The organism is Acinetobacter halobius (assembly GCF_044130335.1).
Classification (GTDB): Bacteria; Pseudomonadota; Gammaproteobacteria; order Pseudomonadales; family Moraxellaceae; genus Acinetobacter.
The window spans coordinates 1-57,671 of record NZ_JBIQOD010000016.1 but is presented as its reverse complement, the minus strand read 5'-3'; the positions used below and the strand labels follow the sequence as shown (position 1 = coordinate 57,671).

General features: G+C 41.1%; 52 protein-coding genes and 1 other RNA gene (1 of these 53 running past the window's edge). 21 read left to right on the top strand and 32 right to left on the bottom strand.

Features of this window, described 5'->3' with window-relative positions; translation table 11 throughout:
• The 4 genes from ACE01U_RS13360 to ACE01U_RS13345 form a co-directional block, all read left to right on the top strand.
• A protein-coding gene (locus ACE01U_RS13360; RefSeq protein ID WP_395579686.1) for a ribonucleoside-diphosphate reductase subunit alpha crosses the window boundary here: on the top strand, nt 1-2,631 show its 3' portion. Its footprint begins 201 nt before the window's first position; the window shows 2,631 of its 2,832 coding nt (coding positions 202-2,832); the start codon falls outside the window, past its left edge; it ends in the stop codon at nt 2,629-2,631.
• Nucleotides 2,632-3,030: 399 nt separating this feature from the next.
• On the top strand, nt 3,031-4,314 hold the full coding sequence (locus ACE01U_RS13355; protein ID WP_110975947.1) for a ribonucleotide-diphosphate reductase subunit beta: 1,284 nt from the start codon (nt 3,031-3,033) through the stop codon (nt 4,312-4,314).
• An 827-nt stretch (nt 4,315-5,141) separates the two neighbouring features.
• A complete protein-coding gene (locus ACE01U_RS13350; protein WP_234951269.1) occupies nt 5,142-5,393 on the top strand; it encodes a kynureninase in 252 nt (83 codons plus the stop codon).
• A 58-nt stretch (nt 5,394-5,451) separates the two neighbouring features.
• A complete protein-coding gene (locus tag ACE01U_RS13345) occupies nt 5,452-5,706 on the top strand; it encodes a hypothetical protein (protein WP_234951268.1) in 255 nt (84 codons plus the stop codon).
• Nucleotides 5,707-6,412: 706 nt separating this feature from the next.
• Here the strand turns inward: ACE01U_RS13345 and ACE01U_RS13340 are convergent.
• The 6 genes from ACE01U_RS13340 to ssrA all read right to left on the bottom strand — a co-directional run bounded on the left by ACE01U_RS13340 (nt 6,413) and on the right by ssrA (nt 11,964).
• On the bottom strand, nt 6,413-8,635 hold the full coding sequence (locus ACE01U_RS13340) for a YfjI family protein (protein ID WP_395579684.1): 2,223 nt from the start codon (nt 8,633-8,635) through the stop codon (nt 6,413-6,415).
• Nucleotides 8,636-8,637: 2 nt separating this feature from the next.
• Nucleotides 8,638-8,847, bottom strand: coding sequence for a helix-turn-helix domain-containing protein (locus ACE01U_RS13335; RefSeq protein WP_395579683.1), 210 nt, complete (start codon nt 8,845-8,847; stop codon nt 8,638-8,640).
• Nucleotides 8,848-8,850: 3 nt separating this feature from the next.
• Nucleotides 8,851-9,066: a helix-turn-helix transcriptional regulator gene (locus tag ACE01U_RS13330; protein WP_395579682.1), complete on the bottom strand. Its 216-nt coding sequence runs from the start codon at nt 9,064-9,066 to the stop codon at nt 8,851-8,853.
• A gap of 83 nt (nt 9,067-9,149) precedes the next feature.
• Nucleotides 9,150-10,070 carry a DUF6387 family protein gene (locus tag ACE01U_RS13325; protein ID WP_395579681.1) on the bottom strand — a complete coding sequence of 307 codons (921 nt, stop codon included), beginning with the start codon at nt 10,068-10,070 and terminating at the stop codon, nt 9,150-9,152.
• A 126-nt stretch (nt 10,071-10,196) separates the two neighbouring features.
• Nucleotides 10,197-11,426, bottom strand: coding sequence for a tyrosine-type recombinase/integrase (locus ACE01U_RS13320; protein ID WP_395579680.1), 1,230 nt, complete (start codon nt 11,424-11,426; stop codon nt 10,197-10,199).
• Nucleotides 11,427-11,605: 179 nt separating this feature from the next.
• Nucleotides 11,606-11,964: a transfer-messenger RNA gene (ssrA, locus tag ACE01U_RS13315) on the bottom strand.
• Between the two features lie 130 nt (nt 11,965-12,094).
• On the opposite strand from ssrA, the gene glpK reads away from it, so the two are divergent.
• A complete protein-coding gene (gene glpK / locus ACE01U_RS13310) occupies nt 12,095-13,579 on the top strand; it encodes a glycerol kinase GlpK (protein WP_110974860.1) in 1,485 nt (494 codons plus the stop codon).
• Between the two features lie 99 nt (nt 13,580-13,678).
• Here glpK and ACE01U_RS13305 read toward each other — a convergent pair whose 3' ends face one another.
• From ACE01U_RS13305 to ACE01U_RS13295, 3 genes are all read right to left on the bottom strand, one after another.
• Nucleotides 13,679-15,208 carry a DHA2 family efflux MFS transporter permease subunit gene (locus tag ACE01U_RS13305; protein WP_110974859.1) on the bottom strand — a complete coding sequence of 510 codons (1,530 nt, stop codon included), beginning with the start codon at nt 15,206-15,208 and terminating at the stop codon, nt 13,679-13,681.
• Between the two features lie 6 nt (nt 15,209-15,214).
• Nucleotides 15,215-16,366, bottom strand: a complete 1,152-nt coding sequence (locus tag ACE01U_RS13300) for an HlyD family secretion protein (RefSeq protein WP_110974858.1) — start codon at nt 16,364-16,366, stop codon at nt 15,215-15,217.
• A gap of 248 nt (nt 16,367-16,614) precedes the next feature.
• A complete protein-coding gene (locus ACE01U_RS13295) occupies nt 16,615-17,112 on the bottom strand; it encodes a thioesterase family protein (protein WP_086208187.1) in 498 nt (165 codons plus the stop codon).
• 108 nt (nt 17,113-17,220) lie between these two features.
• On the opposite strand from ACE01U_RS13295, the gene hemB reads away from it, so the two are divergent.
• Nucleotides 17,221-18,234 carry a porphobilinogen synthase gene (gene hemB, locus ACE01U_RS13290; RefSeq protein WP_395579679.1) on the top strand — a complete coding sequence of 338 codons (1,014 nt, stop codon included), beginning with the start codon at nt 17,221-17,223 and terminating at the stop codon, nt 18,232-18,234.
• 29 nt (nt 18,235-18,263) lie between these two features.
• Entirely contained in the window at nt 18,264-19,373 is a 1,110-nt protein-coding gene (gene thiO, locus ACE01U_RS13285; protein WP_395579678.1) for a glycine oxidase ThiO, read from the top strand.
• A gap of 17 nt (nt 19,374-19,390) precedes the next feature.
• Here thiO and ACE01U_RS13280 read toward each other — a convergent pair whose 3' ends face one another.
• The 3 genes from ACE01U_RS13280 to ACE01U_RS13270 form a co-directional block, all read right to left on the bottom strand.
• Nucleotides 19,391-20,302: a TIGR01777 family oxidoreductase gene (locus ACE01U_RS13280; protein ID WP_395579676.1), complete on the bottom strand. Its 912-nt coding sequence runs from the start codon at nt 20,300-20,302 to the stop codon at nt 19,391-19,393.
• 59 nt (nt 20,303-20,361) lie between these two features.
• Nucleotides 20,362-20,808: an ABZJ_00895 family protein gene (locus ACE01U_RS13275; protein ID WP_395579675.1), complete on the bottom strand. Its 447-nt coding sequence runs from the start codon at nt 20,806-20,808 to the stop codon at nt 20,362-20,364.
• Between the two features lie 341 nt (nt 20,809-21,149).
• Nucleotides 21,150-22,127: a GGDEF domain-containing protein gene (locus ACE01U_RS13270; RefSeq protein WP_086208192.1), complete on the bottom strand. Its 978-nt coding sequence runs from the start codon at nt 22,125-22,127 to the stop codon at nt 21,150-21,152.
• Between the two features lie 401 nt (nt 22,128-22,528).
• Between ACE01U_RS13270 and ACE01U_RS13265 the strand changes: the two genes are divergently transcribed.
• Complete coding sequence (locus ACE01U_RS13265; RefSeq protein WP_395579673.1) at nt 22,529-23,782, top strand: exonuclease SbcCD subunit D C-terminal domain-containing protein; 1,254 nt, start codon at nt 22,529-22,531, stop codon at nt 23,780-23,782.
• 9 nt (nt 23,783-23,791) lie between these two features.
• On the top strand, nt 23,792-27,388 hold the full coding sequence (locus ACE01U_RS13260) for an AAA family ATPase (protein ID WP_395579672.1): 3,597 nt from the start codon (nt 23,792-23,794) through the stop codon (nt 27,386-27,388).
• 136 nt (nt 27,389-27,524) lie between these two features.
• On the opposite strand, the gene ACE01U_RS13255 is transcribed toward ACE01U_RS13260, so the two are convergent.
• Both ACE01U_RS13255 and ACE01U_RS13250 read right to left on the bottom strand, forming a co-directional pair.
• Nucleotides 27,525-28,259, bottom strand: a complete 735-nt coding sequence (locus ACE01U_RS13255) for a hypothetical protein (protein WP_110974850.1) — start codon at nt 28,257-28,259, stop codon at nt 27,525-27,527.
• A gap of 203 nt (nt 28,260-28,462) precedes the next feature.
• Nucleotides 28,463-29,152, bottom strand: a complete 690-nt coding sequence (locus ACE01U_RS13250) for a YggS family pyridoxal phosphate-dependent enzyme (protein WP_119064993.1) — start codon at nt 29,150-29,152, stop codon at nt 28,463-28,465.
• Nucleotides 29,153-29,274: 122 nt separating this feature from the next.
• Between ACE01U_RS13250 and ACE01U_RS13245 the strand changes: the two genes are divergently transcribed.
• Nucleotides 29,275-30,312: a type IV pilus twitching motility protein PilT gene (locus ACE01U_RS13245; protein ID WP_086208197.1), complete on the top strand. Its 1,038-nt coding sequence runs from the start codon at nt 29,275-29,277 to the stop codon at nt 30,310-30,312.
• Between the two features lie 26 nt (nt 30,313-30,338).
• Nucleotides 30,339-31,460, top strand: a complete 1,122-nt coding sequence (locus ACE01U_RS13240) for a PilT/PilU family type 4a pilus ATPase (RefSeq protein WP_086208198.1) — start codon at nt 30,339-30,341, stop codon at nt 31,458-31,460.
• 66 nt (nt 31,461-31,526) lie between these two features.
• Here the strand turns inward: ACE01U_RS13240 and fur are convergent, their stop codons facing one another.
• Complete coding sequence (gene fur / locus ACE01U_RS13235; RefSeq protein ID WP_086208199.1) at nt 31,527-31,964, bottom strand: ferric iron uptake transcriptional regulator; 438 nt, start codon at nt 31,962-31,964, stop codon at nt 31,527-31,529.
• A gap of 112 nt (nt 31,965-32,076) precedes the next feature.
• On the opposite strand from fur, the gene ACE01U_RS13230 reads away from it, so the two are divergent.
• Nucleotides 32,077-32,475 carry an outer membrane protein assembly factor BamE gene (locus ACE01U_RS13230; RefSeq protein WP_086208200.1) on the top strand — a complete coding sequence of 133 codons (399 nt, stop codon included), beginning with the start codon at nt 32,077-32,079 and terminating at the stop codon, nt 32,473-32,475.
• A 46-nt stretch (nt 32,476-32,521) separates the two neighbouring features.
• Here the strand turns inward: ACE01U_RS13230 and ACE01U_RS13225 are convergent, their stop codons facing one another.
• From ACE01U_RS13225 to ACE01U_RS13185, 9 genes are all read right to left on the bottom strand, one after another.
• Nucleotides 32,522-32,845 carry an RnfH family protein gene (locus tag ACE01U_RS13225; RefSeq protein WP_395579669.1) on the bottom strand — a complete coding sequence of 108 codons (324 nt, stop codon included), beginning with the start codon at nt 32,843-32,845 and terminating at the stop codon, nt 32,522-32,524.
• Nucleotides 32,845-33,927 carry a hypothetical protein gene (locus tag ACE01U_RS13220; RefSeq protein WP_395579668.1) on the bottom strand — a complete coding sequence of 361 codons (1,083 nt, stop codon included), beginning with the start codon at nt 33,925-33,927 and terminating at the stop codon, nt 32,845-32,847. The genes ACE01U_RS13225 and ACE01U_RS13220 overlap by 1 nt, the downstream gene beginning before the upstream one ends.
• A gap of 142 nt (nt 33,928-34,069) precedes the next feature.
• Nucleotides 34,070-34,525, bottom strand: a complete 456-nt coding sequence (locus ACE01U_RS13215; protein ID WP_395579667.1) for a bacteriohemerythrin — start codon at nt 34,523-34,525, stop codon at nt 34,070-34,072.
• Between the two features lie 273 nt (nt 34,526-34,798).
• Nucleotides 34,799-35,647, bottom strand: coding sequence for a class II glutamine amidotransferase (locus ACE01U_RS13210; RefSeq protein ID WP_086208204.1), 849 nt, complete (start codon nt 35,645-35,647; stop codon nt 34,799-34,801).
• Nucleotides 35,648-35,815: 168 nt separating this feature from the next.
• A complete protein-coding gene (gene argB, locus ACE01U_RS13205) occupies nt 35,816-36,715 on the bottom strand; it encodes an acetylglutamate kinase (protein ID WP_086208205.1) in 900 nt (299 codons plus the stop codon).
• 10 nt (nt 36,716-36,725) lie between these two features.
• A complete protein-coding gene (locus tag ACE01U_RS13200) occupies nt 36,726-38,153 on the bottom strand; it encodes a phosphomannomutase/phosphoglucomutase (RefSeq protein WP_395579694.1) in 1,428 nt (475 codons plus the stop codon).
• Nucleotides 38,154-38,348: 195 nt separating this feature from the next.
• Nucleotides 38,349-38,801, bottom strand: a complete 453-nt coding sequence (gene dut / locus ACE01U_RS13195) for a dUTP diphosphatase (protein ID WP_086208207.1) — start codon at nt 38,799-38,801, stop codon at nt 38,349-38,351.
• A gap of 41 nt (nt 38,802-38,842) precedes the next feature.
• Nucleotides 38,843-40,882 (bottom strand): UvrD-helicase domain-containing protein, encoded by a 2,040-nt coding sequence (locus tag ACE01U_RS13190; RefSeq protein ID WP_086208208.1) that lies wholly within the window; start codon nt 40,880-40,882, stop codon nt 38,843-38,845.
• 126 nt (nt 40,883-41,008) lie between these two features.
• The gene (locus ACE01U_RS13185; RefSeq protein ID WP_086208209.1) at nt 41,009-41,659 is read right to left on the bottom strand and encodes a YiaD family glycine zipper/OmpA-like lipoprotein; all 651 of its coding nucleotides are present in this window, start codon (nt 41,657-41,659) and stop codon (nt 41,009-41,011) included.
• A gap of 257 nt (nt 41,660-41,916) precedes the next feature.
• On the opposite strand from ACE01U_RS13185, the gene yihG reads away from it, so the two are divergent.
• The 6 genes from yihG to ACE01U_RS13155 all read left to right on the top strand — a co-directional run bounded on the left by yihG (nt 41,917) and on the right by ACE01U_RS13155 (nt 46,328).
• Entirely contained in the window at nt 41,917-42,849 is a 933-nt protein-coding gene (gene yihG, locus ACE01U_RS13180; RefSeq protein WP_395579665.1) for a 1-acylglycerol-3-phosphate O-acyltransferase, YihG family, read from the top strand.
• 10 nt (nt 42,850-42,859) lie between these two features.
• Nucleotides 42,860-43,909 carry a preprotein translocase subunit SecA gene (locus ACE01U_RS13175; protein WP_395579664.1) on the top strand — a complete coding sequence of 350 codons (1,050 nt, stop codon included), beginning with the start codon at nt 42,860-42,862 and terminating at the stop codon, nt 43,907-43,909.
• A gap of 123 nt (nt 43,910-44,032) precedes the next feature.
• Nucleotides 44,033-44,764 carry a septum site-determining protein MinC gene (gene minC, locus ACE01U_RS13170; RefSeq protein WP_110974842.1) on the top strand — a complete coding sequence of 244 codons (732 nt, stop codon included), beginning with the start codon at nt 44,033-44,035 and terminating at the stop codon, nt 44,762-44,764.
• A 69-nt stretch (nt 44,765-44,833) separates the two neighbouring features.
• A complete protein-coding gene (gene minD / locus ACE01U_RS13165) occupies nt 44,834-45,646 on the top strand; it encodes a septum site-determining protein MinD (protein WP_395579663.1) in 813 nt (270 codons plus the stop codon).
• 2 nt (nt 45,647-45,648) lie between these two features.
• On the top strand, nt 45,649-45,921 hold the full coding sequence (gene minE, locus ACE01U_RS13160) for a cell division topological specificity factor MinE (protein WP_086208212.1): 273 nt from the start codon (nt 45,649-45,651) through the stop codon (nt 45,919-45,921).
• Nucleotides 45,922-46,040: 119 nt separating this feature from the next.
• Nucleotides 46,041-46,328: a PA4642 family protein gene (locus tag ACE01U_RS13155; RefSeq protein WP_004694907.1), complete on the top strand. Its 288-nt coding sequence runs from the start codon at nt 46,041-46,043 to the stop codon at nt 46,326-46,328.
• Between the two features lie 57 nt (nt 46,329-46,385).
• Here the strand turns inward: ACE01U_RS13155 and ACE01U_RS13150 are convergent, their stop codons facing one another.
• Nucleotides 46,386-47,291, bottom strand: a complete 906-nt coding sequence (locus ACE01U_RS13150) for an AEC family transporter (protein WP_086208213.1) — start codon at nt 47,289-47,291, stop codon at nt 46,386-46,388.
• 56 nt (nt 47,292-47,347) lie between these two features.
• Nucleotides 47,348-50,431 (bottom strand): DNA translocase FtsK, encoded by a 3,084-nt coding sequence (locus ACE01U_RS13145; protein WP_395579662.1) that lies wholly within the window; start codon nt 50,429-50,431, stop codon nt 47,348-47,350.
• 295 nt (nt 50,432-50,726) lie between these two features.
• Between ACE01U_RS13145 and trxB the strand changes: the two genes are divergently transcribed.
• From trxB to ACE01U_RS13130, 3 genes are all read left to right on the top strand, one after another.
• Complete coding sequence (trxB, locus tag ACE01U_RS13140; RefSeq protein WP_291374363.1) at nt 50,727-51,680, top strand: thioredoxin-disulfide reductase; 954 nt, start codon at nt 50,727-50,729, stop codon at nt 51,678-51,680.
• Between the two features lie 87 nt (nt 51,681-51,767).
• The gene (gene aat, locus ACE01U_RS13135) at nt 51,768-52,499 is read left to right on the top strand and encodes a leucyl/phenylalanyl-tRNA--protein transferase (protein ID WP_395579661.1); all 732 of its coding nucleotides are present in this window, start codon (nt 51,768-51,770) and stop codon (nt 52,497-52,499) included.
• Between the two features lie 21 nt (nt 52,500-52,520).
• Nucleotides 52,521-53,336 carry an arginyltransferase gene (locus tag ACE01U_RS13130; protein ID WP_086208217.1) on the top strand — a complete coding sequence of 272 codons (816 nt, stop codon included), beginning with the start codon at nt 52,521-52,523 and terminating at the stop codon, nt 53,334-53,336.
• A gap of 26 nt (nt 53,337-53,362) precedes the next feature.
• Here ACE01U_RS13130 and rimI read toward each other — a convergent pair whose 3' ends face one another.
• The 6 genes from rimI to ACE01U_RS13100 form a co-directional block, all read right to left on the bottom strand.
• Entirely contained in the window at nt 53,363-53,821 is a 459-nt protein-coding gene (gene rimI / locus ACE01U_RS13125; RefSeq protein ID WP_086208218.1) for a ribosomal protein S18-alanine N-acetyltransferase, read from the bottom strand.
• Between the two features lie 104 nt (nt 53,822-53,925).
• On the bottom strand, nt 53,926-54,807 hold the full coding sequence (locus tag ACE01U_RS13120; RefSeq protein WP_395579660.1) for a metal-dependent hydrolase: 882 nt from the start codon (nt 54,805-54,807) through the stop codon (nt 53,926-53,928).
• A gap of 238 nt (nt 54,808-55,045) precedes the next feature.
• A complete protein-coding gene (locus ACE01U_RS13115) occupies nt 55,046-55,276 on the bottom strand; it encodes an alpha/beta fold hydrolase (RefSeq protein WP_395579658.1) in 231 nt (76 codons plus the stop codon).
• Nucleotides 55,277-55,289: 13 nt separating this feature from the next.
• Complete coding sequence (locus ACE01U_RS13110) at nt 55,290-55,682, bottom strand: hypothetical protein (protein WP_395579657.1); 393 nt, start codon at nt 55,680-55,682, stop codon at nt 55,290-55,292.
• 52 nt (nt 55,683-55,734) lie between these two features.
• Complete coding sequence (locus ACE01U_RS13105) at nt 55,735-57,219, bottom strand: flavin-containing monooxygenase (RefSeq protein WP_395579656.1); 1,485 nt, start codon at nt 57,217-57,219, stop codon at nt 55,735-55,737.
• A gap of 339 nt (nt 57,220-57,558) precedes the next feature.
• Nucleotides 57,559-57,671: EF-Tu C-terminal domain-related protein (locus tag ACE01U_RS13100; RefSeq protein WP_000110110.1), on the bottom strand; the 113-nt coding region annotated here is incomplete at its 5' end.

Genomic DNA, 57,671 nt, shown 5'->3' with positions numbered 1-57,671 from the left:
CGCTTACCTTCTGGCGGTACAATCCACATCGAAGAAATCCAAGACCAAGTTGAACTTGCGCTAATGCGTACAGGTGAACAGAAAGTTGCTCGTGCGTATGTCATCTACCGCGATCAACGTGCTGATGCACGTAAACAAGCCGGTGAAAACCATCACCCAACACTACAAATCACTGACGCCAATGGTCAGCTTCAACCGCTTGACATGCGTAAGCTTGAAGCAACAGTGACTAAAGCAGCTGAAGGTCTAGAAGGCATCAATGTTCAAGCGATCATTGATGAAACCATCAAAAACCTCTACAACGGAGTAAAAGCATCAGACATCGCAACAACGATGATGATGGCAACCCGTACACGTATCGAACAAGAACCAAACTATACCTACGTAACGGCTCGCTTACTGCGTGATGAATTGGTTGCAACAGGTTTAACTTTCCTTGGCTTGTCTGAAGACACTGTTGAAGGTGATGCTTTAGAAACCTTCCTGAAGAAAGGTATTGCATTAGACCTGCTTTCACCAGAGCTACTTAACTTTGATCTTGCTAAATTGGCGGCAGCGATTCAACCAGAACGTTCAAACCAATTTACTTACTTAGGTTTACAGACTTTATTTGACCGTTACTTCATCCACTCAGATGGCGTACGTTTCGAATTGCCACAATTATTCTTCATGCGCGTTTCGATGGGTCTTTCACTCAACGAAGCAAATCGTGAAGAACGTGCAATCGAGTTCTACAACCTATTGTCGAGCTTCGATTACATGGCATCTACGCCTACCCTATTTAACTCAGGTACGCTACGTCCACAGTTGTCTAGCTGTTACTTGACTACGATTGATGATGACCTATATGACATTTATGGCGCTATGCGTGATAACGCAATGTTGTCTAAATGGGCAGGCGGTCTAGGTAATGACTGGACGCCAGTTCGTGCCTTGAACTCATATATCAAAGGGACAAATGGTAAGTCACAAGGTGTCGTTCCATTCCTTAAAGTGGCGAACGATACTGCTGTTGCGGTAAACCAAGGTGGTAAGCGTAAAGGTGCAGTCTGTGCATATCTTGAAACTTGGCACTTAGACATCGAAGAGTTCCTAGAGCTACGTAAAAACACCGGTGATGACCGTCGCCGTACGCATGACATGAACACAGCAAACTGGGTTCCTGACTTATTTATGCAACGTGTTTTTGAAGATGCAGAATGGACACTGTTCACGCCGTCTGAAACACCAGACCTACACGACTTAACAGGTGCAGAATTCGCTGAGCGTTATGCACACTATGAAGCAATTGCAAAAGAAACAAACATGTTGCACAAGAAAATCCGTGCAAAAGATTTGTGGCGCAAAATGCTGTCGATGTTGTTTGAAACTGGTCACCCGTGGATCACATTCAAAGACGTATGTAACTTACGTTCACCACAACAACACGTTGGTGTAGTTCACTCTTCTAACTTGTGTACAGAAATCACATTAAACACAAGCAAAGATGAAATCGCGGTATGTAACTTAGGTTCGATCAACCTTGTACAACACGTTCAAGGTGGTGTGTTAGACCGTGAAAAGCTTGCACGTACAGTAAAAACAGCGGTTCGTATGCTCGATAATGTAATCGACATTAACTACTATGCAGTTCCTCAAGCGAAAAACTCAAACTTGAAACACCGCCCAGTGGGTATGGGTATCATGGGCTTCCAAGATGCGCTATATGAAATGCAACTGGCTTATGGTTCTGATGCCGCAGTAGACTTTGCTGATGAGTCGATGGAAGTGATCAGCTACTATGCGATCCAAACATCAAGCGATCTCGCACTTGAGCGTGGCACTTACGAAACATTTAAAGGTTCACTATGGGATCAAGGGATTCTACCAATTGACTCACTTGACCTTGTTGCAAAATCACGCCCTGAGCGTATGTTTGAAGTTGACCGTACTCAACGTTTGGACTGGGACACTTTACGTGCCAAAGTTCAAAAAGATGGTATGCGTAACTCAAACGTGATGGCCATTGCACCGACTGCAACCATCTCAAACATTTGTGGTGTTTCTCAGTCGATTGAACCAACATTCCAAAACTTATATGTAAAATCTAACCTGTCAGGTGAGTTCACTGTGATCAACCCGTACCTCGTACGTGCGTTGAAAGACCGTGGTCTGTGGGATTCTGTGATGGTCAATGACCTGAAACACTTCGAGGGTTCAGTTCAGAAAATTTCGCGTATTCCTGAAGAGCTTAAAGCGATCTTCGCGACTGCGTTTGAAGTTGAGCCACGCTGGATTGTGGATGCTGCATCACGTCGTCAAAAATGGATTGACCAAGCACAATCTCTGAACCTTTACATCTCTGGTGCAAACGGTAAGAAACTTGACTTGACCTATAAAATGGCTTGGTTACGCGGTTTAAAAACGACGTATTACCTCCGTGCTTTAGGTGCAACATCTGCTGAAAAATCAACTATTAACACGGGTGCATTGAATGCAGTAAAACCTGCAACTGTAACGGCAGCGCCTGTTGCAGCAGTTGCTCAGGAAGTTAAACCAGAAGTGGTTGCTGAGGATGAAGGCTTCGGTCAAGCAGCTCCAGTGCCAATGGCATGTTCAATTGACAATCCAGACTGTGAGGCTTGTCAGTAATAACCTCCCCTAACCCCTCCTAAAAGGAGGGGAATTACACCAAACTTATTGAGGTGTAAAGTCCCTCTTTCATAAAGAGGGATTTAGGGAGATTAAAAAGTTAAAGATACCCAAGGAAATTACCATGCTCCATATGACACATAACTACATGTTAGGTCTTACAGCCTTGGTGCTTTCCTTTGTGGTTTTGTTTTACATGCCAATCGCCTATTTTTGGGTGAAAGTCAATCAAGCTAAAAAGCGAAAGCAAAATAAGTCATGAGAATCATGCTCTAGACATCATTTTAGAGTAACGATTGGCAAAACTTAATTTTGCTTTCACAAATTAAGCGTATAGTAGGACATCTCAGCTTTGCTGGATGTCAATAAAAGATATAAAGCAACGTAGAGAGAATTGATATGTCTATCCTAAGTTGGGACGATTTCGAAAATGATTCGCAAAAACCGGCTGCACCTGAACACAAGTCTGCGCCCGTCGAACCGCAAAAAGCGGCTAATCCGCAGATGGTATCTACTGCAGAGCAACCACAGAAGAATGTGGCAACTACACAATCCGCTTCAGCCCCTCGAAGCGGATCAACAAATCCAGCCGATCCGTTGGCAAGAGCATCTCACGCCTTAGAAAGCTTAGATGTTGCTCCAGGTCTAGAAGAACTAGAAATGGGTGCGCAACGTGTACAAGTTGACGACAAGGCGATGATTAACTGTCGTGCTGACCTCAACCAACTTGTACCGTTCAAATATGAATGGGCTTGGCAAAAATATCTAGATGGTTGCGCAAACCACTGGATGCCACAAGAAGTAAACATGAACCATGACATCGCGCTTTGGAAGTCTGAAAATGGCTTAACTGAAGACGAACGCACGATTGTTATGCGCTCACTTGGTTTCTTCTCTACTGCCGACTCATTGGTTGCTAACAACTTGGTTCTCGCGATTTACCGTCATATTACCAACCCTGAATGCCGCCAGTACATTTTGCGTCAAGCGTTTGAAGAAGCAATTCACACACATGCTTACCAATACTGTATCGAATCTTTGGGGATGGATGAAGGTGAAGTCTTCAACATGTACCGCGAAGTACCAAGTGTTGCACGTAAAGCAGCTTGGGGCCTCAAATATACTCAGTCTTTAAGCGACCCTTCGTTCAAAACAGGCACACCTGAAAACGATCAGATTTTGCTTCGTAACTTGATCGCATTCTACTGCGTACTGGAAGGAATTTTCTTCTACTGTGGCTTCAGCCAAATCTTGTCAATGGGCCGTCGTAATAAGATGAATGGTGTTGCTGAGCAATTCCAATACATCTTACGTGATGAGTCGATGCACTTGAATTTTGGTATAGATATGATTAACCAAATCAAGATTGAAAATCCTCACCTCTGGACAGCCGAATTCCAAGAAGAAATCATTCAAATGATTCTTGAAGGCACGATGCTTGAAATTGAATACGCACGTGACACGATGCCACGCGGTGTATTGGGTATGAATGCAGCAATGATGGAAGAATACTTAAAATTCATTTGTAACCGTCGTTTAGCGCAGCTTGGTTTACCAGAGCAGTTCGCTGGTGTAAACAATCCATTCCAGTGGATGTCTGAAATGATGGACTTACGTAAAGAGAAGAACTTCTTCGAAACACGTGTAACGGATTACCAAACGGGGGGAGCTTTGAGCTGGTAAAATAAAACAGCTATTAAAGTTTTCTTAAAAAAATAGAGCCTCTTGGCTCTATTTTTTTAAGTATAAAATCCAATGCTTATCTTTTAATAAACATTTCTAATATCAAGTACCCCATTTAGATTTTTCTGCATAAAGCTCAACCAATAACACAGATAGAATTTCATCATTCAATATAAATAGATTTTAAAATACCGCCCAACTCAACTCTAAATAAACTTGTAATAATCAAGTTTTAACAAGGCCACCAAAATAGACTTTCCTTTTGGAGGAATTTCACAAAAAGAACAATGGTTTTCTTGTGAGCCCTTAAACTATCAAATAAAAGTTTAAGAGTATTAAATAAGTCTTGAAATAAATACTATATTTTGAAAGAACTTAGGTAGCAAAAGCATTGAATTTTACATTTTAGAAATTGGTTCCATTAAAAAATAAAACATTTTTATGAATTCTGAATTCCTTTTGGCAACATTAAACATTCAGCCAATAAAAAAGCCCTTAAACATTGAGTTTAAAGGCTTTTTTAGATTCCGACGGATTACTTCGGAAAGAATTTTGGTGGGGTGGCGACAATTGAACAAAGATATTAAACAATTGTTTTTAAATTATTTTTTAAATATAAAAAATCAAGGGATACACACAGGGATACAAGTTAATCTTTGCTATGTACTTTAAAATAAATTTATTCATGCTCTGACATCAGAGTACATATATCGTATTTATCCGAATATTTAAATTTATTCTCTGCTCTAACTTCACATGATTAAAAGTTTGCTCTAACATTTAATTAAATAATTCTAGAAATTTATACTTCATTAAAGGAATTGATAATGAAATTAAAATTATTATTTGTTAGTTCTATATTTCTTTTGGGGTGTTCTGACCCTAATAGCAAAGCAGTATATGGTGAAAGTGGCTTGCCGAAAAATTGTAGAGCCCTAGTCCAAGCAAATATAGATAGATATAACGAACTCGATAAATCAGTTGAGAACTATGAAGAAGCTGTCAAAGAGATTGATGGGTTATTTGACTCGCTTTCCCGCAACTGTGGAGCAAATGGACATGCATGGGGTGAGAGCTAAGCAAAATGGAAATTGTTAATTTTTATAAAAGAAACTAAATATTTGCTAGAGGAAGTATATGACTATAATAGGTTGGATTATTTTTGGAGCTTTGGCTCTTTATTTTTCAAATGCACATGACAAAAAAATGAATGAAAATTTCACGAATTTTCTTATAAGATTTGATCAACTTGATGCAAAAATTCAATCGCTTGAATTTGATAATGACACTAAGGACGAAACTATCAAAGATTTATATGAAATGATTGACTCTTTAAAAGACAGAATTTATGAACTTGAAAAACCATATCGAGAAAGCTTTTTTGATGATTAAAAGTGGAATAATTAAGACTATTTTTAAAAGCTCTAATACAAAATTTTTACATTGATTGTTCTTACAAAATTTAACATTTTGTATGGAGTTTGGATATTCATGTTCGTAACGCTCCGAAAACTCTTTTTTATGGACTCCGAAAATAAGAAACAGATAAGGTTTTTCTGACATCCAACATGTGTATAAATTCCTTTTTTAAATACTCCGAAAATTACTATAGGGTATGGTTACGGTAAGGTTTTATCGGTATCTAGAGATAGCCGAAAACTCCCAATACCGAAAGATTTTGTTGGAATCCATAAAGCGTCATAAATCCGTTTTTAAGGGCGTTTTTATAAAGTGAAAGTGTTTTCTTTTTTGGACTCGAAAGCTCAATGTATCTCTAAGATTTTTATGACATCAGCACTATTTTTTCAGTCTCTAAAAGAATGAAGTGAATTTATGAACACGTTAGGAGCAAGATTTTCGGCTATCAATAAGCCAATTAACGCACCATTTTGTGTATATGCACTTTTCCGCCATACCCTACCACCTCCCTTGAATAGCTTATATGCGTGATTTAAAGCCTTTTATGGCACTTTTTCATTTACTGATTAAAAACATAGGGAACTAAATTATTAACCACAAGAATTTCTAAAATTACTTTTCCATAAACACGAGGTGACAAAACCGACAAAACTATTAAGTAATGTCAGTTTTGGCAGTGCTACTTGAGGGAAATGTAAACTTTAGGATTAATCAAATAGCGTTTACTGGGTCGCCCACCTTTTACAGTTGATTCAATTTCTTGCTCATTCAGCCAACCATAATCGACTAATAATTCAAGGGTATCATTTACGGCATTTAGCTCGGTTAAACCTTTCCAACCTTTACGATGTACCTCCCTTGCACTAAATCCATCCACACGCCATGAGTCTGATTGATTCAGCCTTTCCAACTTCTTGGCTAATGCACTCGCTTTAAACGTAGCTGAATGTAAAACCATGCCATAGATGCGCCGTGCATGACTTTCCAAGTAATCACACCATTTAATCGCCATTTCTACACAATTAAGACTTACACCGCCAACACTCACACCTAATTGCACAGAATCTATAAGATGGAAAATTAAAGCCAAAGCGGGCATCAGTTTTCCAAACTTCGATAAATGCTCTTGAATGATTGTATGTTCTTCATTGGGTATCGTTTGGCTATTTAACTTTGTTGACCATGTTTTATAGGTTTGCTGTGCTTCTGTGGTGAAACGAAAATAAGGTCTAGCATTAAAATCATCACTTGGCTTTGCACCTAATTTCGTTAGCTCATATTCATTCAATCCATCAAGCTGTTTAAATAGGTTAAATACTGCTTCTTTAGCATCTTTATCGCTCTTAATATCTGCATATTGCCATTCGGCTAAATCGGGATAAATGAGTAATTGAAAACGCTGTAACAAGCCGTCATTGCCCATACCATGAATGGTCTTTTCTAAATAGCTCATGAGTTTGTCAGGCTGTATCCCACCTAAAACAGAAAGGCAGTGGTTTTGAATGTATCCTGAGCCTCGTGTAATACGGTCAAATTGATATGAACCTGTGCCGTTCCATCCCTCAAGATAGAATGCTCGTCCTGTATCAGTATCATTTTGATCTAATGAACTGAGTAAGCCGATAAGTTCATCACGGATGACCAATATTCCATTTGGGTTACTTCGTTCTAAATCTGCCAATGCTTCGGGTGAACTATCATTTGTGAAATAGCGTTTTAAAACAGGTTTCTTATTCACCTCTGTTTGCATTTCTGCAATATCTTGAGCAAATTTTAATTTCTCTTGTTCGTTTGTCGCTTTATCTAGTTTTCGAGCAAGGTCTTTTTCGGTAGATCTAAAAACAATAGCTTTGGCTATATTTTCCTTTTGCTCAGATTCAAATTGCTCTTTTGCCTGTAAAACAAGTCGGTCTAAATGTCGTGTCCCTGCACTAATTGCGGGTGATTTTTTACTACTGGGTGGCGCAATAATTCCCCCCCATAAGTTAGGCACGATTGCATAATCATCTAACTGTTTAGGCTTAATTGCGACTCTTGCGCCAATCAATGCGCCTAGTGAAGTAAGTAGGCACACGGCGACTAAATCAAAAGTCATGTTATCCGCTCGTTTGGCTTCATCTGCACAATATTTATAAACCTCAAGCGGAAGCATATCTTCTGTGATTTTCTTTACAGGCAATAATTCAGATTTTATTTGTTTGGGTTCTTTCCAAGCTTCCTGAAATACAGGTAATTCTTGTATTGCATTATCAATAAACGACTGCACCTCATGCGCCATTTCATATTGGGATATTTCCATAAAATTTCCATCATTTCGATATTGGTCTATAAGCTGTACTTTTTTGCTTTGCTCAATTTCACGTAATAAATCTTTATTTTGTGGTCGAGTTGGTAGGTATAGCTGTCTATAGCCTGCATTCCACAATTGATTTATGACTGCTTCAATGTTGTTTACATCAACCTGTTTTAAAGTCAGATTCTTTGTTCTGCATAAATCAGGAAGCACAACCAATACAGTGCTGTAATGTGTTTGAGCAAGTTTGAAAAATGCGCCTAGCTCATAACAAATAACGACTGGTTTATCTTTTCTAAGTTCGCCGTAATAAGCAAAGCCATGAGCGGAACCATCAGGCAATATTTGAATTTTTTGTTCATGTTGCAAGACAACGCATTGAATCAGTTTCAATTGCCCATTGTAGATAGGCAGTATCATCGGGCTTTTGTATTTCATACCATCTATATCAATGACTGTATTATCAATATAGATGGGTTGTTGAGGGCTACCGTTTGATTCAATGACAGGGTGACGCATAAATGCGCCGTCCTGTGGATTAAGTCTTATACAATTTGCTAAAATATCTTTAGGCTGTTCCAAGCTAGGGCTTTCATGAGTAACGGTCATGTTTAGCCCCCTATAAGCTCATATCGAGCATGTGTGCCTATCCCTGAATCATTATCCTCGTCATGGGTTTTAATGTTGTAACCTACACAACGTAATTCAAAAATTACTGCACTGAGTCGATAGCAATTACATAGTGCAATCGCTTCTCGCTGGGTGATGGTTTTACCTTGTTGCAAATGTTGAAGAATATTCGCTTTATGAGTGATGCGCATAAATTAAACCTCCTCTGCTATAAGGCTTAACTTTTGCTTTTCGTGCCATGCCATAAGTTCGGCATAATCGAAGAACACTGCACTTTGCTTACTTTCACCCATTTTGATTGCTTTGGGAAAAGTTTCATCTGTGCGCTGTAAATGTCGGAGCTTTTCACGGCTGATATCTAAAAGTTCACAAGTTTTTTTGAACTGTAGTCGTAATGGTGTAATAGTCATAAAAATGCCCATATATGAAAAGATATAGGCAATTGTGGAATTATTAAGTTTTTAATATGTTGAAATCGAATAGAGATTATTTTTCATCGTTTTTTATTTACGATGTAATAAAAAAATCCAGATTCATTACTTTTTGAATTTAAAAGATTTTTTGATAACGGAATAATAGTTTCCTTCAATTGCTTCCCTGAAAATTGCCCTTGCGGATATAAAAATAACGCCAAGGTATCATATAGGACATGGTGATTAGTAATAGCTTGCCATATAAGTAAGTCCATGACCTGTAATATACGGAAATTTATAAGTTTAGCTATATAGGATTTAGTCTTTGAGTAAACAGGCTTCTGATTTTGAGTTTCTCTTAATTCTACCAACTGATTTTTAAACTCTTCAATTATTGCATCATCCGAAAAGTCTAAATTAATATATATATTCGGCATTTTTATATAATCATCTAAATTTCGTGGAAAAACGTCAAAAAATGGATTTATAGATTTGAAATTATGATAGTTTTTGTGATTCATAATGGGGGTGATAATGGGAGAGTCATCAAAATTGAATCCGGGGAAGATCGTAAAATCTGAGCTTTGATAGTTCAATTTTTTGCCGTCGGGTGTATCCTGCCATTGATGTGTTGTAAAACTCAAAATGTTACGAACAATAGAATCTCGTTCTTCTTGAATTATCTCATTTTTAGTTTTTGGAGGTGATGGTTGTAGTATTTTTTTTACCCCATTAACTGTAATACTCCGTGTAATTTCAACTGTAATGACTTTTTTCTTATCATTTTTTTTATTCAGTCTTTTACTTTTCTTTTTATCTCGAGTGTAATCATCCTCAATAATGTAGGTGTTATTGAGTACGTGTTGAACTCTTGAATACAAGCTATGTCTTTTACCTATTTCTTTTTTTAGTTTATGTTTGGATAACTCTTTGTAAAAATCATCATATCTTTGATTACTTAAAAAACTTGGTATGTCACCAATATTTTTAATCCTTTTCATTATGCCTCCCACAGCATCCCTAAAAATAGCTAAGCCAATCAAATTGGGTATTCGACTTTCACTCCGTCGAGCTAGGCTTAACAAACTAAATATAAACGATATTTAATTAAATTAGTGCAAATTTTGTCATTTAGCTTTTTTAAACTGAATAATGCTTTGATCTGCTATTTCTTCTAAATGATTCGCATACCATTGCATCATATTTGCTCTGTCCTGTAGATATTGAGCTTTGTTATAAACACCCGCCACACCGTCTTTTACATGCGCTAAAGCCGATTCAATATGACGCTCATCAAAACCACGATTATTTAAAAGCGTACTCGCAATATGTCTAAATCCATGCGGTGTCTGTCTACCCTCATACCCCATACGGCGCAAAGCCATAATAAAAACCGTGTCAGACTTTGGCTTACTTTTATCGGAACGACTTGGAAATAAAAATTCTGAGTTTGTGTCATAGGTTTTTAATTCTTGAAGAATGGCTATTGCTTGCTTTGATAAAGGTACAACATGCTCACGGCGTTTCTTCATACGTTCTTCAGGAATATTCCAAAGGGCATTGTCAAAATCAAACTCATCCCATTTTGCACCACGTAACTCACTAGGACGACAAAACAGCATTGCCAAAAGCTGTAAACCCATACGCACGTCCATAGTCGGATAATTATTTATCGCTCTAAGCAATGCAGGAAGTTCTTTTTCATCCACATGGGCCATATTGGTTTTTTTACCTTGCTCAAGGTATTTCTGAATACCCTCTAGAGGATTGTAATCAATACGACCTGTGACTTTTGCAAAATCATAAATATCACGACACATTGCACGAATACGATTTACTTGCTCATAGATGCCTTTTTCTTGTTGTATCCCTTTTAACAAATTCATCCATTCAATCGGTTTTATTGTGGTGTACAAGCGTTTGCCAAAAATAGGAAATATATGTTTTTCCAATGCACCTTTATTTCGGGTCATCGTATCAGCTACCCATGAATTGAGTTTCGTGTCTAACCACTCACGAGCCAATAATTCAAAAGTTGCATTATTTTGCTCAAGTTCTTGCTGTTTTCTTTCCTGTTTAGAAATGATTGGATTTTCACCTCTAGATACATCATCTAAAAGTTCTTTGGCTTTCTTACGTGCTAACTGCCCGCTTATTTCAGGATAACCACCTAAACCAAGCCATGACCATTTACCATCAGGCTTTTTATATCTCAACTGCCAAGACTTATTACCATCAGGCTTTACTCGAATATATAAGCCATTGCCATCAAGCTCACGATATTCTTTAGCTTCTGCTTCAAGGTTCGCTAGTGCGGTATCAGATAAAGGACGGCGTTTTATTTCAGTTCTTTTCATTAGCCTTGTATCCCTTGAATTCAATTTTTCTTCAAGGATACACGTAGGGATACATGGGATGCAATACTATATGCTTTTATGTTTGGGTATATCTAGGCAAGAAAAAAGGCTTAAACCCTTAAGATTTAAGCCTTTCCGTTTTATATTCAGTTATATTTCGTCATATAAAACTAGGTATTTGGTGGAGGTGGCGGGAGTTGAACCCGCGTCCGCCAGCACTACGCTCGAGAATACTACATGCTTAGATATCGTCTACTGTTTTAACTCTTTGTGACCCGACGAACAGGGTACAAATCGCGATCCTCTTAATTTAGTACAAAACCCCGAGGCTTGGTTTTATACGGACTTGTGTGCGTGCGCTTCAGTCGGACTCTCTAACCACAAGTATTCGGAGAGGCGGACAAGCTGCCCTTAGGCAGCTAGAGCGTATGATTCGTCGTTTGCGACTAAAAAATGCAAATTTGATTTACGAGAGAAAATGCGCTCTCGACATGCATCTATGAGTTTCATCACCAGCGTCGAAGCCAGAAACACCCCCAAAGTAGCGTCAATCATAGCATAGTTGCCAGAAAATACGATCTATTTTCTAAACAAACACACATATTGATGCGCTTAATTACATAATTGCGTTAATATTTTGGTTTTCAAGTCCAACAATAAAATAATTTATGAGCTACTTACTTGCACTCGACCAAGGAACCACTTCGAGTCGTGCCATTATTTTCAATGAACAAGGTCAAGTTCAGGCAACGGCACAACGCGAAACACGCATACACACCCCTCAATCTGGCTGGGTTGAACAAGATGCCCAAGAGATTTGGAGCTCACAAATTGCCGTTGTACAGCAAGCACTCGCCTCGGCTCGCATCCTTGCCAAAGACATTCAAGCCATTGGTCTCACCAACCAAAGAGAAACGACTGTCGTATGGGATAAACGCACAGGGCAACCACTTGCACCTGCCATTATTTGGCAAGATCGTCGTGCTTTTGAATGGTGCAACCAACTCCTTCAGCAAAACATGAGCCACAAAATTCAATCCAAAACAGGGCTTCGAATTGATCCTTATTTTAGTGCTGGAAAATTGGTATGGTTACTTGAACATGTCAACGGTCTCCGTAAATTGGCGACAGCAGGTCATGTAGCTTTTGGTACCATTGACAGTTGGCTCATTTGGAATCTGACTCAAGGCGCAAATCACGTCATCGAAGTTAGTAATGCATCTCGTACCATGCTGATGAATTTGAGTACCCAGCAGTGGGATGAAGAGCTATTAGAACTCTTTAATATTCCATCTACACTACTTCCTCAAATTATCAATTCAGATACCTATGTGGCCGATACTGCAACAGGACTACTTGGAGCCAATATTCCAATTACAGGGATTTTAGGTGACCAACAGTCTGCGCTGTTTGGCCAGTCTTGCTTTGAAAGTGGTACAGCTAAAAATACCTATGGCACGGGTTGTTTTATGTTGTTCAATACGGGGGACACCGTTCAGTACAGTAAAAATAAACTGCTTTCTACACTTGGCTGGAAAACGCAAAATCAAACCACTTATGCCTTAGAGGGTAGCGTATTTATGGCAGGAGCAATTGTGCAGTGGCTACGAGATAATTTAGGCATTATTCAAAAAAGTGGCGATGTCGAAAAGCTGGCTTGTACAGTTAAGGATACCGATGGCGTTATCCTTGTCCCTGCTTTTACTGGACTTGGTGCGCCACATTGGGACAGTGAAGCTCGTGCATTACTATGTGGAATGTCACGTGGAACCAACAAAGCCCATATTGCACGTGCAGCTTTAGAATCTATTGCCTTCCAAGTCTCAGATGTACTGACCGCCATGCAAGCCGATATTCAGCAACCACTCAAAGAATTACGTGTCGATGGCGGTGCGAGTCAAAATGATATGCTTATGCAGTTTCAGGCAGACATTTTAAATGTGCCTGTTTTACGCCCTAAAATGCAAGAATCTACAGCATGGGGAGCTGCTGCCATGGCAGGTTTAAGGTCTGGTATCTTTTCTAACTTAGATGAAATTGCACAGTCTTGGCAACTTGAGCGTGCATTTGAACCCCAAATGAGCTCAGATCAACGTGATTTTCACTTACAGCAATGGCAGTCTGCATTAGAACGTGCAAAGTCTGAAATTTAATTCCTAATTCTATCGAATAAAATCTAGGGTTGAAAAAGAACATGCCAGTCAGTTCCTTAACTGACTGGCATGTTCTTTTTCAAGTGAATTTTTATGGTCTCAGTGTGCATGCCCTCCACCACCGACACCCAATTTAGGTTTAGGGCAAAGCCAAATAATGGCAGCAGCGAAAAGAAATACTAATGCTAAGATCAGAAAAATATAGTTTGCGGATAAGGTTAATGCTTCTTTATCGACTAGACTCGAAATATAAGCTAAAGCACTCTCCGAACTCATCCCCTGCTGTATTAACAGGGATTGGGTCTGGTCTGTATGTAAACTACCTACCATTTCACTACGTGCAACTTTAGTGTGGTCATCCCAAATGGTAACAGCAACTGATGCCCCAATTGCCCCTGCCATGGTTCTTAAAAAGTTCATTAAACCTGCGGCAGATGCCATTTCATGTGGCAACACAGACGATAATGCCATATTCGACAGAGGAATAAAGAAGAAAGGCACAGCAAAACCTTGCAAGATTTGTGGTAATGCCAATGCGAAAAAGTCTGCGTCTGTGGTCCAGAATGAACGCATCAACGTCACCCCACCCAAGATACTCAAACCAAAACTCGCCAGTGCTCGTTGGTCATATTTGGTTGCTAGCTTTGCCACAACTGGCGACATGGTTAAACTACCAAACCCCATAGTTGCAGTTAAATAACCTGCCCAAGTTGCGGTATAACCCAAATTGATCTGTAGCCACTGCGGAATCAGCACAATACTGCCGAAAAAAGCACCAAAACCAAAGGCCAATGCTAAAACAGAAATAGTAAAACTACGGTATCTAAAGATTTGGATATTCACCACTGGATGTCGTTCGGTCAGCTCCCAAATGGTAAAGATCACCAGACCAATCACAGCGGTTAAAGCCAATACCACAATCACAGGGCTATTGAACCAGTCACGTTCATGCCCCAGATCGAGCATGAGTTGTAATGCCCCAATCCAAAGCACCAATAGCAATAAGCCCCCCATATCAATTTTCAGTTTTGCTGTTGCTGTTTCTGCTGGTTTTAATAAACGCATTGCTGCAAATGCACAGAAAATACCGACTGGAATATTGATAAAGAAAATCCAATGCCATGACATGTTGTCACTGATAGTTCCGCCTAAAATTGGACCCAGAATTGGACCAACCACTGTCGTCATTGCCCACATACCCATCGCTTGAGATTGTTTCTCAGGAGGGAAAATTCGCATCAGCAACATCTGACTAAGTGGCATGATCGGACCACCAAATAGACCTTGACCGATTCGGCAAAAAACCAACATTTCTAAACTGGTTGATAAACCACACAGTACTGAAAATACCGTGAAGCCTATTAGGCTTAAAATGAAAATTTTGACCCCACCGAAACGACCTGCAAGCCATCCCGTTAAAGGAACGCATATTGCCTCAGCCACAGCATAGGAGGTGATCACCCATGTCCCTTGCGAACTCGATACAGCAAGGCTTCCCGTAATATGAGGCACAGAGACATTGGCAATCGTCATATCTAGCACGACCATAAAGTTGGCCAAAGCAAGAACAAAGGCTGCCAGCATGAGGCGACCACCTTTTAAGTCGCCATAGGGAACGTAGCTATTCATAAGCAACTACTTCGATTTCAAGTCGATTTGAGCTTCCATAGATAAGCCAACACGTAAAGGGTGCTCAGTCAGTTCTTTCGGGTCAAGTTGGATACGCACAGGCAAGCGCTGTACGACCTTGATCCAGTTTCCTGTCGCATTTTGAGCAGGAATCAATGCAAAGGCAGAGCCCGTACCGCCTGAAAAGCCCAAGACTGTGCCATGAAATTCAACCGAATCCCCATATAAGTCTGAGGTTAAAATAGCCTTTTGACCTGGACGTACATTTTCAAGCTGACTTTCTTTAAAATTCGCATCGACATATAACTGTGAAATAGGAACCAACATCATGAGCACTGAACCCGGTGCCACACGTTGTCCAACTTGGATTTTCCGGCTTGTCACCACACCATCAAAAGGCGCTTTTATTTCTGTACGTTCTAGGTCTAACAAAGCTTGTTTTAATTTTGCTTGTGCCACTAAAACATCAGGCATCGAGTTTTCATTGCTACCCTGAATTAAGGCTTCATTGGCAGCCAAATTGCTTTGTGCCGCTTTTTGGCTCGACTTTGCTTGAGCTAAACCAGCCTGTGCCAAGTTATAGCCGGCTTGCGCATTATTGAATGTGGCTTGTGCAGTACTCAACTCTTCTTTGGAAATTGCCCCTGTTGCACTCAACTGCTGGCGACGGTTCAAGTCATCCTGTGCTTTATTTAGCTCAGCTTGGGCTTTAGCCACTTGCGCTTCAGCACTGTGAATGGCGTCATCACTCACAAAGACTTGCGAGTTTAAAGAGCTACTGTTGGCGGCACTTTGTTTATATTGGCGCTGTGCTTTAAGTAATTCAGCTTGAGCTTGGGCTACAGCAATTTCAGCATCACGATGATCCACTAAAACCAGCACATCACCTTTTTTCACATTCTGAGTATCACTGACCAAGACTTTTTCAACTTGACCTGTCACCATAGAGGTAATGGATGCCGTTTCTGCACCCACATAAGCATTGTCTGTAGAAACTGAATGTTGAAAAAACAGTTTCCAAACCAAGTATAAAACGGCAGCAATAATCAGAATTAGAGCAACAAAAGTTAAACTTTTCTTCCGTTTTGCTTTCAGTGTTTGATCACTAATTTGATTGGCTGTATCAGTATCTGGTAGTGTATTTGAGGCATCTGTCATTGATTTTTCCTAAATCTAACAGACTTGGTCAGCCGGCATCATCCCTTCTAAAGGGACATCAGACAAAAAACTTGTCTGCATTGGTGTCGATGAGAAAGTCACTATAAAATTTGATGCATTTTACGATTAGATAATCATATTTTGAGAATATAATTTGTAACTGCACAGTCTTTTTTAGTTTTTAGCACCCAACTTCCTGCTGAGTGCTATAAATTTCACTTAATTATTAATCATTTAGTCATATAGACCTAATATGCATACGAAGCAATAGCTGTTGCAATCGCTCGATCTTCATCATTCACCATAGTCATACGCATCGTACAACCTTTACGCCCCAATCTCAGGGTTTCAGCACGTGCAATAAAATATTTTCCACGTCCCGGCGCAAGATAATCAACCCGCATATCTACTGTCGCTAAACGTGATACTTTTTTGATGGTATCTGCAATCGTGTCAGGTTCGGCTTTTTTATACAGCTCCCCCATCGCCACAATACCACCAACACTATCCAAAATCGTTGCAGCCACGCCACCATGTAAAATTTGGAACGCGACATTACCAATTAAGTAATCCTGCATATCTATATAGGCTTCAATCTGTCCATTGACTACACGCATGCTCATACTGTTGTGCTTAAAAAATGGCGATGCATTAAAAGCCTTGACCAATTGCTCAAAAACCACATCAATATCCACTTTCGCTCCTAAGTGTATGCTGCCCGTCCAGCTTTTTTCACCACTATTCATAACACCCTGCTTTAGCATGCAAACAATAAAAACCTATCCAAATCTGCCCAAAACCACCAGATAGGTCTACAATACTGACCTAGTTTAATACTGATTATCGAGATTTTTATGACCTATACGTTCAATCGTCCCGCGTTTCCCGCTACTCGCATGCGTCGTATTCGTAAAAATGAACATCTGCGCTCTATGGTCCGTGAGACTCATTTAACGCCAGATCATCTCATCTATCCAGTATTTGTCCTGCCAGGACAGAAGCAAACCCAAGATATTCCCAGTATGCCAAATATTCAGCGCTTATCTGCTGACTTACTTGTAAAAAAGGCGGAGCGTTTACTTGAACTTGGTGTATCGAAACTCGCACTATTTCCAGTGACTCCTCAAGAAGATAAAAGCCTCAGTGCCGAAGCAGCATGGCGTGAAGATGGTTTGGTTCAAAACACGCTACGTCTGCTCAAAAAAGAATTGCCTGAAATGGTGCTGATTACCGATGGTGCACTTGATCCATATACCACGCATGGTCAAGATGGCATTATTGATGAAACAGGTTATGTACTCAATGACGAAACCGTTGCGGCACTGATTAAACAAGGCTTAAGTCATGCTGAAGCGGGTGCTGATATTTTCGCACCCAGTGACATGATGGATGGTCGTATCGGCGCCATCCGTCAAGCCTTTGAAGCCAATGGCCATATCTACACCTCGATCATGGCCTATTCAGCAAAATATGCATCAAGCTTCTATGGTCCTTTCCGCGATGCAGTCGGTTCATCGAGCAACCTTAAAGGTGGCAACAAATACAACTATCAAATGGATGTCGGCAACCGCGCAGAAGCCTTACATGAAATCGCCCTTGATATTCAAGAGGGCGCGGATATGGTAATTGTCAAACCGGGTATGCCGTATTTGGACATTGTTCGTGAAGTCAAAGACACTTTTGGTGTTCCGACTTTCGTTTACCAAGTCAGTGGTGAATATGCCATGCTTGCCGCAGCCATTCAAAATGGTTGGTTATCCGACAGCGTGATTATCGAATCACTGATGAGTTGCCGCCGCGCAGGTGCCGATGGCATCTGGACCTATTTTGCAGAAGAAGCGGCACTCAAACTGAAAGACATGAAGTAAAAGAAATACACCAGAAGGATTGAGTTGCAATGCATATTGCCATTATTGGTGCAGGTATCAGTGGATTACTGACAGCGCTTGAGCTGATTGAACACGGTTGTTCAGTGGAGATTTTTGACCAACAACAAGCAGGACAAGCGGCCTCATGGGCAGGTGGGGGTATTCTCTCTCCGATGTACCCGTGGCGCTATCCACAAAGTGTCAATGACCTCGCCAAATATGGCAAAAGCATGTATCAAGCATGGAATGAAAAAATTAGCCCCGTTTCAGGGATAGATTTTGAAATCCATGAAACAGGTATGCTAATTTTTGACGAAGCTGATTTTGATATTGGTCTAAATTATAAAGAACAACATCAGGAACCGATGCAGCAGTGTGAACTTTTACAACGCACGCAACTGGAACAGATCAATCCACGTATTTCAACGCGCTTTCAACAAGCCATCCATTTTCCACAGTTGGCTAACGTCCGCAATCCCCGACTGCTCAAGTCGATTGTGGAATATCTCAAACAGCTATCACAAGTCACTTTCCATGAGCAAGCATGGGTACATAGGTTTGACATAGTCAATCAGCAAGTTCAAGGGGTAAAAACTGCTGATGGTCAACGTTATCATGCAGATCATGTGGTGATTGCAACAGGCGCATGGTCACAGCACTGGTCCGAACAACTCCAATGCAGCATTCCAGTGAACCCCGTACAAGGGCAAATGTTGCTGTTTAAAACCCCTGAAAACTGGCTCCCAACAATGTGTATGAATCAGGTCATGTATCTGATTCCACGTTTAGACGGTCATATCGTTTGTGGCTCAAGCATGGCGGATGTCGGTTTTGACCAACGCCCCTCCCTACAAACCCAACAAAATATTTATAAAGCCTGCTTGGACATGGTGCCAGAACTGGCTGATTTCCCAATTGTGAAGCATTGGGCAGGTCTACGCCCAAGTTCACCAACAGGCGTCCCTTATATCGGAGCATTTCCTGAAATTTCCAATCTTTGGGCAAACTTCGGCCACTATCGAAATGGTCTGTGTATGGGACCCGCATCTGCACGGCTACTGCGTGAGTTAATGTTAGAGCACCCATTAACTGTTGATGCGACTGCCTATACTCCAGAACGTTTAGCACATTTTGCGTGATGATGACTTCACCACAATCACGCTTTGGGCTGAATGAGATGAAGCAATGCTTCTTTTAAAGTCGGATACTTAAACTCAAAGCCTTGATTGCTCAGCGCTTGCGGACGGACAAACTGACCATTTAACACCAGTTGAGACTGCTCGCCTAAGAGCAATTTCAACACAAAAGCAGGCAAAGAAAGTAAAGGTTTACGTTTTAGAATTTGAGCTGCGGTTTGTGCAAACGCCGACTGGGTGACTTTTTCTGGACTGACGACATTAAAGACCTGCTCAGTCGTTTCATGTAGCATCAAAAACTCGATCGCTCGCAACACGTCTTGAATATGCACCCACACCACAGGTTGTCGTCCTGAACCAATTCGAGCACACAGATTCATTTTAATCGGAAACAACATTTGCGGCAGAATGCCCGCCCCGCGTCCAAAGACCACCCCCAAGCGGATGATTTTGGTATTTTGCATTGTGTCTTGCCGCGCAGAATGCTCCCACTTTTGACATAACTCCGACATAAAAATTGACTGCGGTGGAGACTGTTCTGTACAACGCTCTGTCCATTGTTCAGTCGGGTCAATACCATAATAGCCCACCGCTGAACCTGAAATAATGCATTTCGGTTTAATATTTCTTTTGGCTAGATACTGATAGAGCATCGTGGTCATTTCAACACGACTGGCAATCAGCTTTTGTTTGCGGGCATCTGTCCAACGCCCCTGTGCAATACTTTCCCCCGCCAGATTTACCACATAATCAATTCGATCATGTTTCAATTCATCCAACGTTTGAATCCAGATTAAATGTGGATGTATTTTTGAAAGATTCTTCTGCCGACTTAAACCAATGACCTCATAATCTTTTTCTAATAAATAATTAAGCAAGTTTGAACCAATAAAACCACTCGCTCCTGTCACCAATACACATTCTTTTTGCATAGCGTGATCTCAAATGATACTTTTCATCAGACTATAGCATTTAGAAGAAAGCTTTACGATTAAGCGACAATTTTTGCCGCCATACGTTCTGCTTGTTTGCCATAGAACCAATAAGTCAGCAAAAAAAGTGGAATGGCAACCAGTAAAAATATAATTACGATAATCGCGACGAACTGTGGCTGTTGTAGATAAAGCATAAAGTTTTGTCCCACTTCAGCATCAGCTTGGGCAAAAATGAATAAACCAAGCAAGAGAAAAGCCAAGTTATAGCCCCAAAATATCAGACTAAAACCCAAAGTAAATTTTTTACGTTCAGCTTGGGTCGGCGCACGGCGCTGTTGTTTAATAAATTTTTGGAGCACCCAAATCATAGCCACCAAATACGGTACAGCTGTTAATACGCCGCCCAAACCTGTAGGTAGCAGTGCTGCTAACACACCGCATACGCAGCTAAAAATAAAACACAGGAAAAAAAACCAAAGAAAATATCGTGTTAGTGATACCATAGCGCTGCTTACAACCTAGCTAAAAATTCATTATAAAAAAAATTCAATTTTTTTTCATTTTCATGTCAACCAATCGAAGTTGAGTTGCGTTAAATAGGGTACAAGGTCGCAGCAACCGTCGTCAAAATATTGTACCGGCATCCACAATACGTACGGTGACCTTTCCTAGAGCAATAAGATTGGCTCCAAATTTAAATGTTGTTAGCAGCCAACATTTAAACGTGAAGCAGTTTTCTTTGACCGACGATTTCATCATCACTCGAATCGTCGGTCTTTATTTTTTGCGCAACTGATTTTTTAGAACTTCCCCACCATCAACAGATGAGGAAGCAAAGAATAGATTAATAATACGTTAAATGTTGAACAGCAGACTCATCTTGAATAACGTAGCCATTTCGTCCTTGTTCTTTAGCCAAGTATAAATTTCGATCTACTTCTTTTAAGAAGGTCATTTTGTCATGATTAAACATAGGCACAATTGTCTTTACTCCTAGACTGACGGATAAACGCTGATCTAATGGCGATGAACTGTGACAAATATCGGCTGTCCGAATACTCTGCAAAATACGTTCTACAATTTCAATGGCAGCATCTTGAGATGTATCTGGTAAAACCAAAATAAACTCTTCCCCACCAAAACGTGCAACTAAATCACGTGGACGCGACACATTTTTTTTCAACAATTGTGCAATTTGTTTGAGGCATGCATCCCCCAAAATATGACCATTATAATCGTTGTACTGTTTAAAATAGTCGATGTCTAATAACATTAATGTCAGTGGTTTCTGCTCACGCTGCGCATTAAGCCACTCACGTTGATAGCAATCTTCAAAGAACCGACGGTTTGCAATACCCGTAAGGCCATCTTGATACGAATATTCTTCCAATTGCTTTTTCAGCGTTTCTAACTCTTGTTCCTGTCTTTTGCGCTCAGAAATATCGAACATGAATCCGACCAGACTGTCCACTTCCCCATCGGGCTTTCTAACCACGTGAACCACATCGCGGATCCAAATATACTCCCCGTTAATAGTCAGCGCACGGTAATCTGCCTCATGGTCGACACCAGAAATCGACTGTGCCACGCAAAAATCAACCACCCATGCCCGGTCATTTTCATGCATACGCATTGCCCAGTCTTCAACAGTTCTCCATGAATCCTGTTTCCAACCTAATACTTTTTCAATTTGTGGGCCAATATAACTAAAAGTTTTGGTTTCCCAATCTATGCTCCAAGGAATAGCAAGTGTTGATTCAATCAGCGTCTTATACACCAGATCATTGACGATACGGGGCGAATTGAAAATAGAATCAGACATAGTTATTTTCTCCTTATACCCAGTCTTACTCGATAAATGATTTATTGTTTTTAACCTTCTTCATAAATCATTGTTATAAATTATTGAAATTGAATACTTAATCAATTTTTACATTTTTTTATGCATACGAAACGATATACAATTTCATTCAGATACATAATAGCTCATAAAAAGAACATTTTTTAATCATATTTAATCTTTTTACTATAGTGTTAATCAAACACATCCATCACTTTCCTTTTCACATAATAATCCCGCCATATCTCGGTGTCATGCAACTTATAACTATCAGCTCAATCATCTACGTCAAGGTTTGACGTAGAGCTGATGATTATCCTTCGGAAAAGTTTGATTTATGTTAGCTTATAGCTCTATTGCGTTTTGAGCTTGGGGCATCATCTATGGCTGTTCGTTTTTTTCATACATCGGATTGGCATCTGGGACAGTTCTTTTATAACCATTCCCGCCAGTATGAACATGAACAGTTTTTAGCATGGTTACTACAACAAATCAGTGAAAAACAACCGCATGCTTTACTTATTGCAGGAGACATTTTTGATGTCATCAATCCTGCATCCAGTGCACAGAAACAACTGTACCAGTTCTTAGCCGATGCGCATGCACGTGCCCCCCACATGCAAACGCTCATGATTGCAGGCAACCATGACTCAGGCTATCGCATTGAACAAGTTGAACCTTTACTGGCGAAATACAATGCCAAAGCAGTCGGTGTCATTCATAAAAATACTGAACAACAAATCGACCTTGAACATTTATTGGTGCCCATTTTAGATGAACAACAGAATATTGTGGCATGGTGTCTGAGCCTGCCCTTTTTACGCCCCGCTGAAATTACAGGCGTTAATGAACACACCACCAATAGCCAAAACGCGATTGCCTATTTGCATCAACAACTGATTGCCGAGGCCAAAGCCCGCAAAACAGCAGATCAAGCCCTGATTTTAATGTCTCATGCACATATGCAAGGTGGCGAAACCTCAGACTCTGAACGTCCGATTGTGATTGGTAATGAAGAAGCACTCTCAACAGCATTATTTGATGAAATCATTGACTATGTAGCACTCGGGCATTTACATAAACCGCAAAAAGTCAGTGAAGAGCATATCCGTTATAGCGGCTCCCCCATCCCCCTGTCATTTAGTGAAATTAACTACAAACATCAAGTTCTTGAAGTGACACTTGATCCCTTACAGAAAGATGCCTCACGTTTCCAGTTAAATGTACTCGCTATACCACGTAGTATTCAACTGCATAAAATACGGGGGGAGTTACATGAGGTGCTGGACAAACTCAAAGCCTTACCAGCAGGTGAAATTGAGCTGATTGATCAACGTGAATATGTCGATATTGAATATCATACAGCTGTTCCGCCTCAGCCCAATTTAAGACAGCAGTTTGAAGATGCCCTGCCTAAAAATCGTTATCGTTTAGTCCGTATTTCACGTCAGTACTTAGCTACGGAGCAAGACCCCAATGCCCCCGCTAAAGTAAGTTTAGAACCACCCACACCAGAAAAACTGTTTCAGCAAATTTGGGAAAAACAGGGTTATCAGCATGATGCCGCTGTGCTACAGGATTTTATGAGTTTAATGCGTGAAGCTGAACAATCCCTTGAAGATGGATACGAGGCTTAAAGGTTTACTATGAATATTGTTTCCATTCGAATAAAAAACCTTGCTTCACTTTCTGGCGAACACTTGATTGATTTTGAAAGTGATCCTTTAGCCAGTGCAGGGCTTATTGCCATTATAGGAAAAACAGGTGCAGGCAAATCTACCATTTTAGATGCAATGTGTTTGGCACTGTTTAACCGTATTCCACGCCTCAAAGACAGCGACGGAAAAATTCAAGATGTCGATGGCTCAGAACTACTCACCAATTCCCCACTGACCGTACTGCGTCGTGGTACCGCGCATGGTTATGCTGAACTTTGCTTTATTGCACAAGACCAAAAACGCTATATCGCTCGATGGGAATTGAAACGTTCACGAGAAAAAGCTGACGGGAAACTACAAAACGTACAGCGCTATTTAAAATGTGTCACCGATGGTGTCGTTGTTGCGGATAAAGCCAAAGCCGTCGATGAAAACATCAAACGTATTACCCAGTTGAGCTTTGAACAATTCACGCGCGCTGTTCTACTGGCACAATCCGAAGTTACTGCTTTTTTAAAAGCACGAGACAATGAGCGCGGCGAATTATTGGAATATCTCACCAATTCGGCTATTTTTGGCAAAATTGGACAACTGGCTTATGAGAAAACCAAACTGGTCGCGACTCAGCGCAAAGAGCTAGAAAATGTATTGGGTCATATTGAACTGTTAACCGATGAGCAAGTTGCAGAACTATCCACACAATTCCAACATAGTGACCACAGCTATCAACAACTCGAAGCCCAAAAGTCACAACTGCAAAAACAACAGCAATGGTTTGAAAGCAAGCAGAAACTCGACAGTGAAATCATCATTAAACAACAACTGGTCGAAGCACAGTATAAGTTACAACAGGAATTAAACCCTGAGCGTGAACGCTTGGCTCGGTTAGAGATCTTCGCTGAAGTTCGACCTATGCTGTTCCAACAACAACAGCTACTTCAAACCAAACAACAACTGCTGCCCCGCCTGCAAAAACAACAACAGTTATTTGATCATTTACTCACGCAATTTGAGACTGAAAAAGCTCAATTCATACAAACTGAAACAGCAGTGAATGAACTACAACAGTTTGAAAGTACCCATCATGATGCATTGAATGATGTACGTAAATGTATTCAAGAACGTGATTTTATCGGGGCTGAGTTTAAGAAAGCTCAGGAAAAATTGCAGGCTTTAGAACAGTCTAAGCTCCCCCTAACCCAGCAACAACAAAAGCTTGAACAGCAGATTCAGCACATTAAGCGTCAGCAAACCGAGTGTAAGCAGCAACTGGAAAGTTCACAACAGTTTACAAGCTTAGACCAAGGCCTCAGCGCCCATGTCCAACAACTCGAACAGTTTATTCAACAATACCAAAACATTGAATATCAACTCGGGCAACAAGCTCAAGTAGAACAGCAACTGTCAGCACAAAAGGTAAAATTACAACAGTCCATACAACAGTTTGGTCACATCGAAGAACTGGAAGTTAAAATTGCGCAAGCACAGCAGCAACGAGAGTTGAAGATCAATCAGCTCAGTCAAATTGAGCAAATTCAGCAAAAAGTTCAACAGTTTTTTGAATTGAAGACTGATATTGCACAACAGCAAGAACAGCTCAACAGTGCTCAAACTCAGCAACAAGCCTTACAACAGCATACGCTGCAAGCGGATCAGGCTTTTCAATCAACCAAAAGTGAACGCATCCAACTACAACAAGTTTTACAACAGCAACGGCTTTTACATGCTGAGAATGTTGAACATTTACGTGCTGAACTCCAAGAGGGCGAACCTTGTCTTGTCTGTGGAAGTACATCACATCCTTATAAAATGGAAGATACTGCGCTCTCCAAAGCCCTGTTTGAGCTTCAACAACAGCAGGAACAACAAGCAAACCAAAAAGAGCTCGAAAGCTTTCAAGCTTGGCAGCAAGCACAGCAACAACTCACCAAACTCAATGCAGAAATAGAACAACGCAAAACACTAATCCAGCAACTTTCTGAAAAAATCAGCCCATTACAAAGCGTGCTGATTGCACACGGTAAAACAGCAGATATTGCACTCGACCTGACACAAACAAAATCAGAAATAAACATGCAATTTGAGCAGATCATTCAGCAACATACGCTCGACCTACAGCAACTCAAACAGCAATCTGAGCAGTGCCAACATAATATTAAAACCCAGCAATACTGCATCCAAAACATTCAACAGACTGAACACTTGCTACACACAGCAAATAGTTTGCAAAAGCAAGTTCAACACATTGCCCAGTATTTATCTGATGCTGAAAAAACAGTTTGGCAACAACAGACTAGCTTGGCTGCACAGCAACTGTTAGTGCGTCTAAAGACTCGTGCACAGCAACTAGAACAACTGGAACAATGGCGTCAGCAACTCGATCAGACCAATCAACAGCTCAAGACCAATCAACAGAATCTTGATCACACGAGCCAACACATCAGAGAAACCGCTGAACGGCTTAGTGAGATCAAACAAAAAGGACAGCAGAATACAGAAATAGCCAATCAATTGATCCAACAGATGACAGGCTTAACGGGTATTAAAGCCAACGAATGGCTTATTCAACACGATCATCAGCGCCAACAGACACAAAGCCATTACCAACAGATCAAGCAACATTTTGAGCAATTACGTCATCAATTTGAGCAAGACAAAAGTCAGCTAAAACAACTTCAAGCACAATTACAGCAAAACCAAAGTAGTGCAGATGATGTGGAAAATACAATCCAGCATTGGCTCAAAGAACATCCTGAGTTTAAACTGCAAGACTTAAAAACGCTTGCTGAAATTAACCCTGCACAAGTGCAACAGATCCGTCAAAAATTACAGCATGCTGAACGCCTACTGAATGAAGCCGATGCTGCTTTGAAAACCATGCAAGAACAATTGCAAGAACATCTCAAGTATCAACCTGAGATTGATCCACTACAGTTAGAGCAACACATGCAGGAGCATCAGGTTGCACTCAATAATCAACTTGAAATACGCGATCAGCTCAAACTGAAACTTGAGTTACATCAGCAAAATGTGGTGAAACAAAAACAATTTGTCGATCAAATTCAAAACATTCAACAAGAAGAACATCGTTGGGGGAAAATATCAGGTCTGATGGGCGATGCTACGGGCAAGAAATTCCGTGATTATGCGCAGCAATATAATCTTGATATTTTACTGGAACATGCGAACCAACAGCTCAACCAACTCTCACAGCGTTATACCTTAAAGCGTTTGGATCACTCGCTCAGTCTAGCTATTATTGATCATGACATGGATGGAGAAACCCGCTCCGTTGCATCACTCTCAGGAGGCGAGTCTTTCTTGACTGCCCTTGCCCTATCTCTTGCCATCGCCAATATGGCCTCGGGCTCAATGAAAATCGAATCGCTGTTTATCGACGAAGGTTTTGGAACTTTAGATGCATCATCGCTACACATGGTCATGAATGCTCTCGATCAACTACAAAACCAAGGCCGTAAGGTGGTGCTGATTTCACACATCCAAGAAATGCATGAACGTATTCCTGTCCAAATCCAAGTTAAAGCTCTAGGCGCAGGTGCCAGTACCATTGAGGTGGTGGGATAATTTCAACTTTTCTAATGGTCAAAGTTTGATCTTTTTTTTAAGATACAGTTCCCTGCTAAAAATAATAGGAGCATCCTACTTAATGTAAGTGCTCCCACTAAACGCCATTTCAATAGAGAAAGCAGAACGCCAACTTTTAATCCGCTGGGAATGCTTTTGGTGGTGGTGCGTATTTAGATGCATCAGTTGCCTTGTCCACTGCCGCAGCAGACTCTAACGGATAAATGACTGTACCAATCACACCTGTATTTTGGATGGAACCATGAGCTGAATTTGCCGCATAAGCCTCTTCAGGTCGACTAAAGGTAAAAGATGCCACCGCGGAGTCGCTCTTACGGAAACCTTCAATGATCAGCTCACCCTGTGGACGAAGCACATAACCTGAGTTGCTACGAGATGCCGAACGCCCATTAATCACATCTAAACCATCCACACTGGCAACCACTTCAAAGGTGCTATTGCTATGGTTTTGGTATTTGAGTTGATAACTTTGTCCATCTTTGCCAGATAAATAATACTGCTGACCATCTCGAAATAAAGGCAGTGGACGCTGTGCATCATTTATAATTGAAAAACTGATTTTTCCGGCCGCCAAAGAAATACTATTCACCGCTTTGCCTGTATATGTTTTACTGGCATAGCGAACTTGTGATTCAGCAATTGGACTGCTGGATAAACGTTTTAAATTCACTTCTGTTACGTTTGAACGAAGCTCATCACCCCATTTCGTACCCAATTTTTCAGCTCGAGAAACCGTCGCGTTTAATGCTGTTGGTTCAGCTGTCACTTCCTCCATGTGAGTATTTGTACTACTACACGCTGCCAAAAATAAACTCAGCATCAGAGAGAGAAATAAATAAATTTTTTCCATTTTTGGGTTCATCCTAAATGCAGTTTTTATCATTGTCAGAGTGTCTGTTCCAATAACTCAGTAACTTAAATCTACAAGCAATTCAATCAGTTTAAATGAAGCCTATTTTTTCAGCAGCGTTTTAGTTTTATAAAATTGTAAGTTAAGTCTTCTCAGCATATTTGAATACCAAGAAGCTTTTTTGACCTTAATGCCTCAACAGCTCAATGTGGTGAATAGTCTCTCGCCCCAAACAAAGCTGTTCCAACACGTACCATGGTTGAACCCGCAGCGATTGCCTCATTCATATCTGCCGACATCCCCATACTAAGCGTATCCCAGTCTTCTGGATGTGCATGCTGTGCTTTCACTTGCTCAAATAGCACTTTCGCCGCCGTAAAAGCCTGCACATTGTTTGGTGCTGGAATGACCATCAAACCACGCAGTTTGATGTGAGGCAACTGACTAATGCTTTGTACCAGCTCAGAAACCTCGTTAGGTTGACAGCCATCTTTGCTGTCCTGACCATCAATGTTAACCTGTAGACAAATATTTAAGGCTGCTTGGGTGGCAAGTCGCTGAGTCGATAACCGCTCAGCAATAATTAAACGATCTACCCCATGCACCCATGCAAATTTTTCAGCCAAATGTTTGGTTTTATTGCGTTGTACATGTCCTATAAAATGCCATTCAATATCTAAATCCTGTAACACCTCAATCTTCTGCAGAGCCTCTTGCAGATAGTTCTCACCAAAGGCACGTTGACCGCAAACGTACATGTCTCGTAACACTTCACTTGGATGTGTTTTCGAAACGGCTAAAAGCTGCACAGATTGCACATCACGCCCTGAAACCTCACAGGCCTGCTGAATTTGGGATAACACATGTTGACGTGAGTTTTGCAGGATATTCATTGACGAGGGTCTCATTTCAGTCATCTTTTTTGCTTTGCCTTTCAACAAACTGTTGGTTAAGTTGTTTGAAAGCCTTATTATTCTATCAAAATAATTAGCATTTATATGATCTCGGGGAAATTATGGATATCACAGAATTACTAGCCTTTGCTGCTAAGAACGGGGCGTCAGATTTACACTTATCTGCGGGTATGCCACCGATGATTCGTGTCGATGGTGAGGTTCGTCGAATTAATTTACCAGCTTTAGAACACAAAGAAGTGCATAAGTTGGTTTATGACATCATGAATGACAAACAACGTCGTGATTTTGAAGAATTATTAGAAACAGACTTTTCCTTTGAAGTCCCGGGCATTGCACGTTTCCGTGTGAATGCATTCAACCAAAACCGCGGTGCTGGTGCTGTATTCCGTACTATTCCATCCAAAGTTCTGACTATCGAAGACTTGGGTATGGGACAAATCTTTAAAGATATTTGTGAATTTCCGCGTGGTATCGTACTGGTAACAGGTCCGACTGGTTCGGGTAAATCAACTACACTGGCCGCTATGGTTGACTACATTAACGACAACCGTTATGACCATATTTTAACCGTTGAAGACCCCATCGAATTTGTGCACCAATCAAAAAAATGTCTCGTAAACCAACGTGAAGTGCACCGTGACACACATGGCTTTAATGAAGCACTACGTTCTGCTCTGCGTGAAGACCCTGATATTATTCTCGTGGGGGAGATGCGTGACCTTGAAACCATTCGTTTGGCTCTCACAGCAGCTGAAACAGGTCACTTGGTCTTTGGTACATTACATACCACCTCTGCTGCAAAAACGATTGACCGTGTGATTGACGTATTCCCTGCTGAAGAAAAAGACATGGTTCGTGCCATGCTATCTGAATCGCTACAGGCCGTCATTTCTCAAACCTTACTCAAGAAAAATGGCGGTGGACGTGTTGCCGCGCATGAAATCATGATTGGTATTCCTGCCATTCGTAACTTAATTCGTGAAAACAAAGTGGCACAGATGTATTCTGCTATTCAGACTGGTGCAAACTACGGCATGACCACACTGGACCAAAGTTTGAAAAATTTGGTCACTAAAGGGGTGATTAGTCCACAGACCGCACGTACTGCTGCTAAACAACCTGAAACATTCTTATAAGAAAACAATGGATTTGGGGTAGAGATATGGATTTTAACGACTTACTCAATTATATGATTCAACAAAAAGCGTCAGATTTATTTATCACCGCTGATGTTGAACCTTCAATGAAAATTAACGGTCAAATTGTGCCTGTAGCTAAAGGCAAACTGACAGGTGATGTCGCAGGACAACTGCTGAACTCCATCATGAGCGAGAAGCAGCGTAAAGAATTTGCGGATACACGTGAGTGTAACTTCGCGATTATGAATCGGGATAAAACTGCGCGTTTTCGTGTCAGTGCCTTTCAACAACGTGATATGCCAGGTATGGTTTTGCGTCGAATTGAGACCAAGATTCCAACCATGGACGAGTTAAAACTTCCACCTGTACTCAAAGAACTAGCGATGACCAAACGTGGCATCATCATCTTTGTGGGTGCAACAGGTACAGGTAAATCAACCTCGTTGGCTTCAATTATTGGGTATCGTAACCAGAATTCGAAAGGTCATATCATTACCATTGAAGACCCGATTGAATTTATTCATGAACATGCAGGCTGTATCATTACCCAGCGTGAAGTCGGCATTGATACGGACTCTTTTGAAATCGCGCTGAAAAACACCTTGCGTCAGGCACCTGATGTGATCCTGATTGGTGAGATTCGTTCCCGTGAAACCATGGATTATGCAATTGCCTTCGCGGAAACAGGTCACTTGGTATTTGCAACACTGCACGCCAACAACGCCAACCAAGCCATCGACCGTATTATTCACTTCTTTGAAGCAGACCGTCATAGCCAATTGTTTATGGACTTATCTTTAAATCTTAAAGCGATGGTTGCTCAGCAGTTGATTCCAACACCTGACGGTAATTCACGCCGTGCTGCCATTGAAATTTTGATTAACTCACCGTTAATTTCCGATTTGATCCGTAAAGGCGAAATCCACGAAATTAAAGACTTGATGAAGCGTTCTCGTGAACTTGGTATGCAAACCTTTGACCAAGCCTTGTTTGATTTGTACAAAGCCAAGCAGATTACCTATAAAGATGCGCTGAAACACGCTGACTCACCAAACGACTTACGTTTACAAATCAAATTATCAGAAGAAGGCGGCGATCGTCTATTGCATGCCAGTGCAAATATCACGTTTGATGGACAAGCTTAATTTTATTCCTTCAAACTAAAAAAAGGGCTTCTCATGAAGCCCTTTTTTATATCTTAGATGAACATCTTACTTTTTACGTAGCGCGTCTTGGCATTCAGTAGCATCACAATAACCGTACAGGTTCAACGAGTGTCCCGTTAAAGTAAAGCCATGTTTTTCAGCAACTTCATGCTGCTCGTGCTCAATCACTTCATTCGTAAATTCAACCACTTTATTGCAGTTTTGACACACAATATGATCATGATGATCATCTTGCATAATTTCAAAAACAGAGTGGTTATTTTCAAAGTGATGGCGCTGAATAATACCCGCTGCTTCAAATTGCGTTAACACGCGGTAAACAGTTGCTAAACCGACATCTTCACCTTGTTCAAGTAAAGTCTTATAAATATCTTCCGCACTTAAATGGTGTTGTTTTGAATTTTCTAATAGTTCTAATATTTTAATTCGTGGAAGTGTAACTTTAAGTCCAGCTTTGCGTAGATCTTGATTTGAAATTGGCATGTAAAAAGGTCTCTCAACAAATTTAAAGTTAGAATATGCAACAAAGTGTAGATGCAGTATGATCTATCCGTGGCTCAATTGCATCATAATTAATTTGGGATAGTGTAGCAAAATGCAAAAAATCATGTTGACGTTATTCGTCACTTCACTGCTCGCAGGTTGTTCGACCTTGGGCGTTTATAAAGTTGATATTCCTCAAGGTACACCATTAACTCAAGCACAAGCGTCAAAAATACAAGTTGGCATGAGCCATCAACAAGTTCGCTTTTTACTTGGCAGCCCTACGCTTTCAGATCCAATGAATCCACTACGTTGGGACTACATCTACAATTATACCCCAGGAACCTATGCTAAAAAAGCCAAGATTCCTGCTGCGCATGGGCAACACCTGCAAATCTACTTTGACTCAAATGGGATTGTCCAAAAAATTGAAGGCTTAGAAAGCATCCCTGAATCTCAGCCAGGCTTACCAGCATCGAAAGAAGCGATTCTAAACGCGCCCCCACTATAAAGCCTTATAATAAAAAAGAAACCCCTCAACTGAGGGGTTTTTCATATCACTTCGATTGTTTTAAGCGATTGCCTTTGGCAAAGCGCCCCACAGGGTTATTTTCTGCACGTATCCGACGAATATCTTTAGGATTAATGCTTAAAGCTCGATAAATTTCAACGCGATCCCCAGCTTGTAATATCTGCGCATGCTCTTTTAAACGAACACCAAAAATACCCAGTTGTAATGGCTCTGGTAATTCCACTTGAGAACAAATACCGCTCAGTTGAATCGCATCCAATGCCGTCATCCCCTCAGCAAACAGAACCCGGAGATGAAACTGCTGGTTTGCTGTTGCATAAGCAACCCAGACGTAGTGAAGCTGGCTCATTAGATCAATTTTCCAAGCACAGCCACAATAGCCAATACAATAGAAACGGGTAAGACCACACGCACCGCAATACGCCAAATATTATAAAAAGCTTCATTGCTAAAGTTCATTGACTTACGTAAATGGCTAATTTTCATAATCCAACCAGCAAAAATGGCATAAATCAAACAAATCACTAAGCCCCAAAGCATCAGTAAGATGTTAAAAATCGGACCAGTCGCTGGAATCAACCAAACCAATGTCGCAGCCAGAAGTATCAACCATTGAATGACCACATTCAGTTGACGCTGTGCCAACTGTTCACGTGCCATCTGCAACAACACAGCCGCTGCTGCAACTGCAGTCAACGCAATGGCATACGCAGGTAATGCTGCTTGTACTGCAAAAAATGCAAAAGCAACCACGGCTAAAATTTGTGCAATCCAAATAGGTAGAACCGTCTTGCTTGCAGCATCTTGCTGTTGAACCTGTAGTAGGCTATTTTGCCAGTACAGACCGAGTCCTAAACCACTTGCCACTAATGCCAATACCGTTGCACTGCCCCATTCTGAGAATTCAACAGGCGTCACTTGCCATTCAGCCACACTTACTCCAGAGACATTGGCTACGACTAATGAAACGATTACACCAATAGCCGTTAAGGCTAAAATTAGCTTCCGTGGTGCAAAAGACAAAGCGATGGCAACCACAGCCAAAACACCAAAAATCACGGGTGATATACTATCTGGCAGTGCATATTGATTCAGGAGCTGTGCAGCATTAGAGAGCATGCCACCTGCCAAGAAAGGAATAAAGACAACTGCAAGCCAACCCACAAGACGCCAAGTTTGTGATGCATCTGCATCACGGGTTAAACTTGATAATGCGTTTAATGCCGTAGTTTTTGAACGCTTTGCTAAGGCAATTTCTAAATAACACACAGGTAAAGCCAAGATCAGCATGGTAAATAACCAGAGCAACCAAAAGTCGAGCTGACGTTCAACCTGAATTCCCACCAAGGGTGCAAGTGTGGCAATGATAATAAATGATAAACAAAATGCCATCAGCGGCGATAACCATCGTGACATAGCATTGTCTTGCATGATGCGTTCCTTCAATAAGTCTTGCGCTATTTTGCCTTGCTCTCTTATGAAAATCAAAAACAAAAAGCAAACCACCAAAACTGATGATTTGCTGCGCTAAATATAATTAAAATTTATTGTTTTTATCCCTTGTTATGCTCACTTATGAAAAGAAGCGAGCAAACCAGTTTTTCCCTTTTTTCTTTTCTTTTTCTTGGATGATCCCCATCATGTTTTCTTTCACTGCCCCGACATAGTCAGCATCATCGTGTTGAATATGATTAATCAGCCATTTCGACAATACTTCATGCAACTCAGCTTCAATCGACTGTCCTAACTCAAAACGGTCACGATAAGATTCAATTTTTTTAATAAATAAATCATGCACACGCTTATGTGGTACACGGTATTTATAACCCGCCTCTTCTTGAAGAGATTCTTCAAAAGTAAAATGAGATTGTGTGTAATCAATAATATTTTCTAGAATTTGCTTTACACGTGCACGATCAGTATCAACATCAATTGCTTCAATTTCATTAATGTAATCTAAAATACGACGGTGCTGATCGTCAATCACATCGATACCAGTATTATATTCTGGAACCCACTTCATTATCATTCCGACCACCCAATAAAAATTAATAGATTAATTACATGAATTAATCATATCGGTTAGTGATAAAAATAAAAGTGAATCAATTTAGTAGGGTTTCTGATATTAGCATTATATTCAACATAAGTGATTATTTTATATAAAAATATTAATTTAAACCCGAGCAAAAGAATAAGTTATTTTTTAACCAATTTATTATTTTTAATACACAAAAAATAATAAAAACATGCTTAACATAATTATCAGCATGCTTTTATATTTCATCTATTTTGGAATAATTTAATATTGATCTGCTTTGGTCACTCTTTTTAATGATGGGTCTTTAGCTTCCCGGACTAAGCGTTCTACATGCGTCATTTCATGCCGTATCGCTTTGCCATATTGAAATAAAATCATTTCCCCTGGTGCAAAGGCCGTCCATGCTTCATTTTGAGTTAAAGGCTCTGTAGTAATCACAGCGACTCGATCCTCTGCAGTAGTGACTTGACTAAAATCCACTTCAACATCAAGGTCAATCAGCTGCGCAGGTTTAAATGGGTACTCTCGCACCAACCAATGCAGTTTGGTAATAGCGTAACTAAAAAGTGCCTGCCCATTAGACAAACAAAAATTGAACGTACCATGTTCTGCAATCCGTGGAGAAATATCGGTTAATAAATCAAAAACTTGATCTAAACTTGGCTCAACATAACCAAATTTGTTCACTAACTGATCTAGCAAATAACAAAATGCACGTTCACTGTCAGTATTCCCCACAGGGGTAAAACGTCCTGACAGTACAGGATCAAAGTCATGCAAATCGCCATTATGCGCAAAAATCCACTGTCGCCCCCATAGCTCACGGCTAAATGGATGTGAGTTTTCTAAGTTAATTTTTCCCTGCGTCGCTTTGCGGATATGGGCAATCACATTGCGTGATTTGATCGGATAGTTCCGAATTAATTCAGCAATCGGTGACTCAACTGCAGATTGATTATCAACAAACAAACGACAGGCTTTGTTCTCAAAAAAAGCAATTCCAAAACCATCACAATGATCTGAAGTAATCCCCGCCCGCTGCGAAAAGCCTCGAAATGAAAAGGTAATATCAGTCGGTGTTGCACAATTCATTCCGAGCAGTTGGCACATAATCTTGATCTTATTTCAAACATATTTATTTATGATGGTTTTATTGTGCATGAGTCCTGACTGGCTTGCAATTCACAATGCTTCATAACCCGAACACATTCGGGCATAAAACCATTTTTATAAAACGTATAGGCTTAAAAAAAGCCTCCGAGGAGGCTTTCAAAATACTTAGTGTTTACTGCGGTTGGTAATCAATGTACCCACACCATGATCGGTGAAAATTTCCAACAGTGTTGCATGTGGCACACGACCATCCACAATATGCGCGCTCACCACACCACCTTTCACCGCATCTAGTGCACAGCCCACTTTCGGAATCATCCCGCCGTAGATCACGCCCGTTTCAATGAGACGGTCAACTTCTTGAGTGGTTAAACCCGTAAGTAGGTTTTTATTTTCATCTAAAACACCTGAAATATTGGTCAACAAAATCAGCTTTTCAGCACCAAGGGCTTCAGCTACTTTTCCAGCCACCAAATCAGCGTTGATGTTATAAGTATTGCCCTCTTCATCCACACCTAAGGGTGCAATCACAGGAATAAAATCACCACTGCTAAACATCTCCAATACATCAGTTTTAACACTGGTCACTTCACCGACTAGGCCAAGATCAATTTTTTGTACTGTGCCATCTTCCGCAGTTTTTTCCATCAGTAACTTTTGTGCACGCAATAAATTACCATCTTTACCCGTTAAACCAATGGCACGACCACCATGTTGGTTAATCAAGTTCACGATAGATTTATTCACACTACCGCCCAACACCATTTCAACCACTTCCATGGTCGCTGGATCGGTCACACGCATACCATCAATACGGTCAGACTCACGTCCCAACTGCTTTAAAAACGAGTCGACTTGTGGACCTCCACCATGGACTACAATTGGGTTCAATCCAACGGTTTTTAACAAAACGATGTCACGTGCAAACGAGCTCTCAAGCTCAGGATCGGTCATTGCATTGCCACCATACTTTACAACTAGCGTTTTTCCAGCAAAACGTTGAATGTACGGCAAAGCTTCAGTCAGAACCTGTGCTTTGTCGAGGCCAGTATGTTGATGTGGCATGTGCCTCTCCTTAATGGGCGTCTAATATGTCTTGTGCAATCTGCGGATAATCTGCCGTCAGCATGTGCACAAAGCTATGGCGAATTTGATTGAGCCGCTGATCACTGTCCGCGTCGAAACGCACGGTAAAATACTCGCCCGTATTCGATGCTCGAATAATGCCAAATCCGTCCTCAAAATCAAGTCTTACACCATCAATTTTACTGATTTCTGCTTGAAAGTGCTGACTTTGTTTTTCTACATTCGCTAAAACCAGCGCAGGTGAAATTTGATGGGTACTGATATAAATATCTTCAGTACTCGAACGTTCTGGGTAATCTGCCAGTGCTTCTGATAAAGTTAGCTGATGTAAATTTAAATATTCCAATACTCGTAGTGCAGCATACAAACCATCGTCATAACCGAAACCACGCCCATCATTAAACACATAATGCCCAGCATACTCACCGCCAAAGATAGCTTGTCCTTTAGACTGCGCCAAATACTTACGTAGAAATGAACTACCTGTGCGAATCATTTTGGGAGTTCCCTGATGAGCCAGTACTGTGTTGCGAACCATCGTGGAGCATTTCACATCGAACACGACTTCATGCTCGGGATGTTGAGACAAACACATTTGCGCAAACAGTGACAGTAACCGATCAGCTGAAATAATCACTCCGTTTTCATCAATTAAAACAACACGGTCTCCATCTCCATCAAAGGCAATACCGATATCCGCATGCTGCTGTTGCACGGCGTGGCGTAGCAGGTCTAGATGTTTGGCTTGAGATGGATCAGGGGCATGTTCAGGAAATTCACCATTGGCCTCACAGCGTAAAGGGTGAACCACACAACCTAACTTTTTTAGAACCAAGACTGCACAGCGCCCCGCAGATCCGTGTAGCCCATCTACCACCACCTTAAATGGTCGAGCTTGGGGTTGCAGTTGGATATCACTCAATAATGCATCTTGATAAGCTAAACAATATTCAGGCACGACCTCATGTGGCAACATCTGCCAGTTCATTTCTGCATGACGATCCAAGCACGCATTTGTATCGTATGCCACTTGCTGAATTGTTTCAGGTAAAGGAGGTTCACTCTGCACAATCCATTTAATACCATTATCCGACTTCGGATTATGGCTGGCTGTCACCATAATGCCATTGCCGTCAAACTGACGCGCTGCAAAATACAATACAGGGCTGGCGCAACAGCCTATATCATGTGCTTCTAGCCCCTGTTTAATACATTCTTGATAAATAATTTCTGCAAATGCGGGACTGCTTAGCCTAGCATCATAACCAATCGCTAAACGGGTTTGGCCAGCATTTAAATATTGCAGCGCTAGCGCCTGCGCAATGGCACGAATCAACTCAGCACTCATGACATCCAATTTGCCACGAATATCATAGGCGCGGAAAATATGTGCAGGGAAATTCGGCTGATAATGCATAGTTCTAACTTCTAATCTGTTCATTTCGAGCAGCTCATTTTCAACTGCCCTTGTTTTTATGGCTTTGTGCTTTTTTTAATTTTACTCAGGATTCAAAAACGAGGTGTAACTTTTTATGAACTAAAAATGAGCACTCAGCATAGAAACAATAAAAGCCCCTCAGATGAGAGGCTTTTTTACATTTTCACGGACCGTTTAGTTTTGACCTGTATGTCCAAAACCACCTGCACCGCGTTCTGTCGCTTCAAATTCTTCTACAATATCAAACTGTGCCTGCATCACAGGTACAAGTACATACTGTGCAAGTCGCTCGCCTGGTTCTAAACTGAATGCCGTTTGACTACGGTTCCAAACTGAAACCATCAATTCACCTTGGTAGTCCGAATCAATTAAACCCACCAAGTTACCTAAAACAATACCGTGTTTATGACCTAAACCTGAACGCGGTAAAATTAAACCTGCAAAATGTGGATCTTCAATATAAATAGATAAACCCGTTTTGACCAAAACCGTTTGTCCCGGTTCAATGACAGTCGCAACATCTACACATGCACGAAGGTCTAAACCTGCTGAACCCGTTGTCGCATAAGTTGGCATTGGCCATTCATTGCCTAAACGTGAATCCAACACTTTAACCTGAACTTTCATTCTATTCTTCCTCGTACAATAAATTTCAAAAACAAAAAAAATTAGCGTTTAATCAACGCACGTAAATTGTCTAAATAGTGCTGCGCTTGTAATTTCGGATCGACATTGCCCGCCAGTTTCTTTTTCCGCCCTAGCCATTCCAACTCATCTTGCGGCAACTCATCCAAGAAACGACTTGGTGTCATTTGCTTCATCTGCCCGCCCGCTTTGCGTTGTTCTGCCAGCGTAATGGTTAAACCCTGACGCGCACGAGTAATACCCACGTACATCAGGCGACGCTCTTCCTCAACCGTATCTGCGGCAATCGAGTTTTTATGCGGCAGCAATTCTTCCTCAAGACCAATCAGATAGACATATGGAAACTCAAGACCTTTGGATGCATGTAACGTCAACAAGTTTACTTTGTCGGTATCTTCTTCTTCTTGTTGCTGCTCTAACATATCCAGCAACACCATTTTACGAATCACACTTTCAATGTTTTTCTCATCAACATCTTCAGCACGGTTAATCAAACTTTGAATACTGCTATACAGTACTTCAATATTATCTAGCTTGGTTTTTTCCTGTGCAGGCGTCGCCGCAGACTCTTTGACATAGTCGATATAACCCGCTTCAACCATCATCTTGCGGATAATCGGCACTGGTTCATCATCCTCAAGCAACTCACGAGTAAAGGTGGTAATGAAGTCTGCAAACTCCGCCAACTGCGTGGTGGCTTTTTTAGGAATCACCATGGTGAGACGCTGATCACCCGCTGCTGAAAGCAAAGACAAATGATTTTCTTGAGCAAATAAACCCAGTTTTTCTAAAGTCACAGGGCCAATGGCGCGTTTAGGCGTATTGATGATCCGTAAAAATGCACTGTCATCTTCTGGGTTAATAATGACACGCAAATAACTCATCACGTCTTTGATTTCAGCACGCGCAAAGAACGACTGACCGCCTGATAACTTATATGGAATTTGCATCTGACGCAGTTGTGTTTCCAGTGCACGTGCTTGGAAATTACCCCGATACAAAATGGCATAATCTTTCCAATTTTTGCCATTCATCAATTTATGCGTAATCAAGTCTTTCACCACGCGCTCTGACTCATCGTCATCATTGCGACACGTAATCACGCGAATGACTTCACCATGGCCTTTATCTGACCACAGTTTTTTATCAAAAATATGTGGATTATTACCAATCACGGTATTGGCCGCTTTTAAAATGCGACTGGTCGAACGATAGTTCTGCTCCAGTTTAATCACTTTTAAATTGTGAAAGTCTTCTTTGAGCAAAGCCATGTTTTCAGGCTTAGCCCCACGCCATGCATAGATGGATTGGTCATCATCGCCCACTGCGGTGAACTGCCCCATCACCCCCACCAGTAATTTCACCAAAATATACTGTGCAGTGTTGGTATCTTGATATTCATCGACCAATAAATAGCGAATGCGATTTTGCCAGCGTTCACGAACTTCTGCATTTTCCTGTAAAAGACGCGTCGGCATCACAATCAAGTCATCAAAATCGACCGCATTATAAGCACGTAAATTACGTTCATACAGTTGATACAAGTGCGCAAACTGAACATCTTCAGCAGTTTCACAAGTGGTGTGTGCTTGCTCAGGTGGAATCAGATCGTTTTTCCAATCTGAAATCATCTTCATGGCTTTCGCAATCAGCTCTTTACTTTCCGCACCAGATAAATTGTCACGGTGCATCAAGTCCATCAAAATACGCTTACAGTCGTCTGCATCTAAAATAGAAAAATTATTTTTTAATGGTGTGTGTTTTAACTCTAAACGCAACATGTTTAGACCGAAGGTATGGAAAGTCGAAACTGAAAGTCCTTTTGCCTCTTCGCGTGAAAGTAATTTAGTGACACGTTCTTTCATTTCGCGTGCTGCTTTATTGGTAAACGTCATCGCTGTGATGCGATACGCTGGAATACCGCAGTGTTTCACCAAGTAAGCAACCTTACGGGTAATCACCGAAGTTTTACCTGAACCAGCCCCTGCAAGTACTAACAAGGGTCCTTGAGTATATTTCATGGCTTCAAGTTGCTTGTCGTTTAACTGACTTGCCAGTGACATAGTCTTTCCTCTATTTCATTCCGAGCTCGATTATAGTCATCTCCACTCAAGATGCATAATGCAAATTCACATTTTAATCGTCATAAAAAAACCACCCGAAGGTGGTTTTTCAGTCTTCAATAAAAATTATTGAATTGCGTAGATGCTGATTTCTACACGACGGTTTTGCTCACGGCCTTCAGCAGTTGCGTTAGACGCGATTGGGTTTGCTGAACCTTGACCTTGCGCATTAATACGTGTTGTAGAAACACCTTGAGATGCCAAGTAGCTTGCTACAGATTGCGCACGCGCTTGAGACAGCGGAATGTTGATTGAGTCATTACCTGTACTGTCGGTATAACCTGTTACAAGAATACCGCTCTTGTTATCTTCAGTTAAAGTTTGCGCAACTTTGTTCAACGTTGAATAGAAGTTTGGCTTGATGTTCGATTTGTTGGTATCAAACGTAATGTTACCTGGCATGATTAAACCTACAGAGCCATCTGGATTACGGTTAACTTCTACACCAGTACCCGCCATTTGTTGACGAAGTTTTTTCTCTTTATTGTCAAGGTAAACGCCCGTTGCACCACCTAATACAGCACCAATTGCTGCAGCACGGTTGTTTTGACGGCTACTATTCGCATTACCTTTAGAAATACCATAACCCGCAGCAGCACCAATTAAAGTACCTAAAGCAGCTTTATCGTATTCTACACCACCAATGTTATTGCCAGTGCTTTGACAACCTGTAAGAACCATTGCCCCAACGACTGCGGAAATTGCTAGTGCACGCATCGCATGCCTCCTTCTTTGTGTGTTTTGTTTATAGAACAAATATTGTCGCAAAACGATAAACTAGACCATTGATTTTTTGTTAATAATAAAGCCTTTATTTACAATATGTAATAAAAAATTTCCTTTTCAAGGCTTTCTTCGTCACATTTCCTACACAGTTAATGTTTGGTGCTTTTCTATTTGATCATCCCGTACTATATTGACCTTTAGAAAATAGAACGAGTTGTAAAACACATTAGATTTCAGGGTTTATTTTTATGTCATCGCCAAACCAAAAACAACCTTTATTAAAAAAAATCACACGTGGTTTAACTGTTGGTTCAGTCATTACAGGAAGTACTTTTTTTCACGGCCCACCCGTACTGGCACTTGGTCTCACAAAACTGTTTAAACAATCAAAAAAAGTAGATGAAACCAATATTCAAATTACCAACAGCTGGCTAGGAGTGAACAATTATTTAATTGATCACATTTTACCTGATACCCAATGGGATATTTCAGTCGATGAAGATCTTGAGCTAAGTATGCAAGGTCGTTATCTCATGACCTGTAACCACCAAAGTTGGGTCGATACCACAGTCAATCAGTACTTCGGCTTAACCCGTATGCCCCTCACTCGCTTCTTTACCAAGTGGGAACTTATTTTTATTCCATTTGTCGGACAAGCCTTTAAAATTCTAGGTTTTCCAATGATGAAAAGGCATAGTAAAGAACAAATTGCGAAAAATCCTGCTTTAAAAACACGCGATATGATTGAAGCGCGCAAGTCTTGTGAACAATTACTGAGTCAACCATTTACCCTATTAAATTATTTGGAAGGTACACGCTTTACCCAAGAAAAACATGACCAGCAACAATCCCCTTATCAACATTTGCTCAAACCCAAAGCAGGCGGTTTAGCTTTGGCCTTAGGGATTTTGGGTAAGGAGATTGATGCGTTGGTGGACATGACCATTGTCTATCCCGATGGTGTGCCTGGCTATAGTGAATTTTGGCTTGGCGAAGTCCCACGGATTGCAGTTAATTTGCGTAAAATTGACATCCCTGCGTGGGTACTTTCTGGAAGTTATGAAGACGATGCTCGCTTTCGTGAACAGTTTCAACAATGGGTTGACCAACTTTGGGCTGAAAAAGACCAATTGATTGAACAAATGAAAACCAAATATTCACCTTCCCACTCAACCCAGTAAGGGTCTATGCATGATGCAGAATAACCAAGCCAAAAAATCAAAATATCATCAGGTCGATCCACAAAGTTTGTATTTCAAACTGTTTTTGATCTATGACATTTTTATGGTGTTTCTCATCATTTTTAACTTGTTTTGCTTGTGCGCTAATTTTTTTATCATGAGCAATATTGGTGGATGGTTTTTCCATGCCATTCATCTTGAAAATGTTTTAGCATTTTATCGCGAACATTTGCATCCGTGGGTCATTACCACCGAGGCTTGGTTTATTCTGTTCTTGATTGCTGAATTACTAGTACGTTGGGGTATTGCTATTATTTATAGGCACCATCGTCGCTGGTTTTTCTTCCCTTTCATCCATTGGTACGAAATTTTAGCCATTATTCCTCATTTACGCTTTTTAAGGTTATTCCGTGCGGGAGTGATTGCTTTTCGCCTGCATGAATTAGGCTATAACGTCATTCCTCAATCGGTACAAGCTAAGGGCAAATTTTACTACCGCGTGGTGATGGAGGAACTGTCTGACCGCGTCGTGATTACCGTATTGGATGGGGTTAAGCACGAATTAAATACCAGCTCGACCCATAAAAAAATTATCCATGACCTTGTCGATCATCATCGGACTTTATTTGCACAAGCATTGGCCGAAATTCTACAAGAATCTCTCGCGACTGAACTGAAACAGCGTCAGTATTTTATTGCACAAAATGTCGGTCTGATTGTGAACCGTGCGATTGAAGATACCCCCGAACTCACCCAATTACTGCGTTTAATTCCAATTGTGGGAGGACGAATTGAACAGCAAATTCAAAGTATCGGGCAACGTCTCGGTGAAAATATCACTCAAGGCTTATTAGAACCGATGGTTACGGGAAACCCAGCACAACCCAATGCGACCTACCGCTTAATTGCGGAAAAGGTCAGTGATTTAAAAATTGACAATCAGTCATTGGAGCAATTGGTTGAGTCTGTGGTCTATGAAAGTTTGGATGCAATTCGTAAGCAAGTTAAAGTGAAACAATGGCTAGAAGAGCTAGAAAAAGATGATCAAGCCAAAGAATAAGCATTAAGCTAAAAATATTACAAACGCAGCTAGTGCAATCCTTCATTTTGTTCTAGGATTTGCTCTATTTACAACATCACTTCTTTAGTAAAAAATAAATCTGAGAAGTCTTAAGGAAAAATTATGGCTGATATCCGGATAACCGGCAGAATGGTCAATGCAATTCGCATTACCCTTGACACCAATGATCATGATGCAATCCGACAGCAGTTAACTAAAACATTACAAAGTGCATCAACTGCTGGAGCTTTGGTGGTTCTAGAAAGTACTGTTGAGCAAGAGTTAATTTCGCTCATCCAATTACTGCTTGATCTGGATGTTCAACCAATGGCAGTACAAGATGGGATTTTGGCTGAACAAGCACGTGCCATTCAGTTCCCCGTAATTCCAGCCCAAGGTCATGCGGTAGGTGCACAGCTACAAGAAGTTAAAGCAACCAAAGAGCAAGTGGTTGAAGCCCCTGCTCCTGTTGCCACACCGTCTGCCAATGCTCCAGTTGCGGCAGCCTCTGTGATTCGTCATGCGACCTCATACCATGACGAAATTTTACGTACGGGTCAGTGCTTGGTTCAAAATCAAGGCGATATCATTATTACCGCGGGCATTAACAGTGGCTCGGAAGTAATTGCTTCAGGAAATATACATATTTATGGCAGTGCTCGTGGTAGAGTCATTGCCGGCGCGGGTGGAAACACTGCTGCACGTATCTTTTGCCATGCTTTAGAAGCTGAGTTGGTTTCAATTGCAGGAACCTATTGTGTCGCAGATGATATTCCAGCGCAGCATTTAAAACGCCCAACACATATTTACTTAAATGATCAACAAGAGCTTGTATTTGAAGCGCTTGAATTTTAATGTATAAATAAACACCAAAAGCCCCAAATGATAAATAAGGGGATTTAAACCATAACAGGAGTGGATTCGGTGGCGAAAATTGTTGTCGTAACATCAGGCAAAGGTGGCGTAGGCAAAACTACGACAAGTGCATCTTTTGCAACAGGTTTAGCCCTACGTGGTCACAAAACTGTTGTGATCGATTTTGACGTAGGTTTACGTAACCTTGATTTGATCATGGGTTGTGAACGCCGCGTTGTCTATGATTTTGTCAATGTCTTAAATAACGAAGCTCGATTACAACAAGCGCTTATCCGCGATAAAGATATCGAGAACTTATATATTTTACCTGCGTCGCAAACCCGTGATAAAGATGCCTTAACTGATGGAGGCGTAGCGCGTGTTATGGATGAGTTGTCACAAGAGTTTGACTACATTATTTGTGACTCACCCGCAGGGATCGAGCGTGGTGCGATTTTAGCAATGTATCATGCCGACGAAGCAATTATTGTGACAAACCCTGAAATTTCATCTGTACGTGACTCAGACCGTATTATTGGGATGCTCGATAGCAAAACCAAGAAAGTGGAAATGAACGAAGGTCGTATTCGTAAACACTTGTGTATCACACGTTTCAACCCTGAGCGCGCAGATAAACAAGAAATGTTAACTATTGACGACATTTCTAAAGATATTTTACGTGTGCCGACTTTGGGTGTTATTCCTGAATGTAAGAGCGTTTTACAAGCATCGAACGAAGGTAAACCAGTGATTCTCTTCACTGAAGAATCAGCAGGCCAAGCCTATGATGACCTTGTAGCACGTTTCTTAGGTGAAGAACGTCCTTATCGTCACATTACCGTGAAGCCTAAAGGTTGGTTAGCACGATTATTTGGAGCGTAGACATGGCAGGATTTTGGAGTAAGCTTTTTAGTAATGATGAAAAACCGTCTAGTGCACAAACAGCAAAAGATCGTTTGAAAGTTATCGTAGCGTCTGAAAGTGGTTTAGGTAAACGTCTTAGCCAAGAAAAAATCGACCAAATGAAGAAAGAAATCATGCAAGTGGTGAATCGCTATGTTCGCGGTGTAGATGAACAGCACATTCAAATGGCTGTTCGTTCTGAAGCGAATATTGAAATGCTTGAAATGAATATCAATTTGCCTGAAGAACGTTAATCTGATTTTTGATTAGTCAAGCAAATTGAATCAAGGCAGAATATGCGCAGACACAAAAAAGTATTTTTTGTCTCCCATATTTTGCCTTTTTTAATGATTAAACCAGCAAGGAGATTGCTATGGCATTATCTCAGCCAGCAACGTTCAATGAAGAATGGTCAGATGAGCGTGTATTTGCCTATTTAACTCAGCTTCCTCCTGAAGGTGTGAATGGCGACTTTCATGTGTTGTACCATGCATTTAAACACATGCGCCCAAGTGATTATGAGCGTCTGCTCACCCAATTTAAAACGGATGGTCGCGATATTAACGCAACCAATCCAGAAGGTCAGCGTATTCATGACGTGATTGCCGCTTATCCACGTCAAGCAGCACCATTTTTAGAGGTCTTGGCTAAATTTGCCTAACTCTTCAAAAACAGCCATTTTAAAATGCCAGTTCAGCACAATGGAACTGGCATTTTTTTATACATGCAAAAACCACATCCACAGTGGAAAAGTCAGACCAAAACAAATGGTTTGTAAACTAATCACAGCAGCCATGAGCTGACTGTCACCTTGAAAATATTTAGTGAGGACATAGGCTGCTGATGCCGTTGGGAGCGAGAAAAATACCACTACAATCATGGTTTCAAATGAGGCTAAACCCATTAAACGACAGCCAATATAAGCCAGAATCGGCACAAGGATTAAACGCCCGAAGGTATTTAAAATCAAAGCACGCCCAGCATGCCTCAACGCATTAAACTGTAATGCCGCACCAACACACAATAAACCAAGTGGAAGGCTCATTCCCGCCACCAGTTTTAAGGATTGACTAATGCTTTCAGCTAAGTGCATACCTGAGAAATTAAACATAATCCCCACGATACACGCCAAAATTAGTGGATTCTTCGCAACCGACCACGCAATGTTTTTATAAGACAGCCCCTGCCCTTGAGAAAAACTCAGTACCGACAGTACATTCACCAAAGGAATCACAAAGGCAATAATCATGGCAAAGACTTGCATCCCTGCAGCACCAAAAATCAGTGCCATACTGGTCAAGCCAATATAGGTATTGAAACGAATCTGGCTTTGTAAATACACACCAAACTGAGCGACAGGAAAGTGAAAGATTGCTTTAAGTATCCACAGAACTAAACTAATCAGCAAAGTCACTGCAAAAACAACCGCTAGCGGAGGCAGAACTTGTCCGATATCAAAATGAACTGTAGCTAAACTTGTAAAAAGTAGAACAGGAAATAGAATCCAATAGTTTAGCCTTTCAGCACCTTGCCAAAATTCCACCGTTAAAAAGCGATAACGCTTTAATACATATCCCATTGCGATCAGTGCCACCAATGGAATTAATGCATCAATAATTTGCATGACTATGCCTAAACTGAATGATTAAGAAAAAGCCTGCTATCCGCAGGCTGACTTTTCTAAACTAAAATTTCTCGTTTACCGTTCGCACCTTGTGCGCTTACGATTCCGTTTTCTTCCATTTGGTCAACAATCCGTGCCGCACGGTTATAACCCAAACTAAATTTACGTTGTAGTGAAGATACCGAAACTTTGCGTGTTTCCAATACAAAGGACACACACTGATCATACAGCGCATCACGGTTTGGATCACCATCACCATCTTCAAAGCCACGAGAACTTGGCTCTTCATCAAATGGCGTCAAAATTTCATCGACATAGTCTGGTGAGCCTCGTTCACGCCACGCATCACAAATGCGGTTCACTTCGTCATCGGCAATAAAGGCACCATGTACACGTTCAGGCTCAATTTTACCTGGCCCTAAAAACAACATATCACCATGACCGAGTAAGTCTTCTGCACCACCCGCATCCAAAATCGTACGTGAGTCAATTTTTGAGTTCACACGCAAAGCCACACGTGTTGGAATATTAGCTTTAATTAAACCTGTAATCACATCCACCGATGGACGCTGTGTTGCAAGCAATAAGTGAATCCCTGCGGCACGTGATTTTTGCGCCAAACGGGTAATCATTTCTTCTGCTTTTTTTCCGACCTGCATAATCATGTCAGCAAACTCATCGGCCACAATCACAATCGAAGGTAAGGGTTGTAAACGTGGTGCTCGCTCACCTGCAACAGAGTCGCTGGCTTTCCATGTCGGATCAATCAGGTCTTCACCATTAGCAATAGCCTCTTCCACCTTACGATTGTAGTCTACAAGCTTACGGATCTTTAAGAAAGACATCAGCTTATAACGACGTTCCATTTCATTCACACACCAATTCAAGGCACTGACCGCATCTTTCATATCAGTCACAACCGGGGTAAGTAAATGTGGGATATCGTTATAGTTTGCAAGTTCTAACTGTTTTGGATCAATCAGAATCAGGCGCAGTTGCTCTGGCTTATATTTTAACAGCATCGACAAAATCATCGAGTTCACTGCAACGGACTTACCTGAACCTGTAGTTCCCGCAACTAACATATGCGGTGCTTTGCCCAGATCAGTAATCACAGGATTACCTGAAATGTCTTTACCCATTGCCATAGACAGTAAGCCAGCAGGATCTTCAAAGGCTGGGGTTTTTAACAATTCAATCAAACGCACCATTTCACGGCTGCTATTTGGCACTTCAATCCCAATATACGGTTTACCCGGAATAACTTCGACCACACGTACGGAAGCCATGGACATTGAACGTGCCAAATCTCGCGAGATATTGGTGACTTTAGAGGCTTTTACACCTGGAGCCAAATCTAACTCAAATCGAGTTACCACAGGTCCTGGTTGCGCCTCAACCACTTTAGCTTTGACATTAAATTCTTGTAGCTTAATTTCAAGCAATTCAGATAACCGGGCTAACTGTTCCGCGGTGAAATTGACTTTTTTATTCAGATCAACTTCATCGAGCAAATCTAACCCTGGGAGTGGTGATAGATCACGACGACGTTCGACCACTTGCATTGCCAAAGACATCGGACGACCAGAGGCATCCGTCAGTGGCGCATCAAAATCAAACTCGTCTTCATCCTGCGGTTTGCCTGCAGTATCTTGCCATGCTTCAATAAATGCTTCTTTAGATAAAACTTCTTTGACCGCAGCAGGTGTAGCATGAGTGCTCACCGTATTTTGATGTTGAATCGGGGCTTGGACAAAGGCTGAAGACTGAGCATAACTGCTAGTGGTGCGCACTTCAGGTGAAGCCTCTTTACGCTCTTCCCAGTCTTCAGCTAAGAAGTCATTAATATCATCCAATGTATCTAATGGGGCTATTTGTCCAGTCTGGATTGACCGTTGTGATGCTGCCTGAGTCACAGCAGTACTTATTGTTGCCACTGCAACAGGATCTTCAACGACATGTAAATGAGACACAGGTTCAGGCATATTGAATGGGCTATGAACATCCGTTGCTGTTTTGCCGTTAGGTACGGCAGCAAGCAACTCATCAAAGATTTCATCATCATCCCAATCGACATTTTTCTTCTGCGCAGGAGCATTGTCTTGGAAGTAATTTGGATCAGCAATGGGTGCTGTATGATCTTGCACCACTGCTTGAAAATGTTGTTCTGGGCTAAATGGGCGATCTTCTTCGGCAGCACGAAGTAAAGCATCAATATCATTTTTATGACGTTGATCCTCACCTGAGTTTAATGCTCGCCAAACCTCACCTGTCGCCACGACACGTTGGCTGTCTTGTTCTAATTGATGTGCTTTTTCAAGGGTTCGCTCAAGCTCTGCCTCATCATCAGCATCAAGTACTTGTTCTTGGACACGGTGTTCTTTCGCAACCATATCATTAAACAAATGCTCTGCTGAATAGTCGCGCTGAGGTACTTTCACCGATGCCTCTTGCACAGCTGGCGCCTCTGCCAATTCCGTTGCATCAATACCCTTTTTCGGTGCTGTTGCAATCACTTCTTTTTTTACACTTGGCGCCGTCCGATCAAAGGCAGACTCGCTTTCAGGCACGTTACGATAAAATAGATCTTGTAAATAAGCTGGGGTTGCCTTAAGTGTAGCGAAAGTACGATTCCATTTAATCCCAAAAGCCAAGGTTAGCAAAACTAAAGTAAAAACAACCAAAAATAAAGTTGCACCATAAATACTTAAAATTTGCGACAAACTTTGTCCAAGTTCGTAGCCAATAATCCCGCCCGAGGCATTATCTAAAGTATCTGCGGGAACTTGCCAAAACAAGAACAGTAAGCTGGCCGTTGCAAGCAAAATAAAAAACTGGGCAGCATAACGAAATGGGCGGTTTAAAAAGCTATGTGGCCACCAGACTTGAATGGCTTCAATAAACAAAAACACAGGAATAAGTAAACTTGCCCACCCCAAAAAGCCGAACAACAAATCAGCAATCCATGCCCCTGCAACACCACTGGCATTCGAAACTTGCAAGGTATCACTTGATATATGCATCCAGCCCGGATCAAATGGGGTATAGGTCACGGTAGCAAGGAACAAATAAATGCCAAACGAGACTAAAAATAATGTCATTAATAAGCGCTGTGCATAAGCACCCGACACCTCAGTCATATACTGTCCTGTAACAAATTCTTCATTAATGTTTTTGTTCGAAACCTAAAGCAAAAGTTTCACAATAAACGTCATATTATGCACCTCTTCTCTATAAAAAGATGCACTATTCTTAAATGCTTTATGTATAGCGAGTAGATGATTTATCCACTTTTACCCGCTCTACACCGCATATTTCTTCTATATAGCTCAAAACGATTTATATGATCAATAATATCGACATTGAACACACACAACTGTTATAGAGTTTCACGTATAATTCCACAAATTTCTAAATAAAAAAAGGATTCTACGTATGAGCGCTCGTCACTCACGTTTGATTATTCTCGGTTCAGGCCCTGCAGGTTACAGCGCTGCGGTATATGCTGCGCGTGCCAACTTAAAGCCGACATTGATTGCAGGTATCCAACTCGGTGGTCAGCTCACCACAACGACTGAAGTGGATAACTGGCCGGGTGACCCTGAAGGCTTAACAGGCCCTGCACTCATGGAACGTATGCAAGCACATGCGGAACGTTTTGGTACTGAAATCATCTACGATCATATCAATGAAGTCGATCTTTCTGTACGTCCATTCGTCCTTAAAGGTGATATGGATGAGTTCACTTGTGATGCACTGATTATTGCCACAGGTGCAACTGCTCAGTACCTAGGTCTTGAATCTGAAGCTGCTTTTATGGGTCAAGGCGTGAGCGCATGTGCAACCTGTGATGGTTTCTTCTACAAAAACCAAAAAGTCATGGTTGTGGGTGGAGGCAATACTGCCGTTGAAGAGGCGCTGTATTTGTCTAACATTGCATCGCATGTGACTTTGGTTCACCGTCGTGATTCATTGCGTTCTGAAAAAATCCTTCAAGATCATTTATTTGAAAAAGAAAAAGAAGGAAAAATCAGCATCATTTGGAATCACCAAGTCGATGAAGTGTTAGGTGACAACACGGGCGTAACCGCAGTTCGCTTAAAATCAACTCAAGACGAATCGACCCAAGACGTTGATGTACAAGGTTTATTTGTTGCAATTGGTCATAAACCAAACAGTTCAATGTTTGATGGTCAATTGAACTTACGTGATGGCTATATCCAAGTTCAAAGCGGTACATCTGGTAATGCCACCGCTGCTTCTGTCGCAGGTGTATTCGCAGCAGGTGATATTGCAGATAGTGTTTATCGTCAAGCAATCACTTCAGCAGGTTCAGGCTGTATGGCTGCACTAGATGCGGAAAAATATTTGGATGCTTTAGGCGAATAATCTAAGCCTTTAAAAAAGACCGCCCACAATGGGCGGTTTTTTTATGTATGATCTAAGGGTCATTTTTTATCATGTTTCGACTTTACTATGCAGCAGTTACCACCTTCTGAGTATATCTTTCCCGATCCGCTTGAAGTTGACCCCGAGGGTGAAGGCTTAATTTGTATCGGTGCAGACCTCTCCCCGTCTACCCTGTTTGAGGCTTATAGCCATGGTCTCTTTCCATGGTTCTCCGCAGGTGAACCCATTTGCTGGTGGAGCCCTGAACCACGTTGCATCATCCGACCGCAGGATTATCAGCCCAGTAAAACCCTACTTCGTAGCATGAAAAAGCAAGATTATCGCATCACCATCAATCAAGCTTTTGAACGGGTGATCCGTGCCTGTTCACTGCCACGTAGCTATGCCAATGACACATGGATCAGTGAAGATATTATTGAGGGTTATTGTGACATGTTTGATGCAGGCTATGGCTATAGTGTCGAGGTTTGGGATCAAACACGCTTAGTCGGAGGGCTTTATGGTGTCAGCATCGGCCAAGGTTGTTTTGGGGAGTCTATGTTCAGTACCGAAACTGATGTTTCAAAAATGGCATTTTATACACTGATGTTGATTGGACGTGAAAATGAACTACCTTGGATCGACTGCCAATTGGTCAATGATCATCTGTTGAGCCTCGGTGCTTGTACACTTTCTCGGCAAACCTACTTAAAATCGTTACAAGATGTTGTAAATCAACCTACTATTGATTGGAAAATATATCAGGAGGGTGTATTTTCAAGTAAAACAATAGCGCAGAATGCGCGACTGATTGAATAAAGAATAATAGAGGGATTTACTATGAATTCGTATCACCCGAAGTCCCTACTGAATGATTTACAGTATTACATTACCCCACCGCATGACTGTAGCTATCTAGAAAAAAAGTCAGCTCGGATGGTGTTCCTCGATCCAGCACATCGTATTGATGTGGTTACACTGTCCGAACTTTCTCGTGTCGGTTTCCGTCGCAGTGGAGATTTTGTCTACCGCCCAGAGTGTCATCTGTGTCGACAGTGTTTGTCTAGCCGTGTACCTGTACGCGAATTTAAAATGAACAGCAGTCAAAAAAAGGCATGGAAACGCAACCAAGACCTTACTTTAAAGATTACTCGCACGGCAGATGCCACTAAAAAGCATTATGACTTATATGAGCGTTATATCTTTAAACGCCATGCCGATGGAGATATGTTCCCACCTAGTCGTGACCAATTTGATAAATTTCTCGTGCACAGCTGTACTGATAGCTTTTTCCTAGAACTATGGAAAGAAGACCGCCTCATCTGTGTTTCGACTTGTGACCCTTTAGATGATGGCTTATCTGCGGTCTACACGTTTTTTGACCCCGATGAAAGCAAACGCTCACTGGGGGCTTTTGCCATCTTAAAACAAATTGAGCTTGCTAAAGCACGTGCTTTACAGTTTGTGTACTTGGGTTACTGGGTACCACACTCAGAAAAAATGAACTACAAATCGCAATATTTGCCTTTAGAGCTACTCATTGATGGCCAATGGCGTCGACTCAACCACAGTCTCAGTACAGAAGAAGTCGAGCAATTGGGAAACTCATTAATGACCACCCTACCTTCGGGCTGGAATAATGCCATTATTAAATAGTCATCGTATTCAATTCAACTTTTCGATTATTTAAACAGTTCGGCAAAGTCATCACTGCACGATTTCACCATAATAATGGCATGCTCACGAGTCCCATCGGGTTTAGGATAATAATTTTTCCGCAGATCAATCTGATGAAAACCCGACTTTTCATACAATGCAATGGCCGCCTGATTGCTCTCACGGACTTCTAAAAAGACTTGCAGTGGGTTGTTTTTGAGTTGTGCCAATGAAGCATCGAGCAGTTGATAACCCAGCCCTTTGCCTTGCTGACTCGGATGAATAGCCATCAACAGTAAATTGGCTTCATCAAGTACAGGTTGCAGGATACAAAATCCGACCACCTGCCCCGCCTGCTCAATCACGGTACTATGATAAGACTGGATTGACTCTTGAAACTGTTGCAAGCTCCAAGGATGGGTTTGAACTAAACGCTCAATCTGAACGACTTGATCTAAGTCCGCAGTGTGCATTAAACGAATCATCTTCGTTTATCTTTCTAAAATAAGGATGCAGCATTATAAAAAATTTGTAGCTAAAATCGAATACAAAAATGAGCGATTTATATCGCTCAAAGTGTCAATACAACTTAAAAACCTAACTTTGCTTTCCACTTTTCCAGTAAAGCATCGGTATCGTGGTCATTGGGGTGAAAACCGGGTTTGAAATACATCATCATTTCACGCCCCATCCCCGTTATAATGCCTTTCGATGGGCTATATCCATAGGTATAAATATCTTTTAATGCCGCCATGTTCAACAGTTTGTCTTGTTGCAATAACCGAAATACGAAATACGACTGTACAAGGAACAGAATTGCCATTGCTGCAACCAAAGAGCTGGTTCTTAAAAGATATGCTTTGAAGCCTTTACCAAAAACACCTTCAAAAACATCATATGCCACTGCTTTATGTTCATTTTCTTCAATCGCATGCCATAACCACATGGTTTTCATGGTTTCATCTGTCATAAGTTCTTGGATGTGTTTATTGACCAACAGTTGAGAGGCAATCGTTGCAGTAAAATGCTCTAACGCTGTAGTTGCGGTTAAATCGACCATTTCTTGAGTGATGCCCACAGGTTTACCTAAAAAAGCAAATACTTTACGCGTGGTCTGAATCGCACGATCAGTATAGTGATCAAGGGTTGCCACATCATGTCCATATTTTTGTGCTGAAGCATTAAAGCCTTCATGCTCTTGCGTATGCATCGCCTCTTGACCAATAAAGGCTGAAATTTCCTTTTGCAGTTCAGCATTGTCTTTGATTGCTGGATGCTGGCGTACGGCACGGACACTGTCGATAAAAAACATCTCACCTGCTGGAAAGAGTGCCGATAACGCTGTCATAAAATGGGTCAGCCCTGCCGAACCATTCATCCAATATTCAGGCACATTTTCAAACTCAAAGTTCATTCGACGTACAGGGAAACTCGCGCCTGCGCGATTGGTAATTTTTACCTTGGCATTCATCTTTCGGCTCCTATGAACATCCGATAAAGATATTCAATCCTTATATTTATTCTGTCTTTTTATCTTACGTGATTAGGCTCTGCCCATAAGTGCAGTTAAGGTCAGCAAAATATCAGTTTAGGACAGTTTTAGAGCTAAATTGTTAGACAATCCACCCCACACCCAAATCCGCCTAAAGATAGAAAGTTAGTACAAACAAAGATGATGAGCATAAAAATAAGGCATTAGGCCTCATTTTTTATGCTGCTACATGCACCAAGTGCACGGGAACTTTTTCCTTTAAAAAGCCGATTTGCAAAGCAATATTCTTTTCAAAAACTTCACCTGAGCAAAGTTCAAAATGATTACTTTGCAGCATGTAATAGCGTGCATTTGGCATTTTATGGACCGCCGCACGTATTGCTGTTTCTGGAATGACTGTATCGTTTTGCCCTGAAATCACCAAAATTGGCATATTCAATTTATGCACGGAACGAATCGGGTTATATAATGGTACCTCTAAGAAGATACGGGCCCGAGTTTTTGTTTTCCCAGTTCGCATTCTCAGGAAGTTGCGACAGATAACCCTCCCATGCATCTGCTGTGGTCATGGCCGCATCATCCTGCACATGCCCAACAATTGGACGATAAACGGGTTTATTGAGCAAGCCACCCATCAAGTCACAAAGACCAACAACACTCAAACGGGCCAATTTTGCCAGTGGAACACCTTTCAAACTGGATAAACCACTGACAAGCGGTGCTTGAAGTAATACTGCACAAATTTCTGGATGATTGGCTGCAGTTTGAATCGCATGCCCACCCGAGAAAGAATACCCCCACCACTCATAAAACTTAATTGTTTTATATTCATGCCCATATTCCCTTTTCGGCAATTAATTTTGGCGCATGTCTTCATCTACAGCATACGCCAAAGCCTTCCCCAACTTATGCTGCCTTCACTTTTCCTTTAGGCTTCTCTAAAACAACTGACCAAACCAGATTCGGACTATCAACGGATTGGTTAAACATTTCTGTATCTTTTTCAAGATTATGGCTAACAAACCATTCGGAAGACTTTCCTTGACGTGGCAAGACCCAATCCCCTCGTTGTACATAACCCGATTGCATGCCATATACGATACTATGCTCTGTCTTCTCATTGATTGGCGCAACCGCTTTAACAGCAGCCATTTGACGAATATCCAACTCATTGATTAAGCGACAAATATAATCACACGCTAAATCAATTTTGAGTGTCCAAGGCGCATTGGTATAACCAAATAAGTACGCAAAATTAGGAACATCCTGAATTAATGTTCCTTTATAACTCATTTTTTCATTCGGTTTAATCTGCTCTTGATCGACCGAAATTTGAATCCCCCCAAGCATCTGTAACTCAAGGCCTGTCGCACTTACAATAATATCTGCATCAAGCATTTCACCTGATTTCAACAAAATACCCTTTTCGCTAAAACACTCAATATGATCTGTTACAACAGAAGCTTTACCTTCGCGAATTACAGCAAATAAATCATTATCTGGAATAGCACAAAGACGCTCATCCCAAGGCATATATTTCGGTGTGAAGTGGGACATATCATAGTGCTCACCCAACGCTTTTTGCGCATTTGACAGCAAGAATGAGCGCATTTTATTTGGGAAACGACGTGATAATTTATAAATACCACGCTGCATAAAGATATTACGCTTACGGAAAATTTTATACACCAACTCTTCAGATAAGAATTTTCGGCAGGCATCAACCAATTTGTCGGTATTTGGCACATTAATCACATAACTTGGAGAACGCTGCAACATCGTGATATGCGCCGTCTCATTTGCCATCGCAGGAATTAAGGTCACCGCAGTTGCGCCACTGCCAATCACCACCACACGTTTGTTTTTATAATCTAAGTTTTCTGGCCAGTGCTGCGGATGCACAAATTGCCCTTTAAAATTTTCCAAACCTTGATACTTTGGCGTATAACCTTGATCGTGGTTATAATAACCTGTAGCGGCGATCAGATAATTACAACCAAATTGACATACTTCGCCCGTTGCCTCATCTATCGCATCTACCGTCCAACGATTGGTTCGAGTGGAAAAATTTGCTGAGTTAATTTTAATACCGTACTGAATTTTCTGATCAATACCAAATTTTTCAGCAGTGTCTTTTAAATAGCTTTTTATGGACTCTCCAGCAGCTAAAACTTGATTACTATTCCAAGGGCTGAACTTAAAGCCAAAACTAATCACATCTGAGTCAGAGCGGATTCCAGGATAACGAAAAAGATCCCACGTCCCGCCTAAAGCCTGACGACGTTCTAAAATAGTAAATGATTTGTGCGGGCTTTGTTGAGTTAATTGGCATCCCATACCAATACCCGAAAGCCCTGCTCCGATGATGACGACATCATATTCCTTTTGCATTTTGCATCTCCTTGTCGCTTTTGTATTTTTCTTCCATTTATACTAATTCTTATGAAAATTAAAACTTGACATAATGAGACAGATATTTAACTCTAGGAGACAGGCTTAATAAGGGATAAGAATTGAATTTACACCTTCTTTACAGCACATAAGCAACTAATTTATATGATTTTTATTAAAAACAATCGTAAAACAAAACCATCTTATTACTAAATAAGTTTCATAAAAGCTTATCAATATTGCACTGCGGCAATAACTAACAATCCAACAAACAAAACATCTAACTAGATGCCATAAAAAAAGCGCCCCAAAGGGGCGCTTTTTCACACAATCAGATGATTATGCAGTTACTTTAGCAACTACACCAGCACCAACTGTACGACCACCTTCACGGATCGCAAAACGTAGACCTGGGTCCATTGCGATCGGGTGGATTAATTCTACTGACATCT

What these genes read in the sequence shown, in the direction of transcription:
- ACE01U_RS13355 (WP_110975947.1), top strand. Translation starts at nt 3,031, where the DNA reads ATGTCTATCCTAAGTTGGGACGATTTCGAAAATGATTCGCAAAAACCG.
- ACE01U_RS13350 (WP_234951269.1), top strand. Translation starts at nt 5,142, where the DNA reads ATGAAATTAAAATTATTATTTGTTAGTTCTATATTTCTTTTGGGGTGT.
- ACE01U_RS13345 (WP_234951268.1), top strand. Translation starts at nt 5,452, where the DNA reads ATGACTATAATAGGTTGGATTATTTTTGGAGCTTTGGCTCTTTATTTT.
- ACE01U_RS13340 (WP_395579684.1), bottom strand. Translation starts at nt 8,635, where the DNA reads ATGACCGTTACTCATGAAAGCCCTAGCTTGGAACAGCCTAAAGATATT.
- ACE01U_RS13335 (WP_395579683.1), bottom strand. Translation starts at nt 8,847, where the DNA reads ATGCGCATCACTCATAAAGCGAATATTCTTCAACATTTGCAACAAGGT.
- ACE01U_RS13330 (WP_395579682.1), bottom strand. Translation starts at nt 9,066, where the DNA reads ATGACTATTACACCATTACGACTACAGTTCAAAAAAACTTGTGAACTT.
- ACE01U_RS13325 (WP_395579681.1), bottom strand. Translation starts at nt 10,070, where the DNA reads ATGAAAAGGATTAAAAATATTGGTGACATACCAAGTTTTTTAAGTAAT.
- ACE01U_RS13320 (WP_395579680.1), bottom strand. Translation starts at nt 11,426, where the DNA reads ATGAAAAGAACTGAAATAAAACGCCGTCCTTTATCTGATACCGCACTA.
- glpK (WP_110974860.1), top strand. Translation starts at nt 12,095, where the DNA reads ATGAGCTACTTACTTGCACTCGACCAAGGAACCACTTCGAGTCGTGCC.
- ACE01U_RS13305 (WP_110974859.1), bottom strand. Translation starts at nt 15,208, where the DNA reads ATGAATAGCTACGTTCCCTATGGCGACTTAAAAGGTGGTCGCCTCATG.
- ACE01U_RS13300 (WP_110974858.1), bottom strand. Translation starts at nt 16,366, where the DNA reads ATGACAGATGCCTCAAATACACTACCAGATACTGATACAGCCAATCAA.
- ACE01U_RS13295 (WP_086208187.1), bottom strand. Translation starts at nt 17,112, where the DNA reads ATGAATAGTGGTGAAAAAAGCTGGACGGGCAGCATACACTTAGGAGCG.
- hemB (WP_395579679.1), top strand. Translation starts at nt 17,221, where the DNA reads ATGACCTATACGTTCAATCGTCCCGCGTTTCCCGCTACTCGCATGCGT.
- thiO (WP_395579678.1), top strand. Translation starts at nt 18,264, where the DNA reads ATGCATATTGCCATTATTGGTGCAGGTATCAGTGGATTACTGACAGCG.
- ACE01U_RS13280 (WP_395579676.1), bottom strand. Translation starts at nt 20,302, where the DNA reads ATGCAAAAAGAATGTGTATTGGTGACAGGAGCGAGTGGTTTTATTGGT.
- ACE01U_RS13275 (WP_395579675.1), bottom strand. Translation starts at nt 20,808, where the DNA reads ATGGTATCACTAACACGATATTTTCTTTGGTTTTTTTTCCTGTGTTTT.
- ACE01U_RS13270 (WP_086208192.1), bottom strand. Translation starts at nt 22,127, where the DNA reads ATGTCTGATTCTATTTTCAATTCGCCCCGTATCGTCAATGATCTGGTG.
- ACE01U_RS13265 (WP_395579673.1), top strand. Translation starts at nt 22,529, where the DNA reads ATGGCTGTTCGTTTTTTTCATACATCGGATTGGCATCTGGGACAGTTC.
- ACE01U_RS13260 (WP_395579672.1), top strand. Translation starts at nt 23,792, where the DNA reads ATGAATATTGTTTCCATTCGAATAAAAAACCTTGCTTCACTTTCTGGC.
- ACE01U_RS13255 (WP_110974850.1), bottom strand. Translation starts at nt 28,259, where the DNA reads ATGGAAAAAATTTATTTATTTCTCTCTCTGATGCTGAGTTTATTTTTG.
- ACE01U_RS13250 (WP_119064993.1), bottom strand. Translation starts at nt 29,152, where the DNA reads ATGAATATCCTGCAAAACTCACGTCAACATGTGTTATCCCAAATTCAG.
- ACE01U_RS13245 (WP_086208197.1), top strand. Translation starts at nt 29,275, where the DNA reads ATGGATATCACAGAATTACTAGCCTTTGCTGCTAAGAACGGGGCGTCA.
- ACE01U_RS13240 (WP_086208198.1), top strand. Translation starts at nt 30,339, where the DNA reads ATGGATTTTAACGACTTACTCAATTATATGATTCAACAAAAAGCGTCA.
- fur (WP_086208199.1), bottom strand. Translation starts at nt 31,964, where the DNA reads ATGCCAATTTCAAATCAAGATCTACGCAAAGCTGGACTTAAAGTTACA.
- ACE01U_RS13230 (WP_086208200.1), top strand. Translation starts at nt 32,077, where the DNA reads ATGCAAAAAATCATGTTGACGTTATTCGTCACTTCACTGCTCGCAGGT.
- ACE01U_RS13225 (WP_395579669.1), bottom strand. Translation starts at nt 32,845, where the DNA reads ATGAGCCAGCTTCACTACGTCTGGGTTGCTTATGCAACAGCAAACCAG.
- ACE01U_RS13220 (WP_395579668.1), bottom strand. Translation starts at nt 33,927, where the DNA reads ATGCAAGACAATGCTATGTCACGATGGTTATCGCCGCTGATGGCATTT.
- ACE01U_RS13215 (WP_395579667.1), bottom strand. Translation starts at nt 34,525, where the DNA reads ATGATAATGAAGTGGGTTCCAGAATATAATACTGGTATCGATGTGATT.
- ACE01U_RS13210 (WP_086208204.1), bottom strand. Translation starts at nt 35,647, where the DNA reads ATGTGCCAACTGCTCGGAATGAATTGTGCAACACCGACTGATATTACC.
- argB (WP_086208205.1), bottom strand. Translation starts at nt 36,715, where the DNA reads ATGCCACATCAACATACTGGCCTCGACAAAGCACAGGTTCTGACTGAA.
- ACE01U_RS13200 (WP_395579694.1), bottom strand. Translation starts at nt 38,153, where the DNA reads ATGCATTATCAGCCGAATTTCCCTGCACATATTTTCCGCGCCTATGAT.
- dut (WP_086208207.1), bottom strand. Translation starts at nt 38,801, where the DNA reads ATGAAAGTTCAGGTTAAAGTGTTGGATTCACGTTTAGGCAATGAATGG.
- ACE01U_RS13190 (WP_086208208.1), bottom strand. Translation starts at nt 40,882, where the DNA reads ATGTCACTGGCAAGTCAGTTAAACGACAAGCAACTTGAAGCCATGAAA.
- ACE01U_RS13185 (WP_086208209.1), bottom strand. Translation starts at nt 41,659, where the DNA reads ATGCGTGCACTAGCAATTTCCGCAGTCGTTGGGGCAATGGTTCTTACA.
- yihG (WP_395579665.1), top strand. Translation starts at nt 41,917, where the DNA reads ATGTCATCGCCAAACCAAAAACAACCTTTATTAAAAAAAATCACACGT.
- ACE01U_RS13175 (WP_395579664.1), top strand. Translation starts at nt 42,860, where the DNA reads ATGATGCAGAATAACCAAGCCAAAAAATCAAAATATCATCAGGTCGAT.
- minC (WP_110974842.1), top strand. Translation starts at nt 44,033, where the DNA reads ATGGCTGATATCCGGATAACCGGCAGAATGGTCAATGCAATTCGCATT.
- minE (WP_086208212.1), top strand. Translation starts at nt 45,649, where the DNA reads ATGGCAGGATTTTGGAGTAAGCTTTTTAGTAATGATGAAAAACCGTCT.
- ACE01U_RS13155 (WP_004694907.1), top strand. Translation starts at nt 46,041, where the DNA reads ATGGCATTATCTCAGCCAGCAACGTTCAATGAAGAATGGTCAGATGAG.
- ACE01U_RS13150 (WP_086208213.1), bottom strand. Translation starts at nt 47,291, where the DNA reads ATGCAAATTATTGATGCATTAATTCCATTGGTGGCACTGATCGCAATG.
- ACE01U_RS13145 (WP_395579662.1), bottom strand. Translation starts at nt 50,431, where the DNA reads ATGACTGAGGTGTCGGGTGCTTATGCACAGCGCTTATTAATGACATTA.
- trxB (WP_291374363.1), top strand. Translation starts at nt 50,727, where the DNA reads ATGAGCGCTCGTCACTCACGTTTGATTATTCTCGGTTCAGGCCCTGCA.
- aat (WP_395579661.1), top strand. Translation starts at nt 51,768, where the DNA reads ATGCAGCAGTTACCACCTTCTGAGTATATCTTTCCCGATCCGCTTGAA.
- ACE01U_RS13130 (WP_086208217.1), top strand. Translation starts at nt 52,521, where the DNA reads ATGAATTCGTATCACCCGAAGTCCCTACTGAATGATTTACAGTATTAC.
- rimI (WP_086208218.1), bottom strand. Translation starts at nt 53,821, where the DNA reads ATGATTCGTTTAATGCACACTGCGGACTTAGATCAAGTCGTTCAGATT.
- ACE01U_RS13120 (WP_395579660.1), bottom strand. Translation starts at nt 54,807, where the DNA reads ATGAATGCCAAGGTAAAAATTACCAATCGCGCAGGCGCGAGTTTCCCT.
- ACE01U_RS13105 (WP_395579656.1), bottom strand. Translation starts at nt 57,219, where the DNA reads ATGCAAAAGGAATATGATGTCGTCATCATCGGAGCAGGGCTTTCGGGT.